We start from the raw sequence: 56,880 nt of genomic DNA, 5'->3' as shown, positions 1-56,880 counted from the left end.
GCAAGGACGGCTACCTCGCCGACATGCCGCTGGTGATGGACTACCTGCGCCGCGCCTGCAAGCGCTACCGCGACCTCGGCCCCCTGCTCAAGCTGCTCGACCGCCTCGAGCCCGAGGAAACCCAGGTCGGCTACACCTTCTGAGCCACGCCCCACTCCACCGGATACGCCATGACCCGAGCGATGATCCTCGCCGCCGGCCGCGGCGAGCGCATGCGCCCGCTCACCGACCACACGCCCAAGCCGCTGCTGCCGGTGGGCGGCAAGCCCCTGATCGTGTGGCACATCGAACGCCTGCGCGCCGCCGGCTTCACCGAACTGGTCATCAACCACGCCCACCTCGGTCATCGGCTGGAAGATGCGCTCGGTGACGGCGCGGCCTTCGGTGTGAACATCGCCTGGTCGCCCGAAGCCAGCGCGCTGGAGACCGCCGGCGGCATCCGCCACGCCCTGCCGCTGCTCGGCGACGCCGCCTTCGTCGTCGTCAACGGCGACGTCTTCTGCGACGCCGACTTCGGCGCGTTGCGCGCGGCCGCCCAAGGCCTCGATGCCGACGGCCCGCTCGCCCATCTCCTGCTGGTCGACAATCCCGCGCACCACCCGGAGGGCGATTTCCGCCTCGCCTCCGACGGCCACATCCACGCCGACGGCAAGCCGCGCCTCACCTTCTCCGGACTCGGCGCCTACCACCCAGCGCTGTTCGCCGGCCTGCCCGACAACAGCCCGGCCAAGTTGGCGCCCCTTCTGCGCGGCGCCATGGCCGCCGGCAAGGTCCGCGGCCAGCGCCATACGGGACGATGGATCGACGTCGGCACTCCGCAACGCCTCGCCGAGCTGGATCGAGAACTCACTCCATCCACCTGAGTCACAGCTGCCGGCGCAGGTCGTCTCGCCCCTGCCTCCCAAAGCGCCCCGTGACATAATTCAGCGCATGAATGCACCAGCCCAAACCGCCGTGGACATCACCCCCTTCCGCGCCCGCCGCACCCGCCTGCTGCAGCGCATGCAGGCCGCCGGCGGCGGCGTCGCCATCCTGCCCACCGCGCCCGAGCGCGTGCGCAACCGCGACGCCCACTACCCCTACCGTCACGACAGCTACTTCTACTACCTCACCGCTTTCCGCGAACCCGAGGCGGTCGTCGTGCTCGTCGCCGGCAGGGAAACGAAACAGATCCTCTTCTGTCGCGAGAAGAACGAGGAGCGCGAGATCTGGGACGGCTACCGCTGGGGCCCCGACGCGGCGCGCGAGGCCTTCGGCTTCGACGAAGCGTGGACCATCGGCGACCTCGAGAAGCGCCTGCCCGACTACCTCGCCGACCAACCCCTGCTGTGGACCAGCCTCGGCTACGACAACGACTGGGACGCCAAGGTGCTCGGTGCGCTCAACGCCGTGCGCGACAAGGCCAGGACCGGCCTCACCCCGCCGCACTCGGTGCGCGACCTGCGCGCCGAGCTCGACGACATGCGCCTCGTCAAGGACGCGTCCGAGCTCGCCACCATGCGCCGCGCCGCGCGCATCTCCGCCGACGCGCACTGCCGCGCCATGCGCGCCACCCGCCCGGGGCGCTTCGAGTACGAGATCGAAGCCGAACTGCTGCACGCCTTCCGCGCCGCCGGCAGCCAGGCGCCGGCCTACACCTCGATCGTCGCCGGCGGCGCCAACGCCTGCGTGCTGCACTACGTGGAGAACGACCAGCGCCTCGATGACGGCGACCTGCTGCTGATCGACGCCGGCTGCGAGCTCGACGGTTACGCCTCGGACATCACCCGGACCTTCCCGGTGAACGGCCGCTTCTCCGGCCCGCAGCGCGAGGTCTACGAGATGGTCCTCGCCGCCCAGGCCGCCGCGCGCGAGGCTACCCGCCCCGGCGCGCACTGGAACCAGCCGCACGATGCCGCGGTGAAGGTGCTCGCCCAGGGCATGCTCGACCTCGGCCTCATCAAGGGCAGCCTCGATGCGGTGCTCGAGAACGGCGACTACCGCCGCTTCTACATGCACCGCACCGGCCACTGGCTGGGCATGGACGTGCACGACGCCGGCGAATACAAGCTCGGCGGCGAATGGCGGCCGCTGGTCGAGAGCATGGTGCTGACCATCGAGCCGGGCTGCTACATCCGCCCCGCCGACGACGTGCCCGAGGCGTTCTGGAACATCGGCGCCCGCATCGAGGACGACGCGGTGGTCACCGCCGGCGGCTGCGAACTGATCACCGAGGACGTACCCAAGGCGGTCGCCGACATCGAGGCGCTGATGCGGGACACCCGCCATGGCTGACGAGACGCCCGGCCGCGTCCATGACCTGCTGATCGTCGGCGCCGGTCCGGTCGGCCTCGCGCTCGCGCTCGCGCTCAAGGACGCGGGGCTCGACATCGTGCTCGCCGACGCACGTGCGCGCGAAGCGGTGACGAAGGACCCGCGCGACCTCGCGCTCGCCCACGGCACCCGGCTCACGCTGCAGCGCCTCGGCGTGTGGGATGCGCTGCCGACCACCGCGATCCAGCACATCCACATCTCGCACCAGGGCGGGCTCGGCCGCACGCTGATCGACGCCAGCGAGCACGAACTGCCCGCGCTCGGCTACGTCAGCTCCGCCGGCGCACTCGCCGCCACGCTGCGCGCCGCGGTCGACGCCGCCGGCATCCCGGTGCTGGACGAGACCGAGGTCACCAACCTGGCGGCGGGCGAGGACGACGTGATCGCCAGCCTCTCCACCGCCGGAAGGGCCGCGCCCCCCCTGCGCGCGCGGCTTGCGGCCTGCGCCGAAGGCGGACTGCGGGCCGGCGACGCCAACGTCGTCGAGCACGACTACGGCCAGCACGCGCTGATCGCCGACGTCCAGGTCGCCGGCGGGCACCGCCACACCGCCTTCGAGCGCTTCACCGCGCAAGGCCCGGTGGCGCTCCTGCCCAAGGGCCAGGGCTACGCGCTGGTGCATGTCCTCCGCCCGGAGACCGCCGAGGAGCTGCTGGCGCTCGACGATGCGGCCTACCTCGCCCGCCTGCAGGCGCACATCGGCGGCCGCGCGCGGCTGACCGGCGTCGGCCCGCGCCTGCGCTATCCGCTGGTGCTGCGCTATCGACGCTCGACCATCGCCCAGCGCACGGTGTGGCTGGGCAACGCCGCGCAGACCCTGCACCCGGTAGCCGGGCAGGGTTTCAACCTCGCCCTGCGCGACGTGTGGGCGCTGGCGGACACCTTGCTGAAGCAGCGCGACGCATCCGCCCTGGCTGCGGCTGCGCTCGCACGCGACGGCGCGATGGCCCCGCCGAGGCAGACGGCGGACTCGTCCGCAGCCCGCACCGGCACGCAAGACCCTGTGACGTTCGACCCCGGGCGAGCGGAGGTGCTCACCGCCTACGCCGCCGCCCGCGGGCTTGATCGTCTGGGCACGATCCGTTTCACCGATACGCTGGTGCGGGTGTTCAGCAACGACTTCGCCCCGCTGCGGCATGCGCGCGGCGCCGCGCTGTTCGCCCTCGACCTGCTGCCGCCGCTGCGCAACTTCGTCGCGCGCCGGATGCTGTTCGGCGCACGCGCCTGGCCCTGATCGGCCGCGCCCAAGCCCGGCCGCCAAGAAAAAGGCCTGCGGCCCCGATACGGGACCTGCAGGCCTTTCGCCTCATGCGCGCCGCCCGCGAGCGGCGCCATCGTCAGCACATGATCAGAACGCCGGCACCACCGCGCCCTGGTACTTGTCGGCGAGGAACTGCTTGACTTCGGGCGAGTTCAGCGCGGCGGCGAGCTTCTTCATCGCCGGGCTGTTGGCGTTGTCCTCGCGCGCCACCAGCAGGTTGGCGTAGGGCGAGCTGGCGTCCTCGATGAAGAGCGAGTCCTTGACCGGGTTGAGCTTGGCCTCGATCGCGTAGTTGGTGTTGATCACCGCCAGGTCGACCTGGTTGAGGATGCGCGGCAGGGTCGCGGCCTCGAGCTCGCGGATCTTGAGCTTCTTCGGGTTGTCGGCGATGTCCTTCTGGGTAGCCGAGATGTTGTTCAGATCCTTCAGCGTGATCAGCCCGTTCTTGGCCATCAGCAGCAGCGCGCGGCCGGAGTTGGACGGGTCGTTCGGGATCGCCACGGTCGCACCCTCGGGGATGTCGGCCACCGCCTTGTGCTTGCCCGAGTAGGCGCCCAGCGGCTCGACGTGCACCTTGGCGACCACGGTCTGGATGTCGTTCTTCTGCTTCTTCTTGAACTCGTCGAGGTAGGGCTGGTGCAGGAAGAAGTTGCCGTCGACGCGCTTCTCGTTGGTCTGCATCGAGGGCTGGACGTAGTCGGTGAACACCTTGACCTCCAGTTCCACGCCTTCCTTGGCCAGCATCGGCTTGACGAATTCGAGGATCTCGGCGTGCGGCACCGGGGTGGCGGCGATGACCAGGCGGTCGGCCGCGACCGCGGCGGTGCCGGCGGCCAGGGTGAGCGTGCCGAGGGCGGCGGCGAGCAGTTTGCGCAGGGTAAACGACATCGTTGAAGTCTCCTTCGTGGGGATCACTTGCGGGTGAAATACAGCACCAGGCGGTCGCCCGAGTACTGGATGATCTGGACGAGCACGACCAGCAGGGCGACGGTGATCACCATCACCTCGGTCTGGAAGCGCTGATAGCCGAAACGGATCGCGAGGTCGCCGAGGCCACCGCCACCGATCACGCCCGACATCGCAGCATAGGACATCAAGGTGATCGCCGTCACCGTGACCGCGGCGACCAGCCCGGGCAAGGCCTCGGGCAGCAGCGCGCCGAAGATGATGCGGTGGGTGCGGATGCCCATCGCCTGGCAGGCCTCGATGACGCCGCGGTCGACCTCGCGCAGCACGTTCTCGACCAGGCGCGCGAAGAAGGGCGCCGTGCCCACCACCAGCGGCGGGATCGCGCCTTCCACGCCGAGCGAGGTGCCGATCAGGATCACCGTGACCGGAATCATCACGATCAGCAGGATCAGGAAGGGCACCGAGCGCAGCACGTTGACCACGAAGGACAGCACCGTATAGACGAAGCCCTGCTCCAGCAGCTGGCGCTTGGCGGTCACGAACAGCAGGATGCCCAGCGGCAGGCCGAGCAGGATGGTGAAGAACAGCGACACTCCGGTCATGACCAGGGTCTCCCAGGTCGCCAGCCAGATGTCGCTCCAGTCGATGACGGACAGGTCCATTACTGCAGCACCTCGTGGTGGATCTGGTGGCGGTCGAGCTCGGCGAACACGCCCCGGATTTCGTCCTCGCCGCCTTCGAGCTCGAGCAGCAGCTGGCCGAACGGGACGTCCTTGATGCTCGACACCTCGCCCTGCAGGATCGTGATCTGCACCTTGGCGCCGGCCATGATGCGGCTGAGGATGGGCTGATAGGTGACGTCGCCGATGTAGGTCAGGCGCACCAGCGTGCCGCGCAGCTTGTCCTTCATATAGACATGTGCCGGATCGAAGCTCGCCGCGGCCAGCGCGTCGCTCTGCGCGACCATGCTGCGCGTGACCGGATGCTGCGGATGCAGGAAGACGTCGGCCACCCTGCCGGACTCGACGATGCGCCCGCCGTCGATCACCGCGACCCGATCGCAGATCGTGCGGATGACCTGCATCTCGTGGGTGATCAGCACGATGGTGAGGCCGAGCTGGCGGTTGATGTCGAGCAGCAGGCGCAGGATGGATTGCGTGGTCTCGGGATCGAGCGCCGAGGTCGCCTCGTCGCACAGCAGGATCTGCGGCCGGTTGGCGAGCGCGCGCGCGATGCCGACGCGCTGCTTCTGCCCGCCGGAGAGCTGCGACGGATACTTGTGCCCGTGCTCGGACAGACCGACCAGCGCCAGCAGTTCCTTCACCCGCGCGGCGCGCTCGGCGGCAGTCGTGTGCCCGGTCGCCTTCAGCGGCCAGGCGATGTTGTCGGCGACGGTCTTGGCGTTGAGCAGGTTGAAGTGCTGGAAGATCATGCCGACACGGCGGCGCAGCGCGTACAGGCCCTCGCTGTCCAGCTTCGTGATGTCCTCGCCGTCGATCAGGACCCGCCCGGCGCTCGGGCGCTCGAGCAGGTTCAGGGTACGGATCAGCGTGCTCTTGCCGGCACCGGAGCGGCCGATGATGCCGAACACCTCGCCGGCGCCGATCTCGAGGCTGATGTCGGCGAGCGCCTCCACCTCGCGGCCGTCGGCGGCACGGTAGGTCTTGTGCAGGTTTTCGATGCGGATCACGACAAGGACGTCCCGAGCGGGAAAAGGCCGCGATTCTACCCGTGCGGCGGAATCGGCACCATGTCCGACCGGATGGCCGCCGCGCGGCACCGCGGGCGGGCCGCCGACCTCGACAGCGCAGTTCCCCGGCGTTAGGCTCGCCGCCATCCGGGCAAGCCGCCCGCCGCCATGCCGAAGGACACCGCATCATGCAGCACGACGACTCGCGCTCTTCCCTCACCCCCTCCTCCGCCACCCTCGCCGCCCAGGGCATGGGCGCGACCACGATGCCGCATCGCGACATCGTGCCGCCGATCCACATGGCGAGCACCTTCGAGCGCGCCGAGGACGGCAGCCTGCCCGGCGGCCGGATCTACGCCCGCGACGCCAGCCCGGCCTTCGACCCGGCGGAGGCGCTGCTGTGCGAGCTGGAAGGCGGCGCCGAGGCGGCGCTGTTCGCCTCCGGCATGGCCGCGGCCTCTGCGGTGCTGCTCGCCCTGAAGCCCGGCGCGCGCATCGTCGCTCCGCACGACATGTACTGGTCGCTGCGCAACTGGCTGATCGGCTTCTCGAGCAACTGGCAGATCGCCCTCGACTTCTACGCCGACGCCGACGAGCTCGCCGCGCTGCTGCAGCGCCCGGCCGACATCGTGTGGGTGGAGACGCCTGCCAATCCGACCTGGGAACTCACCGACATCGCCCGTGCGGCGGACCTCGCCCATGCCGCCGGCGCGCGCCTGGTGGTGGACTCCACCGTACCGACCCCGGTGTTCACCCGCCCGCTCGCGCTCGGCGCCGACATCGTCATGCACTCGGCCACCAAGTACCTCAACGGCCACTCCGACGTAGTCGCCGGCGTGCTGGTGACCCGCAGCGCCGACGACTTCTGGGCGCGCATCAGGACCGCACGCGCTGCCGGCGGCGCGGTGCTCGGCCCCTTCGAGGCCTGGCTGCTCAATCGCGGCCTGCGCACCCTGTTCCCGCGCGTGCGCACCGCGGCAGCGTCGGCGCTGCGCATCGCGCGGCATTTCGAGCATCACCCGGCGCTGCTTGCAGTGCTCTACCCCGGGCTCCCCTCGCACCCCGGCCACGACATCGCCCGCCGCCAGATGGACGGCGGCTTCGGCGCCATGCTCTCGCTGCGCGTGCGCGGTGGCGAGGACGCGGCGCGCCGGGTCGCCGGCGCGGTGAAGATCTTCCGCCGCGCCACCTCGCTCGGCTCGGTGGAGAGCCTGATCGAGCATCGCGGCCCGATCGAGGGCCCGGGCACGCGCTGCCCGCTCGACCTGCTGCGGATCTCGGTGGGCATCGAGGACACCGACGATCTGATCGCCGACCTGGAACAGGCCCTGCAGGCGGCGAACCTCGGCTGAAGCACCGAAGGGGGTCGCCCTCGAGTGGAGCGGTACGGCTCCGGTCGCGGTGCCGGGGCTGCGGTCGCCAACTTCACGAGCGCCGAGGCGGAGGGCGTCGCGGGGGAAACAAGGCGACGCATGTTCGAGGCGCGCAGCGCCGAGTTTGCGTCGCCGCCCCCGCGGCGTTCTCCGCCGAGGGCAGCCGCAGGCCGCGAGTGCAGGCGGCGAACGCAGCCCCGGCACCGCGACCTCGCGCCGAGCGTCGAGACGCACCGTCGGCTCAGACCCGACGCGCCATCCGGAGGGAACTTGCCGCCAACGCCGTGTTGCGCGCGCGCCCCATCGGGCGCACGCACAGGATCGATAGGGTAAAATGCGCCGTTTTCGCCTGCCCTTCCGACCATGCAGTTCGCCGGCTTCACCTTGCGCAACAATCTTTTCGTCGCCCCCATGGCCGGGGTGACGGACCGTCCTTTCCGCCAGTTGTGCAAGAAACTGGGGGCCGGCGTTGCCGTGTCCGAGATGGTCACCTCCAACTCCCTGCTCTACGGCAGCGAGAAGACCCGCCGCCGCGCCGATCACACCGGCGAGGTCGATCCGATCTCGGTGCAGATCGCCGGCGCCGACCCGGCGATGATGGCCGAGGCCGCGAAGTACAACGCCGATAACGGCGCGCAGATCATCGACATCAACATGGGCTGCCCGGCCAAGAAGGTGTGCAACGTGATGGCCGGCTCGGCGCTGATGCAGGACGAGCCGCTGGTCGCGCGCATCCTCGAGGCGGTGGTCGAGGCCGTGCCGGATACCCCGGTCACGCTCAAGTTCCGCACCGGCTGGAACCGCGCCAACAAGAACGCACCGACGATCGCCCGCATCGCCGAGGACTCCGGCATCCGCGCCATCGCCATCCACGGCCGCACGCGCGCCGACCAGTACATGGGCGAAGCCGAGTACGACACCATCGCCCACGTCAAGACGCTGGTGAAGATCCCGGTGATCGCCAACGGCGACATCACCAGCCCGCAGAAGGCCAAGTACGTGCTCGACTACACCGGCGTCGACGGCGTCATGATCGGGCGCGCGGCACAGGGCCGGCCGTGGATCTTCCGCGAGATCGAGCATTTCCTCGCCACCGGCGAGCTGCTGCCCGCGCCGCTGGTGAGCGAGATTCATCAGGTCTGTCGCGAGCACCTCGCCGACCTCTACGCCTTCTACGGCGACGATCGCGGCGTGAAGATCGCGCGCAAGCACATCTCCTGGTACACCAAGGGCCTGGTCGGCTCGGCCGCCTTCCGCCGTGCGATGAACCAGATCCCCGACATCCCCGCCCAGCTCGCCGCGGTCGACGACTTCTTCGGCCAGCTCGCCGAAGCCGACGCGCGCCTGAGCTACGAGGCGGATCCGCAAGCCGAATACCCGCAGGAACTCGCAGCATGAGTCGCAGCAACGAGATCGCGGACGCCGTCGTCCGCACGCTGGACCAGTATTTCCGCGACCTCGACGGCGAGAAACCCGCCGCAATCCACGACATGGTGATCCGCAACGTCGAGCGCCCGATGCTGGAGTTCGTGCTCCAGCGCGCCAACGGCAACCAGACGGTGGCGGCCGAGATGCTCGGCATCAACCGCAACACGCTGCGCCGCAAGCTGACCGATTACGAACTGCTCTGAGCGGCGCCGACCGCAAGGTGCCGCCTTCGAGCACAGAGTTCTCGATCCAACCATCCCCGATCCAATCCTAGTCTCCGGCCCAAAACGATGAACGTGACCCAAGCCCTGATCAGTGTCTCCGACAAACGCGGCGTGCTCGACTTCGCCCGCGAGCTTTCCGCCCTCGGCATCAAGCTGCTGTCGACCGGCGGCACCGCCAGCCTGCTGCGCGAAGCCGGCCTGCCGGTCACCGACGTCTCCGAGCACACCGGCTTCCCCGAGATGCTCGACGGCCGCGTCAAGACCCTGCATCCGAAGGTGCATGGCGGCATCCTTGCCCGCCGCGACCTCGCCGAGCACATGGAGACGATCGCCGCCCACGACATCGGCCGCATCGACCTCGTGGTCGTGAACCTCTATCCCTTCCAGCAGACCGTGGCCAAGCCCGACTGCTCGCTGGAGGACGCGATCGAGAACATCGACATCGGCGGCCCCACCATGGTGCGTGCCGCGGCCAAGAACCACGGCAACGAGGAAGGCGGCGTCGGCATCGTGACCGACCCCGAGGACTACGCCGGCATCGTCGCCGAACTCAAGGCCAACACCGGCAAGCTCAGCCACAAGACCCGCTTCGCGCTCGCGGTGAAGGCCTTCACCCACACCGCGCGCTACGACTCGGCCATCTCCAACTACCTCACCGCGCTGGTCACCAACGAGGCCGGCGACGTGTCCCTGCAGACCTATCCCGAGCGCCTGCAGCTGGCCTTCGACAAGGTGCAGGACCTGCGCTACGGCGAGAACCCGCACCAGTCCGCGGCCTTCTACCGCCAGCCCGGCGCGGCCGAGGGCGGCATCGCCGGCTACAGCCAGCTGCAGGGCAAGGAACTGTCGTACAACAACATCGCCGACGCCGATGCGGCCTGGGAATGCGTGAAGGCCTTCGACGGCTCCGCCGCCGCCTGCGTCATCGTCAAGCACGCCAACCCCTGTGGCGTGGCCGTCGCTGCCAGCGCACTCGAGGCCTACAAGAAAGCCTTCTCCACCGACCCCACCTCGGCCTTCGGCGGCATCATCGCCTTCAACGGCGAGGTCGACCGCGCCGCGGCCGAAGCCGTGTCGGCGCAGTTCCTCGAAGTGCTGATCGCCCCGTCCTACACCGCCGACGCGCTCGAGCTGCTCGCCAGCAAGAAGAACGTGCGCGTGCTCAGTTGCCCGCTCGGCCAGCCCGCCGGCGCCTTCGACTACAAGCGCGTGGGCGGCGGTCTGCTGGTGCAGAGTGCCGACGAGGCCCGCATCCAGATCGCCGACCTCAAGGTGGTGACCAAGCGCGCACCTACCGAAGCGGAAATGCGCGACATGCTGTTCGCCTGGCGCGTGGCCAAGTACGTCAAGTCGAACGCCATCGTGTATTGCAAGGACGGCATGACCGTCGGCGTCGGCGCCGGTCAGATGAGCCGGGTCGACTCCGCCCGCATCGCCAAGATCAAGGCCGAGAACGCCGGCCTGCAGATCGCCGGCTGCGTGGTCGCCTCGGACGCCTTCTTCCCCTTCCGCGACGGCCTCGACGTGCTCGCCCAGGCCGGCGCCACCGCGGTGATCCAGCCCGGCGGCTCGATGCGCGACGAAGAGGTGATCGCCGCCGCCGACGAGCAGAACATCGCCATGGTGTTCACCGGCTTCCGCCACTTCCGCCACTAACAAGAACGTTCCCCGCAGAAACACGGAGCAGCACATGAAAGTCCTCGTCATCGGTTCCGGCGGCCGCGAACACGCGCTAGCCTGGAAACTCGCCCAGTCGCCCAAGGTCACCCGCGTGCTGGTCGCGCCAGGCAATCCGGGCACCGCTGCCGAGATGCTGCTGCAGAACGTGCCGGTCACCGACATTGCGGAGCTGGTCGAGCTCGCCCGGCGCGAACAGGTCGCGTTCACGGTGGTCGGCCCCGAGGCACCGCTGGCCGCCGGCGTGGTCGATGCGTTCCGCGTCGCCGGCCTGCCGATCTTCGGCCCGACCAGGGCCGCAGCCCAGCTCGAGAGCTCCAAGGACTTCGCCAAGCAGTTCCTGGTCCGCCATAACATCCCGACCGCGAAGTACCGGACCTTCTCCGATGCTGCCGCGGCACACGCCTACATCGATGCCGAAGGCGCGCCGATCGTGATCAAGGCCGACGGCCTGGCCGCGGGCAAGGGCGTGGTGGTGGCGATGAACGCCGATGAGGCCCATGCCGCGATCGACATGATGCTGCTCGACAACCGCATGGGCGATGCGGGCGCGCGCGTCGTGATCGAGGAGTTCATGGAGGGCGAGGAAGCCAGCTTCATCGTCATGGCCGACGGCAGGCACGCGCTCGCGCTCGCCACCAGCCAGGACCACAAGCGCCTCAAGGACGGCGACCTGGGTCCCAACACCGGCGGCATGGGCGCCTACTCGCCCGCCCCGGTGGTCACCCCCGACGTCCATGCGCGTGTGATGCGCGAGATCATCAACCCGACGCTGGCCGGCATGGCCGCCGACGGCCTGCCCTACACCGGCTTCCTCTACGCCGGCCTGATGATCGACGGCGAAGGCAAGCCGCGGGTGGTCGAATTCAACTGCCGCATGGGCGACCCCGAGACCCAGCCGATCATGATGCGGCTCAAGACCGACCTCGCCGACCTGATCGAAGCCGCCATCGCCGGCAAGCTCGACCAGGTCGAGGCCGAATGGGACCGCCGCTTCGCGCTCGGCGTGGTGCTGGCCGCCGCCGGCTACCCCGAGAATCCGCGCAAGGGCGACCCGATCACCGGTCTGCCCGCCGTCGAGCAGGACGATGCACACGTGTTCCACGCCGGCACCGCGGACAAGGACGGCCAGATCGTCACCGCCGGTGGCCGCGTGCTGTGCGTGACCGCGCTCGGCGACAACGCCCGCACTGCGCAGAAGCGCGCCTACGAGGTCGCCGACGCGATCGTGTTCGAGGGCCGCCAGTACCGCCGCGACATCGGCCACCGCGCGATCGGGCGCAAGACCTGAATGGATCCGCGCACCGTCAAGCCCTGGTTCACCGGGCTGCAGCAGGACATCGTCGCCCGCCTCGAGGCCTTCGACGGCCAGGCCTTCCGCAGCGACGGCTGGGAGCGCCCCGGCGGCGGGGGCGGCCTGACCCGCGTCATCGAGGACGGCGCCTTCTTCGAGCGCGGTGGCGTCAACTTCTCGCACGTGATGGGCGACGGCATGCCCGCCTCGGCCACCGCGCACCGTCCCGAGCTCGCCGGACGCCGCTTCGAGGCCATGGGCGTGTCGCTGGTATTGCATCCGCGCAACCCGTACTGCCCCACGGTGCACATGAACGTGCGCTGCTTCGTGGCGCTCGCCGAGGGCAAGGCGCCAGTGTGGTGGTTCGGCGGAGGCATGGACCTGACGCCCTACTACCCCTTCGAGGAAGACGTCCGCCACTTCCACGCCACCTGCAAGGCGGCGGTCCTGCCCTTCGGCGGCGAGGCCGAATACGCCCGCCTGAAGGACTGGTGCGACCGCTACTTCTTCCTCAAGCATCGCAACGAGCCGCGCGGCGTGGGCGGGCTGTTCTTCGACGACCTGGGCGCCGACGGCAGCACGGACTTCGACACCGCCTTCGGCCTGACCAGGTCGGTCGGCGAGGCCTTCCTGGGCGCCTACCTGCCCATCGTCGAACGCCGCAGGGACACGCCCTACGGCGAGCGCGAACGCGATTTCCAGGCCTATCGTCGCGGCCGCTACGTGGAATTCAACCTGGTGTTCGACCGCGGCACCCTGTTCGGCCTGCAGTCGGGCGGACGCACCGAATCCATCCTGATGTCGATGCCGCCGGTCGTCAAATGGCGCTACGACTGGCACCCCGAGCCCGGCTCGGCCGAGGCTGTGCTGTACGACACCTACCTGAAGGCGCGCGACTGGGCCTGAGCCCGGCCGCGCCGACCGCCAGCTGCGGACGCGAGGCTCAGGCCGCGCCGCCGCCCGCCACCCGCTCGGCCGCAGCCCGGTAGTGGCGCTGCGCGTCTTCCCGGCGCTCGAGCGTGTCGAACAGGTGGGCGAGCGCGAGATGGGTCTCGACCGCGGGCTCCAGGCCCAGCGAAGCCTCCAGGTAGCTCTGCGCCTTGCCCCACAGCTCGGTGCGCCGGCACAGCTGGCCGAGCGCGAACAGCAGGCCGGCATCGCGCGGCTGGCGTTCGAGCCAGGACTCGGCGTTGTACAGGCAGGCGCGCGCAGCGTCGACCGAATCGGCGCAATAGGCATACAGGCGCGCCAGGCCGCTGTCCCACCGCTCCTCGAGCAGGCGCTCGGTCTGCGCACGGGCGAGCTTTGCACAGCCGACGCGCGCCATCAGCGGCAGCACGCCCTCGATCAGGCCGCGGTCCTGCAACTCCTCGGTCGGGATCGCCTGCCAGTAGGCCTCCACTTCAACCGGGTCGGCGCCGAGCTGCCTCATGCGCTCGATGTGGGCCCTGCGCAGGCCGGGCGCGGCCTGCTCCGCCGTCAGCGCCTTGTGCTTGCGCAGCTGGCGCAGGATATGGAGGAGTTCCTCCCAGCGCCCGAGTTCGAGTGCGACCTGTGCCTCCAGTCGCAGCATCGCGATGTGCTTGTGCCCCCCCTCGCGCAGCTGGGCGAGACGGGAGGCGGCGACATCGAACTGCCGGCTCTCGATCGCCAGCTCGGCCTCGGTCATCAGGCGCGCGACCTCGCTTTCCTTGCCCTGCTCGGCCGCGTGATCGAGCCATTCGCGGTAGCGCGTCTCGTCCTGCAGGGCATGGGCGGCGCGCGCGGCGACCAGCGCCGCCATCGACGAGCCCTCGGTCGCGGCGTAGGCGGTCGACGCCGACTTCAGCGACTGCGCGAAACGTCCCTCGAAGAGCGCGTTGATCGCGCCGTGCAGCGCCTTGTCCGCCTTCTCGCGGCGGCGGCGCTCGCGCCACTGCGCAACCCGGGACGGCAGCGCCAGCGTGCGGGTGAACACCCGCAGCGCGAGGTGGATCAGCAACACGCCGGCCACCAGCAGCACGATGAAGAGGTTCAGGGAAATCTGTGCCCGCCACGGCGACAACACCACCAGGACGTAGCCGTCATTCACCCCGGCAATCATCGCCACGCCCACGGCGAGGGCGAAGATGCCGATCAGCCAGATCAGTGCGCGCATCGTCGGCCCCTCACTCGCTCGCAGCCGCGGGCGCAGCTTCCGCCGCCGGCGCCACGGACGAAGCGGCAGGCGCCGCCTCGGTGGCGGCAGCGTCGGTGGCCGCGGGGCTGCCGGCTGCAGACACTGCACTCGGCGCTTCCACTGTGGCGGCAGGCGCCGGCTCAGACGGCTTTACCGGCTCGGACGGCAGCGGCGGGCGGCCGCTGCGCACCTGCACCGTGCGCAGCGCGGTGAAGGTCTCGCTGAGATCGGGCGGCTCGTAGCGCACCTTCACCGCTTCCAGCTCCTTGAGTTCGTTCAGCGCCGCCTGGACGCGATCGTCGCGCAGGTCGAAGAAACGCTCGGCCCAGGCACGGGCCTGGCCGAGATCGGCCTCGTAGGTGCGGCCGTCGCGCGCCAGCAGGGCGAGACGGGCGGTGAGCAGGCGGATCTTCAGGTTCTCGCGCAGGAAGGTGTTCTGCGCCGGCGCGAGCAGCACCGGATCGTCCTGGTCGAGGCGTTCTACACGCACCAGGGTGCGCACCTCATGCCAGACATCGGCCGCCAGCGCCTGGGTGAAGCGCCATGCGCCGGCCATCCAGCCCGCCAGGCCGCCGCTGTCGGCGGGCCCCATCTCGCTGCCGACCGCCGCCTCGACCGGCAGCTGGCCTTCGAAGGCGAAGGGCAGCGCGTCCGCGCGCTCGAGCAGGCGCTCGAGGCGCAGGCTGAGGCCGGACACGTCCAGCACAGGCTGCAGGCGGAGCTCGTCGATGTCCTTCGCCAGCGCACGACGCAGCGAGGCGAGTTGGCCGCGGTCATGGATGGCGAGCCGGGCCTCGGCCTCCTGCAGCGCGATCAGCGCCGCCTCGACGTTGCCGGCGATCTGCAGTTGCTGCGAGGCGAGCGCGACCGCCTGTTCCACCTCGGCAATCACGCCGTCCTCGCGGCTACGCGAGAACTCCTGGTACAGGGCTTCGAGCGCGGCCGCCTGCCCCTCGGTGGTCTCGACCTTGGATTCGAGCACGCCGAGCTTGCCCTGCAGCGAGGCGATCACTTCCTGCTGCTGGCGCACGATGCCGCGCGCCTCGGTGGCGATCGATTCGCCCTCCGACAGGCGGCGCGCAAGTTCCTCGCGCAGCTCGAAGGACTGCAGGCGGGTGTCCCGCGCCTGCCAGACGGCCCACCCGGTGCCCCCGAGCGCGATCAGGGCTAGCAGCAGAGCCCACCATGCGGCGGGACTGCGTGCGGGCTCGGCCGGATCGCCGGCGGCTGGCGGCGTCGATACCCGCGCCTCGGCGGACACGGGCTCACGGCTGTGCTCGGCGTCGCGCGCCTCCGTGCGCGCGCCTCCTTGCTCGTCTTTCGCGGACGAATGCTGCGCCGTCGGCGACTGGATCAGGGCAGGAATCTCTTCCTTCATTGTTTTAGGCTCCAGCCAAAGTGATTCACAAGCGCCTGCATCAGCCCGTCATCGCCGGCGGGCGTCTCCACGATGTCGGCAAACCCGGCTTCCCGCGCCTGCGCCCCGATGCGGGGGTGGGTGGCGAACACCGTCACCGGCAGCAGTGCGGCCAAGCCCTCCGCGCCCAGCATCTGACGGAGGTTGCGCACGCCCTCGCTGCTGGTGAGCAGAAGGCCATCGACCTCGCCGCGCGCCACCGGCTGCAGCAGCAGCGCCGGGTCGGCATCGGGGCAGAAACGACGGTAGCAGGTGACATATTCCACGCGCGCACCGCGTTCGCGCAAGGTGTCGGCGAGCAATTCGCGCCCGCCGTCGCCACGCAGGATCAGGACCTTGCGCCCGGCCACGGCCTCGGCCGCGAACTCGGGCAGCGCGATCACCGCCTCGCTGTCGAAGCCGTCCGCGGGTGCGATCACGTGCTCGAAACCGTAGCCGCGCAGCACGCGCTCGCTGCCCTTGCCGACGGTGGCGACCTTGAGCGTCGCCGGCCATGCGCGCCGCGGCAGGATGAAGCGCATCGCGTAATTGGCCGCGTTGGGGCTGACGAAGAAGGCCAGGTCGAAGTCGTCGAGGCGGCCGACGATGTCCTCGAGCGGCGCGGAATCGAGCGCCGGCCCGACCGCGATCACGGGGAACAGCAGCGCCTCGCCACCGGCGGCGCGGATGCGCTCGCACAGGCTGCCCGCCTGCTCGCGCGGGCGCATGACCACCAGCGTCCGCCCCGCCAGGGGGCCTGCGGCTGGCACGGTGCTCTCCTGGCACATCGTCATCGGCGGACCCGTTGCCGCGCCGTCAGCCGATGTCGGCCAGGATCGCTTCCGCGCCCTGCGCGCGCAGCTCGTCGGCCAAGGCACGCCCCAGAGACTCGGCATCGGCCGCCGCGCCGGCGCGCTCGGCGCGGACGATCTCGCTGCCGTCCGGGCGGGCGACGAAGCCGCGCAGCCACAGCTGCCCTTCGCGCATCACCGCATAGGCGCCGAGCGGCACCTCGCAGCTGCCCGCCAGCGCACGAGCGACCGCACGCTCGGCGAGCACGCAGGCGGCGGTGTCGGCATCGACCAGCGGCTGCAGCCAGCCGATCACGTCCTTGCGCGCGGCCAGGCATTCGATGCCGAGCGCGCCCTGGCCCGCGGCCGGCAGCGAAACCTCGGCCGGCATCACCGAACGGATGCGCTCGCCCAGACCGAGCCGGGTCAGGCCGGCAGCGGCGAGGATGATCGCGTCGTACTGCCCCTCGTCGAGCTTGCGCAGGCGGGTGTCGAGGTTGCCGCGCAGGCTGGTCACCGCCAGGAAGGGATACTGCGCGTGGATCTGCGATTCGCGGCGCAGCGAGGAGGTGCCGACCACCGCGCCCGGCGGCATGTCGGCCAGGCTCTCGTAGCGATTGGACACGAAGGCGTCGAGCGGCACCTCGCGCGTGGTGATGCAGGGCAGCGCGAAGTCCGGCCCCATCTCCATCGGCACGTCCTTCATCGAATGCACGGCGATGTCGGCGCGGCCGTCGAGCAGCGCGGTCTCCAGCTCCTTGACGAACAGGCCCTTGCCGCCGACCTTGGCGAGCGGACGATCGAGGATCTGGTCGCCGCGGGTGGTCATGCCCAGAAGCTCGACGCGGCAGCCGGGATACAATGCCTCGAGCCGGGCCTTGATGTGCTCGGCCTGCCACAGGGCGAGACGGCTTTCACGGGTGGCGATGACGATGCGCTCGGGGGTCGCTTGGCTCACGATGGGATTTCACCTGACAGGAAGTTTTCATGCGGACAACGCCTGACAATTGCCGCAACGCAGCATCAGGGTTGGCACCTATGGTGCGCGGTCTGGCCGGCATTCTAGCATGCGTGCCGATCGCACTCTCGGCTGCCCAGCCGGGCCTGCCGAAGGCCGCGGACCTGGGCGCGGACGGTGCCGCGATGCGCGCGGCGAAGATGCCGATGGTGGTGCTCTACAGCCAGGCCGACTGCAGCTACTGCGACCAGGCGCGAACCTACCTGGTGCCGATGGCGAAGGACCCGGCCAACGCGCAGCGCGCCCTGTTCAGGCAGATCGACATGGACTCGGACGCCGCGCTCGTCGATTTCGCCGGCAAGCCGTCGACGCACCGGCGCCTGGCCCGGCAGCTGGGCGCGAAATTCACGCCCACCGTAGCCGTGCTCGACGCCGACGGCCGCACGCTGGGCGAGCCGATCGTCGGCATGCGGCTGGCCGATTTCTACGGCCAGTACGTCGAGAACGCGATCGACGACGGCCGCGCGGCGCTGGCCGCGAGACCCTGATCACCCTCTCCTTCAACCCTCCCTCGCCCCCAGAACACGGAACCAGGAACGAAATGACCCAGGACAAGGACGCCCCGCTGCGTGAAGACATCCGCCTGCTCGGCCGCCTGCTCGGCGACACCGTGCGCGACCAGCAGGGCGCAGCCGCATTCGAGCTCATCGAACGCATCCGCCAGAATTCGGTGCGCTTCCGCCGCGACGACGACATCGCCGCACGGCGCGAGCTCGAGGCGATCCTCGACGCCCTGTCGCGCGAGCAGACCATCCAGGTCGTGCGCGCCTTCAGCTATTTCTCGCACCTGGCCAACATCGCCGAGGACCAGCACCACATCCGCCGCAGCCGCGCCCACCTGATCGCCGGCTCCGCGCCGCGCGAGGGCAGCCTCGCCCACGCGCTCGAACAGGCGCTGGCCAGCGGCACCACCGATGCCGAGTCCCTGCTCGGCTTCTTCGACACCGCGCTGGTCTCGCCGGTGCTCACCGCCCATCCCACCGAGGTGCAGCGAAAGAGCATCCTCAACTGCGAGACCGTGCTCGCCCGCCTGCTCGACGAGCGCGACCGCATGCAGCTCACCCCCGAGGAGGCCGAGGCCAACCTCGAGGCCTTGCGCCGCGCGGTGCTGACGCTGTGGCAGACGCGCATGCTGCGCACCGCCAAGCTGTCGGTGATCGACGAGGTCAACAACGGCCTGTCCTACTTCGAGACCACCTTCCTGCGCGAGCTGCCGCGCCTCTACGCCAGCCTCGAGGACCGCCTCGCCGCGGCCGATCCGGCCCTCGGCGCGCCCGAGCTCGCCGCCTTCCTGCAGGTCGGGAGCTGGATCGGCGGCGACCGCGACGGCAACCCCTTCGTCACCGCCGAGGTGCTCGAGCGCGCGCTCGCGATGCAATGCGCGGTGGCGCTCGGCTACTACCTCGACGAACTCCACATCCTCGGCTCGCAGCTCTCGCTCGGCATCGGCCTGGTGTCGGCCTCGGACGCGCTGCTGGCGCTCGCGGAGGCCTCGCCCGACCACTCCCCGCATCGCAGCGACGAGCCCTACCGGCGCGCCATCTCCGGCATCTACGCGCGGCTCGCCGCCACCCATCGCGCGCTGCTCGGCCATGCGCCGGCGCGCCATGCGGTCGCCGAGGCGACGCCCTACCCGGACGCGACCGCACTCGCCGCCGATCTCGAGGTCCTGCACCGCTCGCTGGTGGCCAACGGCTCGGCGGCGCTCGCGCGCGGGCGGCTGCGCCACCTGCGGCGCGCGGTGAAGGTCTTCGGCTTTCACCTCGCCCCGATCGATCTGCGCCAGAACTCGGACGTGCATGAGCGCGTGGTCGCCGAGCTGCTCGAGGTCGCCCGCCCGGGCAGCGCCTACTCGAGCCTCGACGAGGCGGCGCGCTGCGCGCTGCTGCTGGAAGAACTCGCCACCGCCCGCCCGCTCGCCTCGCCCCACGTCCGGTACGCGGACGAGACCGAGGGCGAACTGGCGATCTTCCGCGCCGCGCGCCGCGCGCACCAGCGCTACGGCGCCGGGGCGATCCGCAACTGCATCATCTCCAAGACCGACGACGTCTCCGACCTGCTCGAGCTGGCCGTGCTGCTCAAGGAGGCCGGCCTGCTGCGCCCGCTGGAGAACGCGCTCGACGTGAACATCGTGCCGCTGTTCGAGACCATCGGCGACCTCGAGAACGCCGCCGAGGTCATGGACCGCATCTTCGCGCTGCCCGCCTACCGCGCCCTGCTCGAATCGCGCGCGCAGACCCAGGAGGTGATGCTGGGCTATTCCGACAGCAACAAGGATGGCGGCTTCCTGACCTCGGGCTGGGCGCTGTACAAGGCCGAGGGCGAGCTGGTCGACACCTTCGCTCGCCATGGCGTGCGCCTGCGCCTGTTCCACGGCCGCGGCGGCTCGGTGGGCCGCGGCGGCGGACCGAGCTACCAGGCCATCCTCGCCCAGCCCGAGGGCGCGGTGCAGGGCCAGATCCGCCTCACCGAACAGGGCGAGGTGATCGGCGCCAAGTATGGAAACCCGGAGGTCGGCCGGCGCAACCTCGAGGTGCTGGTCGCCGCCACGCTCGAGACCAGCCTGCGCCCGGCCAGCGCCAGCCCGACGCCGCCGGCCTTCCTCGACGCCATGCAGGCGCTCTCGGACGCGGCCTTCGCCGCCTACCGCGGCCTCGTCTACGAGACCGAGGGCTTCGAGCGCTACTTCTGGGAATCGACCGTGATCAGCGAGATCGCGGCGCTCAACATCGGCTCGCGCCCGGCCTCGCGCAAGAAGAGCACGGCGATCGAGGACCTGCGCGCGATCCCCTGGGTGTTCAGCTGGTCGCAGTGCCGGGTGATGCTGCCGGGCTGGTACGGCTTCGGCAGCGCGGTGCGCGACTTCCTCGCCGCGCGCCCGGACGACGGCCTGGCGCTGCTGCAGCGCATGAGCCGCGAGTGGCCCTTCTTCCAGACCCTGCTGTCGAACATGGACATGGTGCTGGCCAAGACCGACCTCGCGATCGCCAGCCGCTATGCCGAGCTGGTCAAGGACGTGGCGCTGCGCGAGGCGATCTTCAGCCGCATCCGCGCCGAACACCAGGCCACCGTCGAGGCGGTGCTGCAGATCACCGGCCAGCGCGAACTGCTCGACGGCAACCCGCTGCTCAAGCGCTCGATCCGCAACCGCTTCCCCTATCTCGACCCGCTCAACCACGTCCAGGTCGAGATGCTGAGCCGCCACCGCGAGGCGACGGCCGGCAACGCCAGCACCGACGAGCGCATCCGCATCGGCATCCACATCTCGATCAACGGTATCGCCGCGGGGCTGCGCAACAGCGGCTGAGCGAAGTCCACGTCAGAGCCCGAGCATCTGCCTCACCACCGGCCACTGCCGGCGGCTGACCGGCAGGCGCTCGGGCACGCCGCGGATCAGCACCGCCCAGTGCGCGTCGCCACCGTCCGGCTCGCCGGCGCGCTCGGCGCCGTGCACCGCATCGCGCGCGACCAGGCAGTTGCGATGCAGGCGCAGGAAGCGGCGCGGGAATTCCTCCTCCAGCTGCACCAGCGACTCGTCGAGCACGTATTCGCGCTCGGCGGTGCGCGCGGTCACGTACTTCAGCTCGGCGCGCAGGTAGAGCACCTCGCCCACCGGCAGCAGCAGGATGCGCCCGCGCTCGCCGACGCTGAAATGCTGGCGTTCCGCCGGTGCCAGCCCGACGAGCGCCGCATCGTCCGCCACCGGCCGGCGCGCCTCGGCGCGGGCGAGCGCCGCCGCCAGGCGCTCGGCACGCACCGGCTTGAGCAGGTAGTCGACCGCAGCCAGCTCGAAGGCCTGCACCGCGTACTGGTCGTAGGCGGTGACGAAGACGACCGCCGGCGGAGACGCCAGCCTGCCGAGGTGGCGGGCGAGTTCGACCCCGTCCATCACCGGCATGCGGATGTCGGCCAGCACCACGTCGGCCGGCTCGGCCTCGAGCAGGCGCAGCGCCTCCATGCCGTTGGCCGCCATGCCGACGATGCGCGTCGGCCTGCTCGCCGCGATGTCGCCGAGCAGGTCGCGCAGTCGCGCACGTGCGGGCGCCTCGTCGTCGACGATCAGCACACGCAGCGCGCCAGGCCATTCCGCCGCCCCCGCCGCGGCAAGCCGGTCGGGCTTTTGCTTTATACTTTCGCGCATTCCTGTGCGCCGCGGACGCGGCGTTCTCCCCCCGTGCCTGGCCGGCTGCATTCCGCCGGCCGTATCGTTTTGTGCGCCCCATTATGACAGACACCACGACGCCGGCCGCCGACGCCAACGCTCCCGCCAAGGCCTGGTCCGGCCGTTTCACCGAACCCGTCTCCGACCTCGTCAAGCGCTACACCGCCAGCGTGTTCTTCGACCAGCGCATGGCGGCGCAGGACATCCGCGGCTCGCTCGCGCACGCGAAGATGCTGGCCCGCCAGGGCATCATCGGCGCGCAGGACCTCGCCGACATCGAGCGCGGGATGGCGCAGATCAAGGGCGAGATCGAGCGTGGCGAATTCGCCTGGAACCTCGACGACGAGGACGTGCACCTCAACATCGAGAAGCGCCTCACCGCGCTGGTGGGCGACGCCGGCAAGCGCCTGCACACCGGCCGCAGCCGCAACGACCAGGTCGCCACCGACATCCGCCTGTGGCTGCGCGACGCGATCGACCGGATCCTGGCGCTGATCGCCGACTTCCAGCGCAACCTGCTGGATGTGGCCGAGGCCAACGCCGACACCCCGATGCCCGGCTTCACCCACCTGCAGGTCGCGCAGCCGGTCACCTTCGGCCATCACCTGATGGCCTACTACGAGATGAGCCGGCGCGACGCCGAGCGCTTCGCCGACTGCCGCAAGCGCGTCAACCGTCTGCCGCTGGGCTCGGCGGCGCTCGCCGGCACCAGCTACCCGATCGACCGCGAATTCGTCGCGGCCGAACTGGGCTTCGACGAGGTCTGCTACAACTCGCTGGACGCCGTCAGCGACCGCGACTTCGCGATCGAATTCTGCGCCGCCAGCGCCCTGCTGATGACCCACCTGTCGCGCCTGTCCGAGGAGCTGATCCTGTGGATGAGTCCGCGCGTGGGCTTCATCGACCTCGCCGACCGCTTCTGCACCGGTAGCTCGATCATGCCGCAGAAGAAGAACCCCGACGTGCCCGAGCTGGTGCGCGGCAAGACCGGCCGCGTCAACGGCAGCCTGATCGCGCTGCTGACCCTGATGAAGGGCCAGCCGCTGGCCTACAACAAGGACAACCAGGAGGACAAGGAGCCGCTGTTCGACACCGCCGACACGGTCATCGACACCCTGCGCATCTACGCCGACATGATCACCGGCATCAGGGTCAAGGCCGAGGCGATGCGCGGCGCGCTCAGCCAGGGCTACGCCACCGCCACCGACCTCGCCGACTACCTGGTCAAGAAGGGCCTGCCCTTCCGCGACGCGCACGAGGCGGTGGCGCTCGCGGTGCGCGCGGCCGACGTCAAGGGCTGCGACCTGCCGCAGTTCTCGCTGGACGAGCTGCGCATCGCCATGGCCCACGTACCGGGCGCGGCCGAGCGCCTCGGCGAGGACGTGTTCGGCGTGCTCACCGTCGAGGGCTCGCTCGCCTCGCGCAAGCACATCGGCGGCACCGCGCCCGAGCAGGTGCGCGCGGCCGTGGCACGCGCCCGCACGCGCCTGGCTTGAGCGCGCGGGCACCTTCCGGGCGGCAAGCAGACGCAGGCCGCGTCCTCGCCACCTTGAAGGTGCCGGCCGCGCATGAGCCGGAAGCCGCAAGCCTGCACCGCTGAGAGCCGACCATCATGTCCGCGACGCCGCCCTCCGCAGCGAACCACCCCGCACTGCCTGCCGTCGAGCAGGCGATCCGCACCCGCACCGGCAATGCCTTCCGCATCGCCGCAGCCCACCCGGTCGGCGGCGGCAGCATCCACACCGCGCTGCGCGTCGAGGACCGATCCGGTGCAGCCTGCTTCGTCAAGCTCGCCGACGCCGGCAGCGCAGCGATGTTCGCTGCCGAGGTCGACGGCCTCGCCGCGATCGCCGCCAGCGGCAGCTTCCGCACACCGGCGGTGATCGCCTGCGGCACCGCAGGCGCGCACGCCTTCCTGGTGCTCGAACACCTCGAACTGCGCCCGCTGCAGTCCGCCGCGGACGGCGTCCGCTTCGCCGATGCGCTGGTGCGCCTGCACCGCGACCGCGGCGAGCGCTTCGGCTGGCACCGCGACAACTTCATCGGCCGCACGCCGCAGCCCAACACGCCGCACGCCAACTGGGCGCACTTCTTCGTCGAGCACCGCCTGCGCCCGCAGTTCGCGCTCGCCCGCGCACAGGGCTTCGACGCCGAACTTCACCGCCAGGGCGAACGCCTGTTCGATCGCGTCCCCGCCCTGTTCCTCGACTACCGCCCGCAGGAGAGCCTGCTCCACGGCGACCTGTGGCACGGCAACGCGGCGCTGCTGGCCGACGGCACGCCGGTGGTCTTCGACCCCGCGGTGCACCGCGGCGACCGCGAGTCCGACCTCGCGATGAGCGAACTCTTCGGCGGTTTCCCGTCCAGCTTCTACGCCGAGTACCGCCTGTCCTGGCCGCTGCACGAGGACTACGAGCAGAGGAAGCTGCTGTACAGCCTTTACCACATGCTCAACCACCTGAACCTCTTCGGCCGCGCCTACCAGCGCGAGGCGCTGCGGCTGGCGACGCGGCTCAACCAGGAACTCGCCCAGCGCAGGGATTGAACAAGCTCGAGAGTGTCGGGATTTTTTACACTCGCCTCGGACGGCCTGCCATGCGCCTGATCAATCCATTTACCAATCAATAACTTGCGCAATTTGTCGATGCGAGGCGTGAAATTTGCTACGCATTTGGTGAAGATTCGGCAGGCAGTCGCGCGGCCATGTCTATAATGAAATTGCGCTTCCAGTCTGCAAGCTGAAGAGGTCCGCCATGCCCCACTCCCCCGAAGACCAAGCTGTCGAAAAGCGCCGGAAGGTGCTGAAAGGGGCGCTTGCGGCATCCAGCGTCGCGACGATGGGGCATAGCGGTTCCGCGCTAGCATCGCTCAACTGCATTGAGAAAGGCGCGACCACCGCCCCGAGCGGAGGCGACCAGCTTGTGCAGGCCCAACCGTCCGCGTCGGCCAGCGGCCCCAGGTGGGCATGGGTTCCGGTCACGATCCGGAGCTACAAGGACGCGCAGAACAACCAGTTCAGTGGTTTTGAATACCCCAGCGGCACGGTCTATCAGGTCAACGTCCCGAATGGAAGCAACTGGGCCAGGGCCAGCAGCGACCCGATCAAGCGCAACGATCTGGTGAGCCTTGTAGGGAACGGCAACGGGCGTCCGGGATGGCTGCTGGTGCTCTTCGACCAGTTCGGAAACGGCTACGTGGCCACCGCACCGGACACCTACGTGGCGGGAATGGCGGGCGCCCCTCCAGCCACGGCCGCCCAACTCCCGCAGCCGGCGGCAGAATCCTGCGTTACCTCGCTGAACGCCGCAGTGCCATCGGGAACGATCTACGGGGGCTGATCGCCGGTGCGCATCCCCGATCCGCGTACGCCCCTCGAGTGGCTGAATGCCTACTGCCCGTCGCTGGACGGGCAGTTTCTTTTTCTGGATCCGGTGTCGTGGCAGACCCACCTGCTCACCCCGGGCGCCGAACTGGTGCTGCGTGAAGCTGCGCTGGCCATCGAGAACGGCCGCTTCGACGCCTTCCTCGCCGAGATCGAGGAAGCCGGCGGCTGGCAGCCGGGCCTGGCCTTCCTGGCACACTCGCTCCTGCACCTGCACGAGCGAAACGGGATCTCGGCAACTCGATGACCCACAACGTCTACCGCATCCTGGACGTAGGCGCCGCACGCCTGGGCGTCGCCTCGCCGATCGCAAGCCTTCATGCCGACCTGGATCGCGTCTATCCCTACCACGAACCGACGCCCGACGACCGCTTCGCCGACATCCGCGTGTCCGTGCTGCCGGGGTCCCGCCTGCGCCTGCGCGGCCAGCAGGCGGGCTTCTGGTCGGAAAGCGTGCGTGTCTTCGAGCCCTACCCCCTCCACAGCGCCCTGCCGCTGTTCGAATGGGGCAGCAACTACCTGCTGAGCCAGCGCCTCAACGCCTACCTGCTACTGCATGCCGGCGTGGTCGCGCGTGAGGATCGGGCGCTGATCCTGCCGGCGGCACCGGGCTCGGGCAAGACGACGCTGAGCTGTGCGCTGAGCCTGGCCGGCTGGCGCTTCCTGTCGGACGAGTTCGGCATCGTCGACATGGACTCGGGCGAGCTGCTGCCGATGGTCAGGCCGGCGCCGCTGAAGAACCGCTCGATCGAGATCATCGGCCAGCGCCCGGGTGCGGTGCTGGGCCCGCTTTACCCGCGGACCCGCAAGGGCGACGTGGCCCACTTCGTCCCGGACCGGGCGAGTTTCGCCGACCGCCACTGCCGGGCGCGGCCCCGGCTCGTCGTCTTCCCCGCCTTCCGCGCCGGTGCGCCCCTGCAGTGCACGCCGCTCGACAAGGCCGCGGCCGCGATGCGGCTGGGCCTGAACAGCTTCAACTATCGCGCGCTCGGCCCCGCCGGCTTCGACGCCGTGGTCGCGCTGACGCGGGCGGTCCAGGCCTACGAGTTGAGCTATGGCGATCTGGACGAGGCGATCGCCTGCATCGACAAGCTGTTCCGGGAAACGTCGTGAGCGCCGCGCCCCCACCGTCCGACGTCGAGCTCCTGCTGCGCGGCATGCGCGGCCCGCTCACGCTCGACGAGGGGCGCTGGGAGCGCGTGCTGCGGATTGCGCGCGCGACCGGCCTGCATGCCCGCCTGGCCGCGACCAACGCGAACAATCCGGACCTGAGCGCGGTCCTGCGCCGCCACTTCCTGTCCGCATCGCGCATCGCCGCGTTCCGCAGCCAGATGGTGAGGGCGGAGCTGTTCCAGCTCGCCCCGCTGTGTGCCGTCGACCATCCGGTCATCGTGCTGAAGGGCGGCGCCTACCTGCTGCAGGATCGGCCGATGACGGTCGGCCGCTTCGTCTCGGACGTGGACCTCATGGTCCCCCGAGAAAGGCTCCGCGCCATGGAACGGGCGCTACATGCAGCAGGCTGGCGGACCGAGGAGCTCTCCGCCTACGACGAGCGCTACTACCGCGACTGGAGCCACGAGACGCCGCCGATGCGCTACCCCGGCCATGCGCTCGAGGTCGACCTGCACCACGCGATCACGCCGGTGACCGGCAGCCTCGCCTTCGATCCGGCGCCGCTGTTCGAGCACAGTGTCGCCATTCCCGGCACGCCCTTCCGCGTGCTCGCCACCGAGGACCAGGTGCTGCACGCCTGCGTGCACTGCTTCCACGACGGCGACCTGGCGCTGCGGATTCGCGAACTCGTCGACATCGACGCCCTGCTGCGCGAGTCGGCTGCCGAGGACGGCTTCTGGACCAGGCTCCTCGCCCGCGCCGAGGCGCTCGGTCTGCAGCGTCCGCTGTGGTACGGGCTGCATTTCGCCACCGGCTTGATGGCTTGCCCGGTGCCGGAGGCGGTGATGGCCGGCCTGCCTCGGCCGCCCGGCATCACCATCCGGCTCATGGACCGGCTGCTGCCGCTGGCGATGCTGCCCACCGATCCGGACGGCCCGCCGCCGCTGCGCGCGAGGCTGGCCAGGGCCGCGATGCTCGCCCGCTACCACCTGCTGCGCATGCCGCTGCACATGCTGGTGCCGCATCTCGCACGCAAGACGAGCCTGCGACTGCGCGCCCGGCTCGCCGAAAAAAAAGGAGCGCCGGACGACGGCGCTCCCTGAGGATACTGCGGCGCCGCGCGGCGGCGCTCAGCGGATCACTCCTCGACCACGCCGGCATCCTTCAGCATCTGCAGCAGCTCACCGCTTTCGTACATCTCGCGCATGATGTCGCTGCCGCCGACGAACTCGCCCTTGACGTAGAGCTGCGGGATGGTCGGCCAGTTGGAGAAGTCCTTGATGCCCTGGCGGATGTCGTTGTCGGCGAGCACATTGACCGCCAGCACCTCGCGCACGCCGCAGGCCTTGAGGATCTGCACCGCGGTCGAGGAAAAACCGCACTGCGGGAACTGGGGCGAGCCCTTCATGTAGAGCACGACGGCGTTGTTGGTGACCTGCTCGCGGATGACGTCCTGGATGTCCATGGATTGGAACCTGAAAAGTTGAGTTAAACAGTCGGGAAATTCTAGGGGTCCTGGGTGGACAGCGTCAACAGCTGAAGCGGGATCGCGCCCCCTGCGGGACGACGCCAGCCGGAAACCTCAGCTCCCGCGCCCCAGCCAGCGCCCGCCGGACACGCGCTCGATGCCGGCGAGGTCCTTCCACGACGCGATCGCCGCGAAACCGGCGTCGGCCAGCAGGCCGCGGGCGGCCACCGCCTGGTCGTAGCCGTGCTCGAGGAACAGCCAGCCGCCATCGAGCAGCCGCGCCGGCGCCGCAGCGATGATCTCGGCGAGATCGTCCAGCCCGCGCGGCCCGGCGGCCAGCGCGCCACGCGGCTCGAAGCGCACGTCGCCCTGCTCCAGGTGCGGGTCGGTGGTGGCGATGTAGGGCGGATTGGAAACGATCAGCCCGAACTGCTCGTCGCCGAGCGCCGAGAACCAGTCGCTCTGCAGGAAGGACACGCTCGCCCCCAGCTTCGCGGCGTTGGCCATCGCCACCCACAGCGCCTCGCGCGAACGATCGAGCGCGATCACGTCGGGGGCGTCCATCTCCAGCGCCAGCGTCACGGCCAGCGCGCCGCTGCCTGTGCCCATGTCGAGCACGCGCACGCCGCGCTGCCCGGCGAAATGGGCGAGCGCGAGCTCGACCAGCAGTTCGGTCTCCGGGCGCGGGATCAGCACCGCCGGCGTCACCATGAACTCGCGGCCGTAGAACTCGCGCGTGCCGGTCAGATAGGCCACCGGTTCGCCGGCCACGCGGCGCTCGACCAGGCCGCGATAGTTGTCCCAGTCCTCGGCGGCGAGCTTCTGCTCCGGCCAGGCCACCAGGCGCGCGGCCGGGCACTGCAGCACGTGGCGCAGCAGCACGCGTGCGTCCATCTGGTCGATCTGCGCCCGCGCCCAGGCGAGCGCGCCGGCGATGTCGACCACGCCCGCGGGCGGCAGGATGGGCGTGTTCATCATTCGTCCGCCAGCGCCGCGAGCAGGCCGGCCTGGTGTTCCAGCGTCAGCGCATCGACCAGCTCGTCGAGCTCGCCCTGCATCACCGCATCGAGCTTGTACAGGGTGAGGTTGATGCGGTGGTCGGTCACCCGCCCCTGCGGGAAGTTGTAGGTGCGGATGCGCTCGGAGCGGTCGCCGCTGCCGACCAGGCTCTTGCGCTGCGCGGCCTCGGCGCTCTGCTGCGCGCGCACCCTGGCGTCGTACAGGCGCGCGGCGAGCACCGCCATCGCCTGCGCCTTGTTGCGATGCTGCGAGCGGTCGTCCTGGCATTCGACGACGATGCCGGTGGGCAGGTGGGTGATGCGCACCGCGGAGTCGGTCTTGTTGATGTGCTGCCCGCCCGCACCGGAGGCGCGGAAGGTGTCGATGCGCAGGTCGGCGGGGTTGATGTCCACCGCCTCGACCTCGTCGGCCTCGGGCAGCACCGCCACGGTGCAGGCCGAGGTGTGGATGCGGCCCTGGGTCTCGGTGACCGGGATGCGCTGCACGCGGTGGCCGCCGGATTCGAACTTGAGCTTCGAATAGGCGCCGTTGCCGGCCACGCGCGCGATCACTTCCTTGTAGCCGCCGAGGTCGGATTCGCTTGCCGACACGATCTCCACCTTCCAGCGCTGGCGCTCGGCGTAGCGGGTGTACATGCGCAGCAGGTCGCCGGCGAACAGCGCGGCCTCGTCGCCGCCGGTGCCGGCGCGGATCTCGAGGAAGAGGTTGCGCTCGTCGTTGGGGTCGCGCGGCAGCAGCGCGCGCTGCAGCTCGGCGTCCAGGTCGGCGATGCGCGCGTCGCCTGCGGCCAGCTCCAGCTCGCCGAGCTCGCGCATTTCCGGGTCGGCGAGCAGCTCGCGTGCGGTCGCGCAGTCGGCCTCGGCCTGGCGGTAGTCGTGGTAGAGCGCGACCACCGGCTCGATCTCGGCGCGCTCGCGCGAGAGTTCGCGGAAGGCGTTCATGTCGCGCGCCGCGTCTTCGGCCGCGAGTTCGCGGTCCAGCTCTTCGAGCCGGCGGGCGAGGTGTTCGAGTTTGTCGCGGATGCTCTGCTTCATGGTCGAGGACGGACGCGCATGCGCCGCCGCGCGGGCGGCGGCCGCAAGGGCGTGCGGCTAGTGGTGGTCGCGGGACAGGTTGAAGAGCTCGCGCACCACGCGGCCGGCTTCGGCCTTGTGCTCGCCTTCGGCCTGGTTCAGGAAGCGGGTGGGGCCGTGCATCAGCTTGTTGGTGAGACCGTGCGACAGCGCCTCGAGCACGCGCTGCGGATCCTCGCCCTTGGCGAGCAGGCGCATGGCGCGCTCGAGCTCGGCCTGGCGCAGGCCCTCGGCGTGCTCGCGCAGCGAACGGATCACCGGCACCGTATCGCGCGCCGACATCCAGTGCAGGAAGCCGTCGACGCGGGTGTCGATGATCTGCTCGGCCTCGATCACCGCCTGCTGGCGCGACTCCATGCCGGCCTCGACGACCTGGGCGAGGTCATCGACGGTGTACAGGAAGATGTCGTCGAGCTCGGAGATCTCGGGCTCGATGTCGCGCGGCACCGCGAGGTCGACCATCACCATCGGGCGGTGGCGGCGCGCCTTGACCGCGCGCTCGACCATGCCGAGACCGACGATGGGCAGCGGCGCGGCCGTACAGGACACCACGACGTCGAAGCGCGGCAGCGCCTCGCCGATCTGGTCGATGCGCATGGTGCTCGCGCCGAAGCGCGCGGCGAGCGCCTGCGCGCGCTCCTCGGTGCGGTTGGCCACGGTCATCGACTTCGGCTTCGCACCGCCGAAGTGGGCGGCACAAAGTTCGATCATCTCGCCCGCGCCGATGAACAGCACGTGCTGGTCGGAAACGCGCTCGAAGATGCGCTCGGTCAGATGCACCGCGGCTGCGGCCATCGACACCGTGTTGGCGCCGATCGCGGTCGTCGAGCGCACTTCCTTGGCCACCGCGAAGGTGTTCTGGAACAGCTTGTGCAGCAGCACGCCCATCGTGCCCGCCTCCTCGGCGAAGCGCGCTGCATCCTTGACCTGGCCCAGGATCTGCGGCTCGCCGATCACCATCGAGTCCAGCCCGCTCGCCACCCGGAACACGTGACGGATCGCGTCGCGCTGCGGGTAGGCATACAGGTAGGGCGAGACCTCGGTCAGCTGCAGGCGATGGAAGCGCGCCAGCCAGTCGGCGGCATGCTGCGGCTGCTCGGCCGCGAAGTAGAGCTCGGTGCGGTTGCAGGTCGACAGGATTGCCGCCTCGCGCACGGAATCCGCCCGCGCCAGATCGTGCAGGGCCTGATCCAGCCGCTCAGGCTGGAACGCGACGCGCTCGCGGATCGCGAGCGGTGCGGTGTGGTGATTCAGGCCGAGGGCGAAGAGTTGCATGCGGAACAGGGTTCGGTCGGAGCGGAGCGCATTATAGCACCGCGAAAACGCCCCAAAATTGAGCCGAATCAGCCACTTCTGGCCGAATCGGACGCCGCAAAGCAAATGGGCCGACACGCGGTCGGCCCATTATGGAATTTTCTGGTGGCCAGTCGCGGAATCGAACCACGGACACGCGGATTTTCAATCCGCTGCTCTACCAACTGAGCTAACTGGCCAACGAGGTCCGCATTATAGCCACAGATTCGCCGATGTCAAAGGCCTCGTGCATTTTTTTCAGGCGTTAGAACCGCAGGAGCACTCAACGCAGGGCATCGTGATCTCCCTGCACCAGCGGCGGCGGCTGCAGGTGGCTGCGCGGGAAGACGACGCGCGCCAGCGTGCCCTGCCCGCCCGGGTTGGCATCCAGGGTCACGGTGGCGCGGTGCAGGTCGGCGATCTCGCGCACGATCGGCAGGCCGAGGCCGGAGCCATCGACACCGCTGCCGAGCACGCGGTAGAAGCGCTCGAACACGCGCTCGCGGTCGGCCTCGGGGATGCCCGGGCCGGTGTCCTCGACCTCGAGGATGGGCGAGCCGGCGAAGCGGGTGCGCGCGGTGACGCTGCCGCCGCGCGGGGTGTATTTGACCGCGTTGTCGACCAGGTTCTTGACCATCTCGCGCAGCAGCACCGGGTTGCCCTCGATCAGCAGCTCGTGCTCGCCGCCTTCCACACCGAGGTCGATCTGCTTGGCCTGCGCACGCGGGAACAACTCCAGCGCCACCTCGCGCACGACCGCATCCAGGCTCACGGTCTCGACCACGTAGAGCTTCTCGAAGCTCGCCTCGGCGCGGGCGAGCGAGAGCAGCTGGTTGATCAGGTGGGCGGCGCGGTCGGTGCTCTCGGCGATGCGGGTCAGCGACTCGCGCAGCTGCTCGGGGTCGGTCTCGTGCATCGCGAGGTCGGTCTGCATCTTCAGGCCGGTGAGCGGCGTGCGCATCTGGTGCGCGGCGTCGGCGATGAAGCGCTGCTGGGCCTGCAAGTTCTCCTCCAGGCGCTCCATCATGTCGTTGTAGGCGATGATCAGCGGACGCACCTCTTCCGGCACCGTCGATGGCTCGACCGGCGACAGGTCGGTGGGGCGGCGGCGGCGGATCAGGCTCTGCAGCCGGTTCAGCGGCGCGATGCCGCGGCTCAGGCCGACCCACACCAGCACCACCGCGATCGGGATGATCGCGAACTGCGGCAGCAGCACGCCGGTCACCACCCGCGAGGCGAGATCGGTGCGCTTGTTGCGTGTCTCGGCGACCTGGACGAGGACCATCGCGTCGGGTTGCTCGGGCAGCGGGCGCAGGTAGCGATAGGCGACGCGCACCTCCTCGCCCTGGATCAGCGCATCGCGCAGCAGCACCTCCTCGCCGATCAGCGAGGCCGGCACCGGCGCGGCGGGGATGTCCGCATCGCCGGTGATGATCGTGCCCTGGTCGTCGGCCACCTGGTAATACACCACGTCGTCCTGGTCGGCGCGGAACAGCGCGCGCGGCGGCGCGGGGAAATGCACCACGACCTGGCCGTCCTCCACCGACACCAGGCGCGCCAGCGCGCGCGCGCTGTCGGCCAGCGCCAGGTCGTAGGGCTGGTTGGCGATGTTGTCGGCGACGTTGTGGGTGACGATGATCGAGATCGGCCACAGGAACAGCAGCGGCGCGAGCATCCAGTCCAGGATCTCGCCGAACAGCGAGTTCGGCGGCCCGGACTTGCGCGGAGGATTGCTCCCCCTGTCGTGCTTAGACTTTCGCCGCCGGGGCAGCATCGGGGTTTTCCAGGCAGTACCCCAGGCCGCGTACGGTCACGATGCGCACCCCGCTGTCCTCGAGCTTCTTGCGCAGACGGTGCACGTACACCTCGATCGCATTGCTCGACACCTCCTCGCCCCAGCCGCACAGGTGGTCGACGAGCTGGTCCTTGCTGACCAGGCGCCCCACGCGCAGCAGGAAGATCTCGAGCAGGCCGATCTCGCGCGCCGACAGATCGATGAGCTGGCCGCCGATCTTCACCACGCGGTCGGCCTGGTCGTAGCTCAGCTGGCCGATCTCGATGCAGCGCGGCTGGCCGGTGCCGCGGCGGGTCAGCGCACGCACGCGCGCCTCCAGCTCGGGCAGCGCGAAAGGCTTGGTGAGGTAGTCGTCGGCGCCGGCATCGAGGCCGCGAACGCGGTCGTCGACGCCATCCTGCGCGGTCAGGATCAGCACCGGCTGCGCCGACTTGCGCGCGCGCAGGCGCTTGAGCACGTCGATGCCGTTCATGCGCGGCAGGCCCAAATCGAGGATGAGCAGGTCATAGACCTGGCTCGCCAGCGCCGCATCCGCTTCCATGCCATCAGCTACATGATCGACCGCGCAGCCGCCGCGCCGTAGCGCGCGACATATGCCGTCCGCGATCACCGGATCGTCTTCCGCCAACAGGATACGCATAGATTCCGGGCTGTAAGTTGGTTGTAAGCGGAGGTTTCGAGAATGGCTCCGCTGTTCTCCTTTTGCTCGGTCTTCGGGAACGTGGCGGTCTCTGCCGCGGCGTTCCGGGGAGTGCGTGCTCGATCAGGCGTGCGCGCTCCCCACCGACTTTTCTCCCTCGAAAACCGCTGGATTATCCCACGCTTCCGCGCCCTGCGTGCGGCGGCGGGACCGCGTTCGTCCCGCTGCGGGCGCGTCAACGAAGAACGGCCCCGCACTGCGGAGCCGTTCTTCGTGTTGCTTGCGGGCGGGACCCGCGCGGGGTCCCGGGCCGGGCGAATTACATGCCCATGCCCATGCCGCCCATGCCACCCATGCCGCCCATGTCGGGCATGCCACCCATCGGCTTGTCTTCGGCCAGCTCGCCGACCATGCAGTCGGTGGTCAGCATCAGACCGGCGACGGACGCGGCGTTCTGCAGCGCGGTGCGGGTGACCTTGGTCGGGTCCAGCACGCCCATCTCGACCATATCGCCATACTCGCCGGTGGCGGCGTTGAAGCCGAAGTTGCCCGAACCCTCGACGACCTTGTTGACCACCACCGAGGCTTCGTCACCGGCGTTGGCGACGATCTCGCGCAGCGGCTGCTCCATCGCGCGCAGCACGATCTTGATGCCCGCGTCCTGGTCGTGGTTGTCGCCCTTGAGGCCGCCCAGGTTGGCGCGGGCGCGCAGCAGCGCGACGCCGCCGCCGGGGACGATGCCCTCTTCCACCGCAGCGCGGGTGGCGTGCAGGGCGTCCTCGACGCGGGCCTTCTTCTCCTTCATCTCGACTTCGGTCGCGGCGCCGACCTTGATCACGGCCACACCGCCGGCCAGCTTGGCCACGCGCTCCTGCAGCTTCTCGCGGTCGTAGTCGGAGGTGGCTTCCTCGATCTGCACGCGGATCTGCTTGACGCGGGCTTCGATGCGCTCGGCCTGGCCCGCGCCGTCGATGATGATGGTGTTTTCCTTGCCGACTTCGATGCGGGCGGCCTGGCCGAGGTCGTCCAGGGTAGCCTTCTCGAGGGTCAGGCCGACTTCCTCGGCGATGACCTGGCCGCCGGTCAGGATGGCGATGTCTTCGAGCATGGCCTTGCGACGATCGCCGAAGCCCGGAGCCTTGACGGCGCAGGTCTTGAGGATGCCGCGGATGTTGTTCACCACCAGGGTGGCCAGCGCTTCGCCTTCGACGTCTTCGGCGATGATCAGCAGCGGACGGCCCGACTTGGCGACTTGCTCGAGCACCGGCAGCAGGTCACGGATGTTGGAGATCTTCTTGTCGAACAGCAGGACGAAGGGCTGCTCGAGGATGGCGACCTGCTTGTCCGGGTTGTTGATGAAGTAGGGCGACAGGTAGCCGCGGTCGAACTGCATGCCCTCGACGACGTCGAGTTCGTTCTGCAGCGACTTGCCGTCTTCGACGGTGATCACGCCTTCCTTGCCGACCTTGTCCATCGCACGGGCGATGATCTCGCCGATGTCGCTGTCCGAGTTGGCCGAGATCGAACCGACCTGGGCGATTTCCTTGTTGGTCGAGCACGGCTTCGACAGCTTCTTCAGCTCTTCGATGGTGGCGACGACGGCCTTGTCGATGCCGCGCTTGAGGTCCATCGGGTTCATGCCGGCGGCGACGAACTTCATGCCTTCGCGCACGATCGACTGGGCCAGCACGGTCGCGGTCGTGGTGCCGTCACCGGCGATGTCCGAGGTCTTGGAAGCGACTTCCTTGACCATCTGCGCGCCCATGTTCTCGAACTTGTCCTTCAGTTCGATTTCCTTGGCGACCGAGACGCCGTCCTTGGTCACGGTGGGGGCGCCGAACGAGCGCTCGAGCACCACGTTGCGGCCCTTCGGGCCCAGGGTCACCTTGACCGCGTTGGCCAGGATGTTGATGCCGGCGACCATGCGCTCGCGGGCGGAATCACCAAACTTGACTTCTTTAGCTGCCATTCTTCAGAACTCCTGAATTGTTTCGACTAGCGTTGTTCGGGATGACGGGAGGCTCAGGCCTCGACCACACCCATGATGTCTTCCTCGCGCATCACGAGGAGCTCGTCGCCTTCGACCTTCACGGTCTGGCCGGCATACTTGCCGAACAGGACCTTGTCGCCCACCTTGACGGCCATCGGACGGACCTTGCCGTCGTCCAGGATCTTGCCGTTGCCGACGGCCAGGACCTCGCCCTGATCGGGCTTCTCGCCGGCGCTGTCCGGGATCACGATGCCGCTGGCGGTCTTGCGCTCGGCTTCCAGACGCTTGACGATCACGCGATCGTGCAGGGGACGAATCTTCATCGAGTTCTCTCCTAACTGATTGGTTTCAACTGTTTGGGTTGATCGGTTCGCGGGAACGGACCCGCAGGACGAAATTTGCAGTGAGCCTCGCGAGCAGCCGACGGCTTCCGCGGGGCTTGTTAGCACTCATCGCCAACGAGTGCTAATAATAGGGACGGGGTTCGGGGATTTCAAGCGCGACCGGCGGAAAAAAGTTTTGGGCCGATCCAGGCAAGGGCGCACGCCCCCTTCCTCCCGGGTACGGACGAAAAAAAGCCCGGCGACCGCAAGGCCGCCGGGCGCACCGTCAGGGTGTCAGTCGGTGATGAGCTTGCCCTTGGTCATGAGGTCGGAAATGATCGCCAGGTCGGAGGTCAGCGCCCCACCGTTGGTCAGATCCACGTTCTCGAGCACCACGACCTGATCGACCGGCGTTCCGCTCCCGCCCGAATGCACCGAGATCGTCGTCGAGTTCGTCGCGCTGTCGTAGGAGAAGTCGAGGTAGTTGTCGAGACTCTCGTTGGTCGCCGACAGACCTTCCAGCAGATCGCCCAGATCGAGGCGGTCGCCACCGTCGCCGTAGGCAGCGGTGTCGAAGTCCTTGATCGTATCAGTGGGCACCGCTCCCGCACCCACGTCGGCGAGCGACCACTTGAAGGTGTCGGCGCCGACGCCGCCATCGAGGATGTCGTTACCCAGACCGCCAGTCAGTTCGTCGTCGCCGTCGCCGCCGATGAGATAGTCGTTGCCGCCCTCGCCTGCCAGCACATCCCCACCTGCCCCGCCATACAGAACATTGTCAGCCTCGTCGCCCGTGAGCGAGTCGTCATGCGAGGAGCCGATGATGTTCGGCGACGTTGCAGTGGCCTCTTCGTCGACGCCGGTCGTGCTCGACGAGTAATCGGCCGTCGGCAAGCCTTCCGGCATCAAGGTGACGTTGATCTGCGTCGAAGCGAAGTCACCGTCGTTGTCGACCACTTCGATCGGCAGCCCGAAGCTGACGGGCGTCCCTTCGTTGATGGTCGTGGCACCGAAGTCGCCGACGCTGAAAGGCTGACCGCCATCGTGGTAGTACTCGAGGCTCGAGTACCCGGTCGCGGTGTAGGTGGCGATCTGCGTCCCGTCTTTGCTACCCCCCGCGACGCCATCGATCGTCACTTCGTACTTCGTTGCGTCCGTCGGATCGACGTCGATGAACTGCACGGTGAATGTCTTGCCGCCGATCGTGTAGGACGTTGCCGCCGTGCCGATGGAAGCGACGGATACGAGCAGGCTCTGCCCGTTGTAAGTGACGCCGACGGCCGTGATCGAATCCTGCACACCATCCCCGACGACGTTGTCGCCATCGTTGTCGTCATAAGCGCGAATCCGCACCTTGCTCGTCGGGTTCGATCCGGAGATGCCCAAGAAAAGGGCGGAGGCGCCGTTCGTGGTGTAGTGCCCCTCGAAGTCATGGGTCGGATCCCCGGCCACGTAAGGCTTTCCGGAGACCGGGTCACCCGTCAGATCGGTCACGAAATCGATTCGGATCGCTTCGCCCGTTCCGACGGAGCCGCCCGCTCCAACGCCGCCACTCGTGGCGTTGGTATTCACCGTGCTGCCACTCGCATAAACCTCGCCGGTCTTGATCATCGGGGTAATCAGCAGGTCATTGCTGTCATCGTTGGCAAGCGTGTTGAACCCAGCCCACGCGGCATTTCCACCCGTGAAGTTGTACAAACCCGGCTGGTTGAAGTCGATCGTCGTGACACCGCCATCCACCGTCCCGATCATGTTCACCTGATACTGCGCGTTGCCCGGATCGAGCGTTACCGTGAATACGGTACCGGCACTCGTGGACGCCGTCAGAACAAGGCCGTCGGGAGAGAGCGAATAGCTGATCGGCTGCAGCCCGGACGTCAGTGCAGGATAGCTGGAGAGGTCGGAACTGAAGCGCACCGTACCGCCATCGGCACCATAGTTGTCAGTCACGCTGTCGTCACGGTCGAGACCAAACCATTGGCTCTGGCCGACCGCGTCGGACAGTACCGCAGCGTCCGGGGAGATCACGCGCGGACCGTCGTCATAGAAGCTGATCGCGCCGCCGACGCCGATGCTGTCGGTCGCGGTGTCGCCATCGGCATCGGTCACGGTGACCGATGCGTTGATCAGGCCGTTCAGCGTGAGCGCATCGTTGTGATCCGCCGCCGTGCCGCCGTCCGTGGTGTGCTCGAGCGCGACGCTCTGCGTCACCGTCAGCTTGCCGTCGGCCCCGATCGACACGGTGAAGGCCGTCAGACCCGCGCCGTACTGGCCGGTGATCGTGGTCGCGCTGGTCTGCACCAGCGTGATCGCCTGGTCGCCTACCGCGGTCTTGAGCAGCGTCGCGCCGTCGCCCACGATCGACAGGCCGTAGGTCGTGGCGCCACTCGCCGCCGCCCCGTCCGCACCGAAGTCGGACGTGAAGGACAGCACCGGATCGGCGCTCGTCGCCGTGATCGGGAAGCTGCCCGGCGTGCCGCCGGTGAAGGCGTTCGTCTCGTCCAGGCGGACCGAACTGGCCACCGCGGTCACATCGACCGCCGGACCGTCGTCATAGAAGCTGATCGCGCCGCCGACGCCGATGCTGTCGGTCGCGGTGTCGCCATCGGCATCGGTCACGGTGACCGACGCGTTGATCAGGCCGTTCAGCGTGAGCGCATCGTTGTGATCCGCCGCCGTGCCGCCGTCCGTGGTGTGCTCGAGCGCGACGCTCTGCGTCACCGTCAGCTTGCCGTCGGCCCCGATCGACACGGTGAAGGCCGTCAGACCCGCGCCGTACTGGCCGGTGATCGTGGTCGCGCTGGTCTGCACCAGCGTGATCGCCTGGTCGCCCACCGCGGTCTTGAGCAGCGTCGCGCCGTCGCCCACGATCGACAGGCCGTAGGTCGTGGCGTTGCTCGCCGCCGCCCCGTCCGCACCGAAGTCGGACGTGAAGGACAGCACCGGATCGGCGCTCGTCGCCGTGATCGGGAAGCTGCCCGGCGTGCCGCCGGTGAAGGCGTTCGTCTCGTCCAGGCTGACCGAACTGGCCACCGCGGTCACATCGACCGCCGGACCGTCGTCATAGAAGCTGATCGCGCCGCCGACGCCGATGCTGTCGGTCGCGGTGTCGCCATCGGCATCGGTCACGGTGACCGACGCGTTGATCAGGCCGTTCAGCGTGAGCGCATCGTTGTGATCCGTCGCCGTGCCGCCGTCCGTGGTGTGCTCGAGCGCGACGCTCTGCGTCACCGTCAGCTTGCCGTCGGCCCCGATCGACACGGTGAAGGCCGTCAGACCCGCGCCGTACTGGCCGGTGATCGTGGTCGCGCTGGTCTGCACCAGCGTGATCGCCTGGTCGCCCACCGCGGTCTTGAGCAGCGTCGCGCCGTCGCCCACGATCGACAGGCCGTAGGTCGTGGCGCCACTCGCCGCCGCCCCGTCCGCACCGAAGTCGGACGTGAAGGACAGCACCGGATCGGCGCTCGTCGCCGTGATCGGGAAGCTGCCCGGCGTACCGCCGGTGAAGGCGTTCGTCTCGTCCAGGCGGACCGAACTGGCCACCGCGGTCACATCGACCGCCGGACCGTCGTCATAGAAGCTGATCGCGCCGCCGACGCCGATGCTGTCGGTCGCGGTGTCGCCATCGGCATCGGTCACGGTGACCGATGCGTTGATCAGGCCGTTCAGCGTGAGCGCATCGTTGTGATCCGCCGCCGTGCCGCCGTCCGTGGTGTGCTCGAGCGCGACGCTCTGCGTCACCGTCAGCTTGCCGTCGGCCCCGATCGACACGGTGAAGGCCGTCAGACCCGCGCCGTACTGGCCGGTGATCGTGGTCGCGCTGGTCTGCACCAGCGTGATCGCCTGGTCGCCTACCGCGGTCTTGAGCAGCGTCGCGCCGTCGCCCACGATCGACAGGCCGTAGGTCGTGGCGTTGCTCGCCGCCGCCCCGTCCGCACCGAAGTCGGACGTGAAGGACAGCACCGGATCGGCGCTCGTCGCCGTGATCGGGAAGCTGCCCGGCGTACCGCCGGTGAAGGCGTTCGTCTCGTCCAGGCGGACCGAACTGGCCACCGCGGTCACATCGACCGCCGGACCGTCGTCATAGAAGCTGATCGCGCCGCCGACGCCGATGCTGTCGGTCGCGGTGTCGCCATCGGCATCGGTCACGGTGACCGACGCGTTGATCAGGCCGTTCAGCGTGAGCGCATCGTTGTGATCCGCCGCCGTGCCGCCGTCCGTGGTGTGCTCGAGCGCGACGCTCTGCGTCACCGTCAGCTTGCCGTCGGCCCCGATCGACACGGTGAAGGCCGTCAGACCCGCGCCGTACTGGCCGGTGATCGTGGTCGCGCTGGTCTGCACCAGCGTGATCGCCTGGTCGCCCACCGCGGTCTTGAGCAGCGTCGCGCCGTCGCCCACGATCGACAGGCCGTAGGTCGTGGCGTTGCTCGCCGCCGCCCCGTCCGCACCGAAGTCGGACGTGAAGGACAGCACCGGATCGGCGCTCGTCGCCGTGATCGGGAAGCTGCCCGGCGTGCCGCCGGTGAAGGCGTTCGTCTCGTCCAGGCTGACCGAACTGGCCACCGCGGTCACATCGACCGCCGGACCGTCGTCATAGAAGCTGATCGCGCCGCCGACGCCGATGCTGTCGGTCGCGGTGTCGCCATCGGCATCGGTCACGGTGACCGACGCGTTGATCAGGCCGTTCAGCGTGAGCGCATCGTTGTGATCCGTCGCCGTGCCGCCGTCCGTGGTGTGCTCGAGCGCGACGCTCTGCGTCACCGTCAGCTTGCCGTCGGCCCCGATCGACACGGTGAAGGCCGTCAGACCCGCGCCGTACTGGCCGGTGATCGTGGTCGCGCTGGTCTGCACCAGCGTGATCGCCTGGTCGCCTACCGCGGTCTTGAGCAGCGTCGCGCCGTCGCCCACGATCGACAGGCCGTAGGTCGTGGCGCCACTCGCCGCCGCCCCGTCCGCACCGAAGTCGGACGTGAAGGACAGCACCGGATCGGCGCTCGTCGCCGTGATCGGGAAGCTGCCCGGCGTACCGCCGGTGAAGGCGTTCGTCTCGTCCAGGCGGACCGAACTGGCCACCGCGGTCACATCGACCGCCGGACCGTCGTCATAGAAGCTGATCGCGCCGCCGACGCCGATGCTGTCGGTCGCGGTGTCGCCATCGGCATCGGTCACGGTGACCGATGCGTTGATCAGGCCGTTCAGCGTGAGCGCATCGTTGTGATCCGCCGCCGTGCCGCCGTCCGTGGTGTGCTCGAGCGCGACGCTCTGCGTCACCGTCAGCTTGCCGTCGGCCCCGATCGACACGGTGAAGGCCGTCAGACCCGCGCCGTACTGGCCGGTGATCGTGGTCGCGCTGGTCTGCACCAGCGTGATCGCCTGGTCGCCTACCGCGGTCTTGAGCAGCGTCGCGCCGTCGCCCACGATCGACAGGCCGTAGGTCGTGGCGTTGCTCGCCGCCGCCCCGTCCGCACCGAAGTCGGACGTGAAGGACAGCACCGGATCGGCGCTCGTCGCCGTGATCGGGAAGCTGCCCGGCGTACCGCCGGTGAAGGCGTTCGTCTCGTCCAGGCTGACCGAACTGGCCACCGCGGTCACATCGACCGCCGGACCGTCGTCATAGAAGCTGATCGCGCCGCCGACGCCGATGCTGTCGGTCGCGGTGTCGCCATCGGCATCGGTCACGGTGACCGACGCGTTGATCAGGCCGTTCAGCGTGAGCGCATCGTTGTGATCCGCCGCCGTGCCGCCGTCCGTGGTGTGCTCGAGCGCGACGCTCTGCGTCACCGTCAGCTTGCCGTCGGCCCCGATCGACACGGTGAAGGCCGTCAGACCCGCGCCGTACTGGCCGGTGATCGTGGTCGCGCTGGTCTGCACCAGCGTGATCGCCTGGTCGCCCACCGCGGTCTTGAGCAGCGTCGCGCCGTCGCCCACGATCGACAGGCCGTAGGTCGTGGCGTTGCTCGCCGCCGCCCCGTCCGCACCGAAGTCGGACGTGAAGGACAGCACCGGATCGGCGCTCGTCGCCGTGATCGGGAAGCTGCCCGGCGTACCGCCGGTGAAGGCGTTCGTCTCGTCCAGGCTGACCGAACTCCCAAGCTCCTGGATCTCGACAACGGGGCGATCGTCGGTGATGGTCACTGTCAGCAGGGAGCTTGCGACGTTCGGATCCACCGGATCGCCATCCGTCACCACTACGCCGAACTGCTCGACCAGCTCGGTATCGTTGGTCGGCTGCGTATGCGTCTCGGCCGCATTCAGCTCGTAGCTGTAAGTGATGGTGCCGGTAGCCGGGTCGAACGCTGTGACAGCCAGGGTGTTGCCGAGCGGAGTTGTCGCCGAGGTCGGCGTGAAGACGCCGTCGACGATCACCTGCATGTCACCGATCGTCAGGTTCTGGATCGTCAGCGACCCGACGCCATCGGGCGCGGTGATGACGAAGCTGCCCTGTGCCGTGACCGGTGTGAGGGTGCCACCTGCACCGACGAGATCCGCCTCGTTCAAGGCGAGCGAATCGCCCTCGACCTCGACGACCCGGTCTATGCGGGTCACCGCATCGTCGGAGGTATCGAGCGCCTCATACGTGCCACCGGTGGCGTCGGTGATGGTCACCGTCACGCTGTCCCCCGAGATCGCCTCGAGGTCAGCTTTGGTCATCGGGACAGTGGTCGAGCCAGAAAGGCTGCCAACCGGGATCACGATCTCGGCACCGTTCGACAAACTGATGGTCAACGGAGTACCGAGCGGAGCGTCGGCCACAGAGGCGGTGTAAGTGATCGTTCCACCCAGTTCGGGCACCTCGCTCGATGCGTCGAGCATGACGATAGTCGTGTCTTCCGTGTCGTCGATGGTGACCGTGGCCGTGTCGCTGGTGTCGAGCGCCTCGTAGTTGCCGCCCGCCGTGCCGGCGATGCTGACCGTGTAGCTTTCGGGGTCGACATAGGGATCGTCGCCCTGCACCGCGAACGGCGTCGAGGCCGCCGAACTCTCGCCCACCGGAATCGTCACCGTGGCCCCGTTCGACAGCGTGATCACCAGCGCGCTGCCGGTCACCGGGTTGCTCACCGTCGCCGTGATCGTGGCCGTGCCACTGCCCTCGGCGACCGCGACGTCGCCCAGCGTCACCGTGATCGTGTTCGTCGTGTCGTCGATCGTGACCGTGGCCGTGTCGCTGGTGTCGAGCGCCTCGTAGTTGCCGCCCGCCGCGCCGGTGATGCTGACCGCGTAGCTCTCGGCATCCAGGTACGGATCGTCGCCCTGCACCGCGAACGGCGTCGAGACCGCCGAACTCTGGCCCACCGGGATCGTCACCATGGCCCCGTTCGACAGCGTGATCACCAGCGCGCTGCCGGTCACCGGGTTGCTCACCGTCGCCGTGATCGTGGCCGTGCCGCTGCCCTCGGCGACCGCGACGTCGCCCAGCGTCACCGTGGTCGTGTTCGTCGTGTCGTCGATCGTGACCGTGGCCGTGTCGCTGGTGTCGAGCGCCTCGTAGTTGCCGCCCGCCGCGCCGGTGATGCTGACCGCGTAGCTCTCGGCATCCAGGTACGGATCGTCGCCCTGCACCGCGAACGGCGTCGAGACCGCCGAACTCTGGCCCACCGGGATCGTCACCGTGGCCCCGTTCGACAGCGTGATCACCAGCGCGTTGCCGGTCACCGGGTTGCTCACCGTCGCCGTGATCGTCGCCGTGCCGCTGCCCTCGGCGACCGTGACGTCGCCCAGCGTGACCGTGGTCGTATCGATCGTATCGACCAGCGTCACACTCCCGACCACAGGCGGATCGAGCGCCTCGAAGTCCGACCCGCCCGTCAGCACGACGTTGGTCGCGACCGGCAGCATCGCATCCGCTTCTTTGTACACATCCTCGAACAGCGCTTCCGGAATCAGCACGTCGAGGAAGGCGCTCGTGCCTTCGGTGATGGTGATCGTCTGCGGGTTGCCCGCCAGGTCGATGAAGCTGACCCTGACCGGGTCGTCGCCCGGGCGCACCGGCGCGTCGAGCGTGACGACGTAGGTGAGCGTGGTGCCGTCCTCGGTGAGCGACGGGGCCGCTTCGAGCGTGACCGTGAGCGAGGTGTTGGTGCTGTCGATGGTGTCGCGCACCTCGACCGTGGCCGGGCCGGTCGGGGTCACGGTGCCGAAGTCGCTGCCGCCGGTGTCGACGACCTCGATGGTGATGGTCTCGGGATCGATGTAGGGGTCTTCGCCCTGGATCGGGAAGGGCGTCGAGGTGCCGGTGGTCGAGCCGACCGGGATGACGATGACCGCGCCGTTGCTGAGCTCGATGACGAGGTCGCTGCCAGTGACGGGGCTGCTGACGGTCGCGGTGATGGTCGCGGTGCCGGAGCCTTCGAACACGATGAGGTCGCTGAGCGTGACCGTCGCGTTGACCGGCTCCTCCTCTTCGGCGGGCAGCCCGCGCTCTTCCGGCTCGAGACGCTCGGTGCTCAACAGGCGGTAATCGAACTCGAGCGGCGTGACCCCTTCGGTGATCCGCAGCAGGCGCACGAAGTTGTTGCCTTCGCCGCCGCCACCGCCGCTGAGACCGGCCGCGGGCTCTTCGAGATCCTCGATGTCGGCGCCACGCTCGAGGGCCTGGATCACCTGATCGACGGTCCCCTGGATGATCTCGGCATCCTCACGCGCCGGGCGGGTGGTCTCGGAGACATCGGCAGTGAGCGTCACGGTCTGGTCGGCAGCCACCGTCATCGGAGCGCCGTCGGACATGGCCAGCTCGACGCTGCCGCCGGACATGGTGATGACCACTTCGCCTTCCTTCAGCGTGTCACCCGCCTTAAGCGCACGCAGGTTACCCTCCGCGTCGCGTGCGAACGCCCTGCCCGTGACCGCCACGACTACCGCAATCGCTTGTGCCATTTTTCCTGCTCCTCTGATCGTCTGACGAAGCCGCCGGGGCAGCCACGCGGGATTCCTCCTGCATTCCACGACAGCATAGGACCGTGCGCGGCCGGAAGACATTGGCCGGAGGTACAAGCCGAGCGCCTCGTTGTGAAACACGTCACGGCGACGGACGATCTCCTGCATCACCCCTGCCGCGACGCGCGGGAGGGCACAATCCTCATCGGCGTCAGCCAGCCGCCGCGCATGAACCACGGCCCAGCATCGCGCCCGCCCCTCACGTCTCGACCTCGACCCCATGCCCGCCTCCATTCGCATTCCCTTCGTCCAGTTGCTCATCTCCGCGCTCATGCTGCTCGGCGCCGTCCCGGCCACGGCGAGCGAAGCCTGGCAGGGCGCGGCCTTCGAAGGCGACCGCGCCAGCCTCGCCCGCCTGGCGGAGGCCGGCGCCAAGGTCGTGCGCGTCTATCGCGCCAGCGACGCCTGGGTGCTGGACGAGGCGCAGCGGCTGGGCATGAAGGTGGTGATGGGCCTGTGGCTGGAGCATCCGCGCCACGGCTTCGACTACACCGAAGCCGCTGCGGTGGGCGCGCAGGAGAAGGCGCTGCTCGGGGTCGTGGCGCGCTACCGCGAGCACCCCGCCCTGCTCGCCTGGGGCGTGGGCAACGAGATCGAGACCGGCGTCGCCGACCCGCTGCCGCTGTGGCGCGAGGTCGATCGCCTGGCCGGCCTCATCAAGCGGCTCGACCCCGCGCATCCGACCATGATGGTGGTGGCCGACACCGGGATGGACGCCTTCCGCGCGCTCGCCGGCTGCTGCCGGAACGTCGACCTGCTCGGCATCAACGTCTATGCCGGCGCGGTGTTCGACCTGCCGCAGCGCCTGCGCGAAGCGGGCATTACCAAGCCGGTGGTGGTCGCCGAGCTCGGTCCGCTCGGGCAGTGGCAGGCCGGACGCAAGCCCTGGGGGGCGCCCGTCGAACTCACCAGCACCGAGAAGGCACGCTTCTTCACCGAGGCGCTCGCCTTCCTGAAGACGCAGCCGCAGATCCGCGGCGCCTTCCCCTTCCTGTGGGGCGCCAAGCAGGAACAGACCGCGACCTGGCACGGCCTGCTGCTCGCCGACGGCAGCGCCACCGCGATGAGCGACGCACTCGCCGCCGCCTGGGGACGGCCGGTCGTGGCGCCGGCGCCGGTGATCCGCGGTATCGGCATCGGCGCCGACGAATTCGCCCCCGGCGCCGAGATCTCCGCCGGCGTCGATGCGGCGGCGCACGACGGCGGCCCGCTCGTCACCGACTGGGCGGTGTTCGCCGAGGCCACCGACCTGCGCAAGGGCGGCGATGCGGAAAACGCGCCGGCGCGCATCGACGTGCGCACGCTGCATGCCGACGCGGCCACGGTGCGCTTCGTCGCCCCCGCGCAGCCCGGCGCCTACCGGCTCTTCATCACCGTGCGCGACCGCATGGGCAAGGCGGCGACCGCCAACCTGCCGTTCCGCGTGCGCTGATCCACGCGCCTCGATGCGCGGACGGGGTTTATGATGGGGCCAAACAACTCGAACCGCGCGAGGCCCGCTCATGCCGATTCCCGCACCGCTTCCGCCGGAGCGCCTGCACACCGCCTGCGCGCCCGAGACGCTCGGCTTCCAGAGTTCCGCCGAACTGCCCGAGCTCGACGCCGCCGACATCCACGCCCGCGCGGTCGATGCGATCCGCCTCGGGCTCGACATCGCCGGCGAGGGCTACAACCTGTTCGTGCTCGGCGACGCCGGCAGCGGCCGCCACGAGATCGTCACCCGCCTGCTGGAGGAAGAGCGCCACGAGGGCCCGCCGCCAGCCGACTGGTGCTACGTCTGGAACTTCGACAACCCTTCCCACCCGCGCCTGCTGCGCCTGCCCTGCGGCCGCGGCCCCGCCTTTCGCGACGACATGCAGCGCTTCGTCGAGGAGCTGATGCCGGCGATCGCCGCGGTGTTCGAGAGCGACGAGTACCGCAACCGCATCGAGGCCCTGCAGGAAGAAGCCAAGCAGCGCGAGGAGACCGCCCTGCGCAAGCTCGGCGACGAGGCGCAAGGCCTCGGCGTCGCGCTGCTGCGCACCCCGCACGGCTTCGCCTTCCTGCCCATGAAGGACGCCGACAGCACGCTGTCGCAGGAGGAGTTCGAGAAGCTGCCCGAGGAACGCCAGCACGAGCTCGGCGAGCACATCAAGACGCTGCACGAGCGCATGCACCGGCTGATGAACGAGTTCCCGCGCTGGCGGCGCGAGTTGCAGAACCGCATCCGCGACGCCGGCCGCGACGCGCTCGGCGCCACCGTCACCCACATGATCGAGGACCTCCAGCCGCGTTACACCGACCTCCGCGATGTGTGCGCCCACCTCGACGACGTGCTCAAGGACATTGTCGCCAGCGGCGAGTCGCTGCACGCCGCGCCGCACAGCGACGACGACAGCGACACCCTGACCTACTCCGGCAGCATCTCGGTGCAGCGCTACCTGGTGAACCTGCTGGTCGCCAACCCCGCCGACGGCACCCGGCCGGTGGTCTACGAGGACCATCCCACGCTGCAGAACCTGGTCGGCCGCATCGACCATCTGGTGCACATGGGCACCCTGGTCAGCAACTTCACGCTGATCCGCGCCGGCGCCCTGCACCGCGCCAACGGCGGCTTCCTGGTGCTCGACGCGATCAAGCTGCTGTCGCAGCCCTTCGCCTGGGAGGGGCTCAAGCGCGCGCTCAAGTCCGGGCGGCTGCGCATCGAGTCGCTGTCCGAGCTGATCGGCGTCACCGGCTCGGTGCAGCTCGAACCGGAGCCGATGGCGCTCGAGCTCAAGCTGATCCTGATCGGCGAGCGCCTGATCTACTACCTGCTCGGCCAGTACGACCCCGAGTTCGCCGCGCTCTTCCGCATCAACGCCGACATGGAAAGCGAGGTCGCGCGCACGCCGGACAACACCGCCGCCTACGCGCGCCTGATCGTCACCCTCGCCCGCCGCGCCGCCCTGCCGCCGCTTTCCGCTGCGGCCATGGCGCGCCTGATCGAGCACGCGGCGCGGCTGGCCGGCGACGCCGAGCGTCTCAGCACCCAGACCCAGCCGATCGACGACCGCCTGCGCGAAGCGGCGCATTTCGCCACCGCCGCCGGCGCCACGCGCATCGAACGCGAACACGTCGACGCCGCGCTCGACGCCCACCGCCACCGCCACGAGCGCATCCGCCTGCACTACCAGCAGGAGATCCTGCGCGGCCAGTGGCTGGTGGACACCGCCGGCAGCCACGTCGGCCAGGTCAATGGCCTGGCGGTGGTGCCGCTCGGCGACGACAGCTTCGCCCACCCGGTGCGCATCACCGCCACCGTACGCGTCGGCGAGGGCGAGGTCATCGACATCGAGCGCGAGGTCAAGCTCGGCGGACCGATCCACTCCAAGGGCGTGCTGATCCTGTCCGCCTTCATGGCCGCGCGCTTCGGGTGGACGATGCCGCTGTCGCTGAAGGCCAGCCTGGTGTTCGAGCAGTCCTACGGCGGCGTGGAGGGCGACAGCGCCTCGCTCGCCGAGCTGACCGCGCTGCTCTCGGCGCTGTCCGGCGTGCCGATCCGCCAGGCGCTGGCGGTCACCGGCTCGGTCAACCAGTTCGGCGTGGTGCAGCCGGTGGGCGGCATCAACGACAAGATCGAGGGCTTCTTCGACATCTGCGCCGCGCGTGGGCTCAGCGGCGAACAGGGCGTGCTGATCCCGCGCCCCAACCTCTGCCACCTGATGCTGCGCCAGGACGTGGTCGATGCGGCACGCGCCGGCCGATTCGACATCTGGGCGGTGGCCGACGTGGACGAAGCGCTCGAGCTGCTGACCGGCCTGCCCGCCGGCACACCGGACGCCGACGGGACGATGCCGGAGGACTCGGTGAACGGACGCGCGATCGCCGGTCTGAAGAAGCTCGCGCAACTGCGCCACGCCTTCGGCGACGATCACGACGGCAGCAGCGAGGGCGCCGGAGACGGGATCTCTTCAGCAAAGGAAGACTGACCGCGGACGCCCCCGCTCCCACACCTGCCGGGCGGCGCGCGCCGACACCATCACAGGGCAACATTCCCTGACAAGTCGCATTCGACAGGCGTGCGGACCGGCGCTTAAGATCGCAGCCATCCAACAAGAACGGAGTACCGACTCATGAAAACCCGACTCCTCGCCTCTGCCCTCCTCGTCCTTTCCCTCGCCGGTACCGCACACGCGGGCGGCTCGACCGCGCTCGGCGGCGGCCTCGGTGGCGCGGCCGGCGCCGCAATCGGTGAAGCCGTCGGCGGCCGCGAAGGCGCGATCATCGGCGGCGCCCTCGGTGGCGGCGTCGGTGCCGCAGCCGGCTACGACAACGAACGCGACGGCCGCCGCGCCCGCGACGGCGTGCGTTACGAAGAGCGCGGCTACTACTACGAGGACGGCCGCCGCTACCGCGGCAGCGACTTCTGCCCGCCGGGCCAGGCCAAGAAAGGCCGCTGCTGAGCATGACCGGTGCGCGGCACCGCGCCGCGCACCTTGCGCCTCCCGGGCCTCACGACAAGCGCCGCACCGTCGCCGCGCTGCCCCCTGGCCCCGCCTCCCACAGCCGCCTTCACCCCTTGATGCAGACCAGCGGGCGCAAGCGCGCCACCTTGCGCGCGAGTCCGGCGCGGTCTGCCGCCTCCACCACCTCGCCCACGTCCTTGTAGGCCAGCGGTGCTTCCTCGGCCACACCGCGAAAGCTCGGGCTGCGGATCAGGATGCCCCTGGCGGCGAGTTCATCGACCACGTTGCGCCCGTGCCAGCGCCGCAGCGCCTCGTTACGGCTCATCGCCCGCCCGGCGCCGTGACAGGCGGAGCCGAAGGCGCGTTCCTCCGTACCCGCGGAACCGGCCAGCACCCATGACGAAGTGCCCATGCTGCCGCCGATCAGTACCGGCTGGCCGATCGGGCGATATTCCGCCGGCAGCTCCCGATGACCGGGCCCGAAGGCGCGCGTCGCGCCCTTGCGATGCACGAACAGGCGGCGCTGGCGACCGTCGGCGGCGATATGCGTCTCTTCCTTGCAGGTGTTGTGCGACACGTCGTACAGCAGCGGCAGGCGCACGCCCGGCAGCAGGCTCGCGAACGCCTCGCGCGCGAGGTGGGTGAGGATCTGCCTGTTGGCGAGCGCGCAGTTGATGCCGGCACGCATCGCGCCCAGATAGCGTTGGCCGAGCGCCGACTTCAGCGGCGCGCAGGCGAGCTCGCGGTCGGGCAGCACGATGCCCGCCTGCCCGGCGGCGATCACCATCTCGCGCAGGAAATCGGTGCCGATCTGGTGCCCGAGCCCGCGCGAGCCGCAGTGGATGCTGACCACGACATCGCCCTGGGCGAGCCCGTAGGCCTGCGCCGCGGCGGCATCGAACACCGCCTCCACCACCTGCACCTCGAGGTAGTGGTTGCCACCGCCGAGCGTACCCATCTCGTCGCGCTGGCGCTGCCTGGCCATGTCCGACACCGCAGCCGGGTCGGCCCCGGCGACGCAGCCGTGCTCCTCGATGTGGGCCAGGTCACCCTCGCTGCCGTAGCCCTCCTTGACCGCCCAGCGCGCGCCGCCGCGCAGCATCGCGTCCATCTGTGCCGCCGAAAGGCGCAAGGCGCCGGTGCTGCCCACCCCGGCCGGAATGCGCGCGAACAGCAGGTCGGCGAGCCGCTTCTTCACCGCCGCCAGGTCGGCCTCGCGCAGCCCGGTGTGCAGCGTGCGCACCCCGCAGGAGATGTCGAAGCCCACGCCGCCGGCCGACACCACCCCGCCCTCGTCGGCGTCGAAGGCCGCGACGCCGCCGATCGGGAAACCGTAGCCCCAGTGCGCATCCGGCATCGCGTACGACGCATCGACGATGCCCGGCAGGCTGGCGACGTTGGCGACCTGCTCGGCCACCTTGTCGTCCATCGCCTGCACCAGCTCCTTCGACGCGAAGATCACCCCCGGCACCCGCATGCGCCCGCTGGCGGGCAGTTCCCACTCGCAGGGGCCGCGCCGCTTCAGTCTGCTCGTATCCATCCCAGCCTCCCTCTGCGCCGAGCGCAGCCTCAGACATCGACCACGCACTGCGCCAGCCATCGGCCATCGGCCTGCTGCGCCACCTTCAGCTCGCAGAAGGACGCACCCTTGACCTCCGCTGCCGGCTGGTGGCGCGCCACCTCCACCGGCTCGCCCCACGCCGTCGCCCGCAGGCGCGGCCCGCCGTCCGCGGGCGCGATCGCGAGCTCGAAGCGCGCGAACAGCATGCGCCGCGTCGCCATCTCGAACACCAGCGCATTGAGCCAGTCGAGCAGCAGCAGCTCCAGGTCGGGCGCGGTGCATTCGATCGCCACCGGCTCGCGCGCGGCCACCGTCGCCGGGTCGCAGATCGCCGCGATCATCGCCAGGGCCGCGCCGGCGAAGGCCTCGTCGACCGTCGCCCCGGTGCCGCGCACGCCGACGTCGGCCTCGTGCTCGAAGGTCTGCCAGCCGATCATGTCCCACCGGCCGCCGGGCGCCCGGCGAAGCGGCGCAGGCAGTCGACCACCTCCTCGTCCTCGACCTGGTCGAAGTGCTGGTAGAACTGGCCGACGGCGCGAAAGCCCCAGGGCTTGTCCAGGCACACGATCTCGTCGGCGTACGGCTCGACGCGGGCGAGGCTGTCGGGCGCGGCGACCGGCAGCGCGCAGATCAGGCGCTGCGGCGACTGCGCCCGCACCGCATGCAGCGCGGCGACCATGGTCGCGCCGGTGGCCAGGCCGTCATCGACGACGATCACCACCCGCCCGCGCGCATCGACCGCCGGCCGTTCGGGCGAATACAGCGCGCGGCGCGCGCGCAGCTGCTGCACGCGGCGCGCCTTCTCCGCCTCCAGCCAGGCCTCGTCGACCGCGCCGATCGCGTACTCCGGATTCCAGCGCGAGCTCAGCTTGTGCACCAGCACCACGTCGAGCTCGCCGCCCAGCGCCTCGGCCAGCGCCGCGCCCATCGGCACCGCGCCGCGCGGAATCGCCAGCACCAGCGGGTTCCTGCCGCGCCAGGCGTCGAGCGCCTTTGCCAGTTGCGCGGCGGCATCCAGTCGATCACGGAACATCGTCTGCCTCCATTTGCGGGAACCACCGTCCTCAACCCGCCCGCAGCGGCCGCAGCAGCTCGATGCGGAAGTCCGGCTCGTAAGGCGGCACGTTGCACTCGATGACGTCGCCGGCGGCGACCTCCAGGCGGCGGCCGACCACGTCGGCATGGACCGGCAGCACGCACACGCCGCGGTCGACCAGCACCGCCACCCGGATCTCCGCCGGCCGGCGGCGCGCCAGGTATTCGAGCACGCGCAGCAGCGAATGCCCAGTGTACAGGACGTCGTCGACCACCAGCAGGCTGCGGCCCTCGAGGTCGAGCGCGGCGTGGGCGGCGTCCTCGGTGAGCCGGGTCTCGGGATGCAGCAGGGTGAGGTCGTCGGCGTAGCGCTTGACCTGGAGGTCGAGGCGAAGCGGCGGCACCAGCCCGTGCCGGCGCACCAGGCGTTCGCACAAGCGGTCGGCGAGCGGCGCCCCGCGGCGCAGGATGCCGATCACCGCGACGCGCTCGCGGCCGGCGAGCAGCGCCGCCGCCCGGCGGGCCATGTCGTCCATCACGCCGTCGAGGGCGTCGCCCTCGTACAGGCAGGTTCGCATGCCGGGCGGTCGATCCATGTTCGCCTCGCCTGCCCCGCAGCGCGGGGCCGTCGTCACCGGGAAGCGCCGATCGGACTACACTGCAAACAGCATGGCGATCGGCGCAGTGAAAACTTACTCCTGTCGCCCGGCGCCGGCCAGCCCTCGATGAACAGCCCTCGATGAACGGGCTCGCCGGCGAGACGGCCTGCGCCGTTTGCGCACGCAAGTTCATCGATGCGGCGGGCGCCGGCATCCGCCGCATCGGCACGACCTCCCGGGAGAACATGCGATGTCAGCCCCCGCCCGCTCGGCAACGACGCCAAGCCCCAGCACTCGACCCCCCGTCCGCCTGCAGCCGGGGGACGTCCTGATGGTCGTCGACGTGCAGCGCGACTTCCTGCCCGGCGGTGCGCTCGGCGTGCGGGACGGCGATGCGGTGGTCCCGGTGCTGAACCGCTATCTCGCGCGCTTTGCCGCGCAGGGCCTGCCGGTCGTGTTCACCCGCGACTGGCATCCAGCCGACCACTGCTCCTTCCACGCCCGGGGCGGCCCCTGGCCGCAGCACTGCGTCGCCGGCACTCCCGGCGCCGAGTTCGCGCCCGGGCTCGCGCTGCCCGCCGCCCCCGAGATCGTGTCGAAGGCCACCAGCGCGGAGGCCGAGGCCTATTCCAGCTTCGACCACACCGGCCTCGCCGACCGCCTGCACGCCCGCGGCGCGCGCCGGGTGTTCATCGGCGGCCTCACCACCGACTACTGCGTGCTGACGACGACGCGCGACGGGCTGGCGGCGGGCTTCGGCATGTTCGTGCTCGGCGATGCGATCCGCGCGGTCGATGTGCAGCCCGGCGACGGCGAGCGCGCGATCGCCGCCATGCTGGCGGGCGGCGCCCGAGTGATCGCGTTCGACGACCTGGAGGACGCGCCCGCATGAACCCGGACGACAGCGCGCTGCTGACCGACCTCTACGAGCTGACCATGCTGCAGGCCTACCACGACGAGGGCCTGCACGACACCGCGGTGTTCGAGCTCTTCGTGCGCCGGCTACCCGAACAGCGCCGCTTCCTGCTCTGCGCCGGCCTCGAGCAGGCGCTCGACTACCTGGAGAACCTGCACTTCACGGCGGCCGAACTCGACTGGCTGAGCGCGAGCGGGCGTTTCAAGCCCGGCTTCATCGACTGGCTGGCCGGTTTCCGCTTCACCGGCACCGTGCATGCGATGCCAGAAGGCACGGTCTTCTTCGCCAACGAGCCGGTGCTGCGCGTGGAGGCGCCGATCGGCGAGGCGCAGTTCGTCGAGAGCCGGCTGCTGAACCTGATCAACCTGTCGTCGATGATCGCCTCCAAGGCCGCGCGCTGCGTGCTCGCCGCTCCGGAGCGCATGCTGGTCGATTTCGGCCTGCGCCGGGCGCACGGCGCCGAAGCCGGGCTGCTCGCCGCGCGCGCCAGCCACCTGGCCGGATTCGCCGGCACCGCCACCGTGCTCGCCGGCCAGCGCTTCGGCATCCCGGTGTTCGGCACCATGGCGCATTCCTACATCGAGGCCCACGCGCGCGAAGCCGACGCCTTCCTGCGCTTCGCCGCCTCGCAACCCGACAAGGTGACCCTGCTGATCGACACCTACGACACCGAGGCCGCCGCGCGGAGGGTGGTCGCGCTCGCGCCCGAGCTGCAGCAGCGCGGCGTGAAGCTGGCCTCGGTGCGCATCGACAGCGGCGATCTCGCCGCCCATGCGCGCGCGGTCCGCGCCATCCTCGACGCCGGCGGACTGGAAGGCGTGCGCATCTTCGCCAGCGGCGACCTCGACGAATACCGCATCGCCGCGCTGCTCGGGGAAGACGCGCCGATCGACGGTTTCGGCATCGGCACCCATCTGACCACGTCGGCCGACGCACCGACCCTGGACGCGGTGTACAAGCTGCAGCGCTACGCCGGCATCCCGCGCCGCAAGCGCTCCGAGGGCAAGGCCACCTGGCCGGACGCCAAGCAGGTGTGGCGCGAGCACGACGACGACGGCTGCCTGCTGCGCGACCACGTCACGCTCGCCGGCGAGGCCCCGCCCGCACCCGGCGCGCAAGCCCTGCTGCAGATGGTGATGCGCGCGGGTCGCCGGCTGGAGCCGTCGCCGCCGCTCGCGACCCTGCGCGCCGGCGCCGCGGACAGCCTCGCCCGCCTGCCGCCCGCGCTGCGCGGGCTCGATCCGGCCGGCGCCGGCGAGGCCCATCCGGTGATGATCTCCGCCGGCCTGCGCGCGCTCGCCGAGCGCCTGGACCGCGAGCCGCATTGACGCGGCGGGGGGCCAAGGGCCCGGGGCTCAGAACGCGATCGCGACCCCGAAGTGCAGGCGCAGGCTGCGCTCCTGGTGCCCCCAGGCGAGATCGATCGCGAGCGGCCCGGCCGGGCTGCGCCAGCGCGCGCCCACGCCGTAGCCCACGCGCAGGTCGAAGTCCTCGCGACTGTCGGCGGCATCGCCGGCATCGATGAAGACCGCCGTGCCCCACTGCGGCTTGTACCAGTGCACGTATTCCGCGCTGGCGGTGGCGAGGTAGCGTCCGCCGACGGTGGCGTTGCCGTCCTTGACGCCCAGGCTCAGGTAGTCGTAGCCGCGCACCGACTGCGCGCCGCCGGTGCGGAACAGGAAGTCCTGCGGGATCCCGTCGCGGCTGTCGGCCAGGGTGACGCCGGCCTCGCCGCGCAGGATGAACACGTCGCTGCCCCGCACCGGCTGGTAGCGCACGAAACGCGAATACAGGCGCAGGAAGTCCTGTTCGGCAAGTGCGATCTCGGGGCCGCCGCCGATCTGGTACTCGAGCAGATAGCCGTCGGTGGGATCGAGCAGGTCGTTCACCGCGCGCTTGATCCAGGTCCAGTTCGCGGTCAAGGTGTTACTGGTACGCGCCTCGCCGCCCGCCGGCTCGATCTTCTCGTGCTGCAGGCGCAGCGCGAGCTGGGTCTCGATGTCGCCGCGCAGCGTGGTGCGGGTGGCGCCCACCGCCTGGGTATCGACCTGCAGGCCCTCGAGGTCGCTGCTCTCGACGAGCGCGCCGAAGCTGTCGCGATGCCTGCCGCGCGGCGGCAGGAAGACGTCCGCGTACAAGGCCTGGCGGCGCTGCTCCAGGCGCAGCCCGGTGGAGAATTCCCAGCCGCGCTTGCGCAGGTTCGAGTCGCGGTAGCTGAACTCGACGCGCGCCCCGGTGTTGGTCGAATAGCCCGCGCCCACACCGGCGTAGCGCGGCAGCGCCTCGGTCACCTGAACCCGCACCGGCACCGCGGCCGCGAGCGCCGGATCACGCTCGATGTCGACGATCACCGAGCCGAAGTGCGGCGTGTTCTGCAGGTCGGTCTGGAAGGCGAGCAGCTGCTCGCGGTCATAGGGCGAGCCCGGGCGCAGCTGGCTATAGCGCAGCACGAGGTCGGCGGGCAGGTGCTCGAGGCCCTCGACCTCGAGCTCGCCCAGGTAGAAGGCCGGACCGCTGTCGATGCGCACCTTGAGCCGCGCCTGCGCGGTCTCGGGATCGATCTCGGCGCGGCTCTCGGCGATGCGGGCGGCGGCGTAGCGGTGCGCGCTCACCGTGTCGAGCAGCGCGGTCTTGGCGGCGTCCCAGGCGGCCTGGCGGAAAGGCTGGCCCACCGGCAAGCCCCAGCTCGCGCGCAGCAGGTCGAGGTATTCCTTTCCGCCTTCGCCGGACACGGCCAGATCACCGGTGAAGTCGATCTCCACCGCGGCGATCTCGGTGCGCTGCCCGGGCTCCACCGCCAGCACCCAGTTCGCCGGATCCTCGCGGTCGAAGCGGATGCGCGGCGAGAAATAGCCCTCGGTGGCGAGCAGCTCGGCGATCTCGCGCCGCGCGCGCCGCGTCATCGCCACCCGGTCGGCCTGCGCCTCCGGCAGCATCAGGGCGTCGCGCTTGAGCAGGCGGATGTGTTCCTCCAGCACCGGACGCACGGTGTCCGGCGCCTCGAGGCGGACCGTCAGCGCCTGCTGGGCGGCGGCCGGCGCGGCGGCGAGCGTCAGCCCGACCGCCAGCGCGGCACCGAGACAGCGCGTGCGCAACGAGCGCTGGGCCAGCCCCCGCACCGGCCTCAGGCGCCCTTGTGGTAGCCGACCACGCGCTCCACTTCGTTGCGGGAGCCGAGGATCACCGGCACGCGCTGGTGCAGTTGCGTCGGCTGCACGTCGAGGATGCGTTCGCGGCCGGTGGAGGCCGCGCCGCCGGCCTGCTCGACCAGCATCGCCATCGGGTTGGCCTCGTACATCAGGCGCAGCTTGCCGCCCTTGGCGCGGCACTTCTCGTCCATCGGGTACATGAAGACGCCGCCGCGGGTCATGATGCGATGCACGTCGGCGACCATGGAGGCCACCCAGCGCATGTTGTAGTCCTTGCCCAGCGGACCGCTCCTGCCCAGCGTCATCTCGTCGACGTAGCGCTTGACCGGCGGCTCCCAGAAACGCGCGTTGGAAGCGTTGATCGCGAACTCGTGGGTATCGACCGGGATGGTCATGAAGGGCTGGGTGTAGATGAAGCTGCCCATCTCGCGGTCCAGCGTGAAGCCGTGCACGCCGTTGCCGACGGTG

Annotated in this window: 46 protein-coding genes and 1 tRNA gene (2 of these 47 cut by a window edge); 23 read left to right on the top strand and 24 right to left on the bottom strand. The window is 69.8% G+C overall.

What is annotated here, in order from left to right; all coding sequences use genetic code 11:
- From CKCBHOJB_RS05350 to CKCBHOJB_RS05335, 4 genes are all read left to right on the top strand, one after another.
- On the top strand, nt 1-143 hold the 3' portion of the coding sequence (locus CKCBHOJB_RS05350) for a phosphotransferase (RefSeq protein ID WP_281050982.1). Its footprint begins 886 nt before the window's first position; the window shows 143 of its 1,029 coding nt (coding positions 887-1,029); its start codon lies beyond the left edge, outside the window; its stop codon occupies nt 141-143.
- A gap of 39 nt (nt 144-182) precedes the next feature.
- Nucleotides 183-863, top strand: coding sequence for an N-acetylmuramate alpha-1-phosphate uridylyltransferase MurU (gene murU / locus CKCBHOJB_RS05345; protein ID WP_281051623.1), 681 nt, complete (start codon nt 183-185; stop codon nt 861-863).
- A 67-nt stretch (nt 864-930) separates the two neighbouring features.
- Entirely contained in the window at nt 931-2,274 is a 1,344-nt protein-coding gene (locus CKCBHOJB_RS05340; protein ID WP_281050981.1) for an aminopeptidase P N-terminal domain-containing protein, read from the top strand.
- Complete coding sequence (locus CKCBHOJB_RS05335) at nt 2,267-3,547, top strand: FAD-dependent monooxygenase (protein WP_281050980.1); 1,281 nt, start codon at nt 2,267-2,269, stop codon at nt 3,545-3,547. The genes CKCBHOJB_RS05340 and CKCBHOJB_RS05335 overlap by 8 nt, the downstream gene beginning before the upstream one ends.
- Before the next feature lie 114 nt (nt 3,548-3,661).
- Here the strand turns inward: CKCBHOJB_RS05335 and CKCBHOJB_RS05330 are convergent, their stop codons facing one another.
- The 3 genes from CKCBHOJB_RS05330 to CKCBHOJB_RS05320 are packed head-to-tail and all read right to left on the bottom strand — an operon-like array spanning nt 3,662 to nt 6,173.
- Nucleotides 3,662-4,462 carry a MetQ/NlpA family ABC transporter substrate-binding protein gene (locus CKCBHOJB_RS05330; protein WP_281050979.1) on the bottom strand — a complete coding sequence of 267 codons (801 nt, stop codon included), beginning with the start codon at nt 4,460-4,462 and terminating at the stop codon, nt 3,662-3,664.
- Nucleotides 4,463-4,485: 23 nt separating this feature from the next.
- Nucleotides 4,486-5,145 carry a methionine ABC transporter permease gene (locus CKCBHOJB_RS05325; RefSeq protein WP_281050978.1) on the bottom strand — a complete coding sequence of 220 codons (660 nt, stop codon included), beginning with the start codon at nt 5,143-5,145 and terminating at the stop codon, nt 4,486-4,488.
- Nucleotides 5,145-6,173: a methionine ABC transporter ATP-binding protein gene (locus CKCBHOJB_RS05320; protein ID WP_281050977.1), complete on the bottom strand. Its 1,029-nt coding sequence runs from the start codon at nt 6,171-6,173 to the stop codon at nt 5,145-5,147. Before CKCBHOJB_RS05320 ends, CKCBHOJB_RS05325 begins: the two co-directional genes overlap by 1 nt.
- A gap of 188 nt (nt 6,174-6,361) precedes the next feature.
- On the opposite strand from CKCBHOJB_RS05320, the gene CKCBHOJB_RS05315 reads away from it, so the two are divergent.
- From CKCBHOJB_RS05315 to hemF, 6 genes are all read left to right on the top strand, one after another.
- A complete protein-coding gene (locus CKCBHOJB_RS05315; RefSeq protein ID WP_281050975.1) occupies nt 6,362-7,525 on the top strand; it encodes a PLP-dependent aspartate aminotransferase family protein in 1,164 nt (387 codons plus the stop codon).
- Between the two features lie 384 nt (nt 7,526-7,909).
- Nucleotides 7,910-8,944 (top strand): tRNA dihydrouridine synthase DusB, encoded by a 1,035-nt coding sequence (gene dusB / locus CKCBHOJB_RS05310; protein ID WP_281050974.1) that lies wholly within the window; start codon nt 7,910-7,912, stop codon nt 8,942-8,944.
- A complete protein-coding gene (locus CKCBHOJB_RS05305) occupies nt 8,941-9,177 on the top strand; it encodes a helix-turn-helix domain-containing protein (RefSeq protein ID WP_281050973.1) in 237 nt (78 codons plus the stop codon). Before dusB ends, CKCBHOJB_RS05305 begins: the two co-directional genes overlap by 4 nt.
- An 87-nt stretch (nt 9,178-9,264) precedes the next feature.
- Nucleotides 9,265-10,854, top strand: coding sequence for a bifunctional phosphoribosylaminoimidazolecarboxamide formyltransferase/IMP cyclohydrolase (gene purH, locus CKCBHOJB_RS05300; protein ID WP_281050972.1), 1,590 nt, complete (start codon nt 9,265-9,267; stop codon nt 10,852-10,854).
- Between the two features lie 34 nt (nt 10,855-10,888).
- Entirely contained in the window at nt 10,889-12,166 is a 1,278-nt protein-coding gene (gene purD / locus CKCBHOJB_RS05295) for a phosphoribosylamine--glycine ligase (protein ID WP_281050971.1), read from the top strand.
- The gene (hemF, locus tag CKCBHOJB_RS05290) at nt 12,167-13,075 is read left to right on the top strand and encodes an oxygen-dependent coproporphyrinogen oxidase (RefSeq protein WP_281050970.1); all 909 of its coding nucleotides are present in this window, start codon (nt 12,167-12,169) and stop codon (nt 13,073-13,075) included. It begins immediately after the preceding gene.
- A gap of 37 nt (nt 13,076-13,112) precedes the next feature.
- Here hemF and CKCBHOJB_RS05285 read toward each other — a convergent pair whose 3' ends face one another.
- The 4 genes from CKCBHOJB_RS05285 to hemC all read right to left on the bottom strand — a co-directional run bounded on the left by CKCBHOJB_RS05285 (nt 13,113) and on the right by hemC (nt 17,472).
- Nucleotides 13,113-14,306 (bottom strand): heme biosynthesis HemY N-terminal domain-containing protein, encoded by a 1,194-nt coding sequence (locus CKCBHOJB_RS05285; RefSeq protein WP_281050969.1) that lies wholly within the window; start codon nt 14,304-14,306, stop codon nt 13,113-13,115.
- Nucleotides 14,307-14,316: 10 nt separating this feature from the next.
- A complete protein-coding gene (locus tag CKCBHOJB_RS05280) occupies nt 14,317-15,705 on the bottom strand; it encodes a uroporphyrinogen-III C-methyltransferase (protein WP_281050968.1) in 1,389 nt (462 codons plus the stop codon).
- On the bottom strand, nt 15,702-16,451 hold the full coding sequence (locus tag CKCBHOJB_RS05275; protein WP_281051622.1) for a uroporphyrinogen-III synthase: 750 nt from the start codon (nt 16,449-16,451) through the stop codon (nt 15,702-15,704). Before CKCBHOJB_RS05275 ends, CKCBHOJB_RS05280 begins: the two co-directional genes overlap by 4 nt.
- Before the next feature lie 88 nt (nt 16,452-16,539).
- Nucleotides 16,540-17,472 (bottom strand): hydroxymethylbilane synthase, encoded by a 933-nt coding sequence (gene hemC, locus CKCBHOJB_RS05270; RefSeq protein WP_281050967.1) that lies wholly within the window; start codon nt 17,470-17,472, stop codon nt 16,540-16,542.
- 113 nt (nt 17,473-17,585) lie between these two features.
- On the opposite strand from hemC, the gene CKCBHOJB_RS05265 reads away from it, so the two are divergent.
- Together CKCBHOJB_RS05265 and ppc are read left to right on the top strand one after the other, a co-directional pair.
- On the top strand, nt 17,586-18,020 hold the full coding sequence (locus CKCBHOJB_RS05265; protein WP_281050966.1) for a thioredoxin fold domain-containing protein: 435 nt from the start codon (nt 17,586-17,588) through the stop codon (nt 18,018-18,020).
- Between the two features lie 53 nt (nt 18,021-18,073).
- Nucleotides 18,074-20,839 (top strand): phosphoenolpyruvate carboxylase, encoded by a 2,766-nt coding sequence (gene ppc / locus CKCBHOJB_RS05260; RefSeq protein ID WP_281050965.1) that lies wholly within the window; start codon nt 18,074-18,076, stop codon nt 20,837-20,839.
- 12 nt (nt 20,840-20,851) lie between these two features.
- On the opposite strand, the gene CKCBHOJB_RS05255 is transcribed toward ppc, so the two are convergent.
- Entirely contained in the window at nt 20,852-21,673 is an 822-nt protein-coding gene (locus CKCBHOJB_RS05255) for a LytTR family DNA-binding domain-containing protein (protein WP_281050964.1), read from the bottom strand.
- A gap of 83 nt (nt 21,674-21,756) precedes the next feature.
- On the opposite strand from CKCBHOJB_RS05255, the gene argH reads away from it, so the two are divergent.
- The 6 genes from argH (at nt 21,757) to CKCBHOJB_RS05225 (ending at nt 27,292) form a co-directional block, all read left to right on the top strand.
- A complete protein-coding gene (gene argH, locus CKCBHOJB_RS05250) occupies nt 21,757-23,190 on the top strand; it encodes an argininosuccinate lyase (RefSeq protein WP_281050963.1) in 1,434 nt (477 codons plus the stop codon).
- Between the two features lie 116 nt (nt 23,191-23,306).
- Nucleotides 23,307-24,239 (top strand): fructosamine kinase family protein, encoded by a 933-nt coding sequence (locus CKCBHOJB_RS05245; RefSeq protein WP_281050962.1) that lies wholly within the window; start codon nt 23,307-23,309, stop codon nt 24,237-24,239.
- 208 nt (nt 24,240-24,447) lie between these two features.
- Nucleotides 24,448-25,032, top strand: coding sequence for a hypothetical protein (locus CKCBHOJB_RS05240; RefSeq protein ID WP_281050961.1), 585 nt, complete (start codon nt 24,448-24,450; stop codon nt 25,030-25,032).
- Between the two features lie 6 nt (nt 25,033-25,038).
- Complete coding sequence (locus tag CKCBHOJB_RS05235) at nt 25,039-25,323, top strand: hypothetical protein (protein WP_281050960.1); 285 nt, start codon at nt 25,039-25,041, stop codon at nt 25,321-25,323.
- A complete protein-coding gene (locus tag CKCBHOJB_RS05230; protein WP_281050959.1) occupies nt 25,320-26,189 on the top strand; it encodes an HprK-related kinase A in 870 nt (289 codons plus the stop codon). The genes CKCBHOJB_RS05235 and CKCBHOJB_RS05230 overlap by 4 nt, the downstream gene beginning before the upstream one ends.
- Entirely contained in the window at nt 26,186-27,292 is a 1,107-nt protein-coding gene (locus CKCBHOJB_RS05225; RefSeq protein WP_281050958.1) for a nucleotidyltransferase family protein, read from the top strand. The genes CKCBHOJB_RS05230 and CKCBHOJB_RS05225 overlap by 4 nt, the downstream gene beginning before the upstream one ends.
- Nucleotides 27,293-27,327: 35 nt before the next feature.
- On the opposite strand, the gene grxD is transcribed toward CKCBHOJB_RS05225, so the two are convergent.
- The 10 genes from grxD to CKCBHOJB_RS05175 form a co-directional block, all read right to left on the bottom strand.
- Nucleotides 27,328-27,654 (bottom strand): Grx4 family monothiol glutaredoxin, encoded by a 327-nt coding sequence (gene grxD, locus CKCBHOJB_RS05220; RefSeq protein WP_281050957.1) that lies wholly within the window; start codon nt 27,652-27,654, stop codon nt 27,328-27,330.
- 117 nt (nt 27,655-27,771) lie between these two features.
- On the bottom strand, nt 27,772-28,635 hold the full coding sequence (gene prmC, locus CKCBHOJB_RS05215) for a peptide chain release factor N(5)-glutamine methyltransferase (RefSeq protein WP_281050956.1): 864 nt from the start codon (nt 28,633-28,635) through the stop codon (nt 27,772-27,774).
- On the bottom strand, nt 28,632-29,711 hold the full coding sequence (gene prfA, locus CKCBHOJB_RS05210) for a peptide chain release factor 1 (RefSeq protein WP_281050955.1): 1,080 nt from the start codon (nt 29,709-29,711) through the stop codon (nt 28,632-28,634). Before prfA ends, prmC begins: the two co-directional genes overlap by 4 nt.
- Nucleotides 29,712-29,768: 57 nt before the next feature.
- A complete protein-coding gene (hemA, locus tag CKCBHOJB_RS05205) occupies nt 29,769-31,025 on the bottom strand; it encodes a glutamyl-tRNA reductase (protein WP_281050954.1) in 1,257 nt (418 codons plus the stop codon).
- Between the two features lie 142 nt (nt 31,026-31,167).
- Nucleotides 31,168-31,243: transfer RNA gene (locus tag CKCBHOJB_RS05200), tRNA-Phe, on the bottom strand.
- A gap of 83 nt (nt 31,244-31,326) precedes the next feature.
- Entirely contained in the window at nt 31,327-32,817 is a 1,491-nt protein-coding gene (locus CKCBHOJB_RS05195) for a sensor histidine kinase (protein WP_281050953.1), read from the bottom strand.
- Complete coding sequence (locus CKCBHOJB_RS05190) at nt 32,792-33,478, bottom strand: response regulator transcription factor (RefSeq protein WP_281050952.1); 687 nt, start codon at nt 33,476-33,478, stop codon at nt 32,792-32,794. Before CKCBHOJB_RS05190 ends, CKCBHOJB_RS05195 begins: the two co-directional genes overlap by 26 nt.
- Nucleotides 33,479-33,797: 319 nt before the next feature.
- On the bottom strand, nt 33,798-35,447 hold the full coding sequence (gene groL, locus CKCBHOJB_RS05185) for a chaperonin GroEL (protein WP_281050951.1): 1,650 nt from the start codon (nt 35,445-35,447) through the stop codon (nt 33,798-33,800).
- 53 nt (nt 35,448-35,500) lie between these two features.
- A complete protein-coding gene (gene groES / locus CKCBHOJB_RS05180) occupies nt 35,501-35,791 on the bottom strand; it encodes a co-chaperone GroES (protein WP_004311482.1) in 291 nt (96 codons plus the stop codon).
- Nucleotides 35,792-36,085: 294 nt separating this feature from the next.
- On the bottom strand, nt 36,086-44,665 hold the full coding sequence (locus CKCBHOJB_RS05175; RefSeq protein ID WP_281050949.1) for a retention module-containing protein: 8,580 nt from the start codon (nt 44,663-44,665) through the stop codon (nt 36,086-36,088).
- Between the two features lie 331 nt (nt 44,666-44,996).
- Here CKCBHOJB_RS05175 and CKCBHOJB_RS05170 point away from each other — a divergent pair, with 331 nt between their 5' ends.
- From CKCBHOJB_RS05170 to CKCBHOJB_RS05160, 3 genes are all read left to right on the top strand, one after another.
- Complete coding sequence (locus CKCBHOJB_RS05170) at nt 44,997-46,157, top strand: hypothetical protein (RefSeq protein WP_281051621.1); 1,161 nt, start codon at nt 44,997-44,999, stop codon at nt 46,155-46,157.
- Nucleotides 46,158-46,227: 70 nt separating this feature from the next.
- Entirely contained in the window at nt 46,228-48,675 is a 2,448-nt protein-coding gene (locus CKCBHOJB_RS05165) for an ATP-binding protein (RefSeq protein WP_281050948.1), read from the top strand.
- Between the two features lie 144 nt (nt 48,676-48,819).
- Nucleotides 48,820-49,149 (top strand): glycine zipper domain-containing protein, encoded by a 330-nt coding sequence (locus CKCBHOJB_RS05160; RefSeq protein ID WP_281050947.1) that lies wholly within the window; start codon nt 48,820-48,822, stop codon nt 49,147-49,149.
- Nucleotides 49,150-49,258: 109 nt separating this feature from the next.
- Here the strand turns inward: CKCBHOJB_RS05160 and CKCBHOJB_RS05155 are convergent, their stop codons facing one another.
- Genes CKCBHOJB_RS05155 through CKCBHOJB_RS05140 form a run of 4 tightly spaced genes read right to left on the bottom strand, consistent with a single transcriptional unit; the run spans nt 49,259 to nt 52,344 of the window.
- On the bottom strand, nt 49,259-50,692 hold the full coding sequence (locus CKCBHOJB_RS05155; protein ID WP_281050946.1) for an RtcB family protein: 1,434 nt from the start codon (nt 50,690-50,692) through the stop codon (nt 49,259-49,261).
- Between the two features lie 29 nt (nt 50,693-50,721).
- Entirely contained in the window at nt 50,722-51,150 is a 429-nt protein-coding gene (locus CKCBHOJB_RS05150) for an archease (protein ID WP_281050945.1), read from the bottom strand.
- Nucleotides 51,147-51,746, bottom strand: a complete 600-nt coding sequence (locus CKCBHOJB_RS05145; protein WP_281050944.1) for a phosphoribosyltransferase family protein — start codon at nt 51,744-51,746, stop codon at nt 51,147-51,149. The genes CKCBHOJB_RS05150 and CKCBHOJB_RS05145 overlap by 4 nt, the downstream gene beginning before the upstream one ends.
- Nucleotides 51,747-51,777: 31 nt before the next feature.
- Nucleotides 51,778-52,344 carry a phosphoribosyltransferase family protein gene (locus tag CKCBHOJB_RS05140; RefSeq protein WP_281050943.1) on the bottom strand — a complete coding sequence of 189 codons (567 nt, stop codon included), beginning with the start codon at nt 52,342-52,344 and terminating at the stop codon, nt 51,778-51,780.
- Nucleotides 52,345-52,678: 334 nt separating this feature from the next.
- Here CKCBHOJB_RS05140 and CKCBHOJB_RS05135 point away from each other — a divergent pair, with 334 nt between their 5' ends.
- Both CKCBHOJB_RS05135 and CKCBHOJB_RS05130 read left to right on the top strand, forming a co-directional pair.
- Nucleotides 52,679-53,239, top strand: a complete 561-nt coding sequence (locus CKCBHOJB_RS05135) for an isochorismatase family protein (protein WP_281050942.1) — start codon at nt 52,679-52,681, stop codon at nt 53,237-53,239.
- Complete coding sequence (locus tag CKCBHOJB_RS05130; protein WP_281050941.1) at nt 53,236-54,591, top strand: nicotinate phosphoribosyltransferase; 1,356 nt, start codon at nt 53,236-53,238, stop codon at nt 54,589-54,591. Before CKCBHOJB_RS05135 ends, CKCBHOJB_RS05130 begins: the two co-directional genes overlap by 4 nt.
- Before the next feature lie 27 nt (nt 54,592-54,618).
- Here CKCBHOJB_RS05130 and CKCBHOJB_RS05125 read toward each other — a convergent pair whose 3' ends face one another.
- Complete coding sequence (locus CKCBHOJB_RS05125) at nt 54,619-56,358, bottom strand: autotransporter assembly complex family protein (RefSeq protein ID WP_281050940.1); 1,740 nt, start codon at nt 56,356-56,358, stop codon at nt 54,619-54,621.
- Nucleotides 56,359-56,387: 29 nt separating this feature from the next.
- Nucleotides 56,388-56,880, bottom strand: partial view of a class 1 fructose-bisphosphatase gene (locus CKCBHOJB_RS05120; RefSeq protein WP_281050939.1) — the 3' end only. The gene runs 509 nt beyond the window's last position; 493 of the gene's 1,002 nt are visible here — the last part of the coding sequence; its start codon lies off the right edge, out of view; its stop codon occupies nt 56,388-56,390.

Origin of the sequence: Thauera sp. GDN1, assembly GCF_029223545.1 — a bacterium.
In the GTDB taxonomy this organism is placed as follows: Bacteria; Pseudomonadota; Gammaproteobacteria; order Burkholderiales; family Rhodocyclaceae; genus Thauera.
Note: the sequence above shows the minus strand (reverse complement) of the source record. Positions and strands in the feature narration are given on the sequence as shown.

What these genes read in the sequence shown, in the direction of transcription:
- CKCBHOJB_RS05330 (WP_281050979.1), bottom strand. Translation starts at nt 4,462, where the DNA reads ATGTCGTTTACCCTGCGCAAACTGCTCGCCGCCGCCCTCGGCACGCTC.
- hemF (WP_281050970.1), top strand. Translation starts at nt 12,167, where the DNA reads ATGGATCCGCGCACCGTCAAGCCCTGGTTCACCGGGCTGCAGCAGGAC.
- CKCBHOJB_RS05285 (WP_281050969.1), bottom strand. Translation starts at nt 14,306, where the DNA reads ATGCGCGCACTGATCTGGCTGATCGGCATCTTCGCCCTCGCCGTGGGC.
- CKCBHOJB_RS05175 (WP_281050949.1), bottom strand. Translation starts at nt 44,665, where the DNA reads ATGGCACAAGCGATTGCGGTAGTCGTGGCGGTCACGGGCAGGGCGTTC.
- CKCBHOJB_RS05335 (WP_281050980.1), top strand. Translation starts at nt 2,267, where the DNA reads ATGGCTGACGAGACGCCCGGCCGCGTCCATGACCTGCTGATCGTCGGC.
- prmC (WP_281050956.1), bottom strand. Translation starts at nt 28,635, where the DNA reads ATGATGAACACGCCCATCCTGCCGCCCGCGGGCGTGGTCGACATCGCC.
- purH (WP_281050972.1), top strand. Translation starts at nt 9,265, where the DNA reads ATGAACGTGACCCAAGCCCTGATCAGTGTCTCCGACAAACGCGGCGTG.
- dusB (WP_281050974.1), top strand. Translation starts at nt 7,910, where the DNA reads ATGCAGTTCGCCGGCTTCACCTTGCGCAACAATCTTTTCGTCGCCCCC.
- murU (WP_281051623.1), top strand. Translation starts at nt 183, where the DNA reads ATGATCCTCGCCGCCGGCCGCGGCGAGCGCATGCGCCCGCTCACCGAC.
- CKCBHOJB_RS05195 (WP_281050953.1), bottom strand. Translation starts at nt 32,817, where the DNA reads ATGCTGCCCCGGCGGCGAAAGTCTAAGCACGACAGGGGGAGCAATCCT.
- CKCBHOJB_RS05325 (WP_281050978.1), bottom strand. Translation starts at nt 5,145, where the DNA reads ATGGACCTGTCCGTCATCGACTGGAGCGACATCTGGCTGGCGACCTGG.
- CKCBHOJB_RS05275 (WP_281051622.1), bottom strand. Translation starts at nt 16,451, where the DNA reads ATGCGCCCGCGCGAGCAGGCGGGCAGCCTGTGCGAGCGCATCCGCGCC.
- CKCBHOJB_RS05240 (WP_281050961.1), top strand. Translation starts at nt 24,448, where the DNA reads ATGCCCCACTCCCCCGAAGACCAAGCTGTCGAAAAGCGCCGGAAGGTG.
- CKCBHOJB_RS05135 (WP_281050942.1), top strand. Translation starts at nt 52,679, where the DNA reads ATGGTCGTCGACGTGCAGCGCGACTTCCTGCCCGGCGGTGCGCTCGGC.
- CKCBHOJB_RS05165 (WP_281050948.1), top strand. Translation starts at nt 46,228, where the DNA reads ATGCCGATTCCCGCACCGCTTCCGCCGGAGCGCCTGCACACCGCCTGC.
- CKCBHOJB_RS05150 (WP_281050945.1), bottom strand. Translation starts at nt 51,150, where the DNA reads ATGATCGGCTGGCAGACCTTCGAGCACGAGGCCGACGTCGGCGTGCGC.
- CKCBHOJB_RS05140 (WP_281050943.1), bottom strand. Translation starts at nt 52,344, where the DNA reads ATGGATCGACCGCCCGGCATGCGAACCTGCCTGTACGAGGGCGACGCC.
- CKCBHOJB_RS05160 (WP_281050947.1), top strand. Translation starts at nt 48,820, where the DNA reads ATGAAAACCCGACTCCTCGCCTCTGCCCTCCTCGTCCTTTCCCTCGCC.
- CKCBHOJB_RS05155 (WP_281050946.1), bottom strand. Translation starts at nt 50,692, where the DNA reads ATGGATACGAGCAGACTGAAGCGGCGCGGCCCCTGCGAGTGGGAACTG.
- prfA (WP_281050955.1), bottom strand. Translation starts at nt 29,711, where the DNA reads ATGAAGCAGAGCATCCGCGACAAACTCGAACACCTCGCCCGCCGGCTC.
- argH (WP_281050963.1), top strand. Translation starts at nt 21,757, where the DNA reads ATGACAGACACCACGACGCCGGCCGCCGACGCCAACGCTCCCGCCAAG.
- CKCBHOJB_RS05305 (WP_281050973.1), top strand. Translation starts at nt 8,941, where the DNA reads ATGAGTCGCAGCAACGAGATCGCGGACGCCGTCGTCCGCACGCTGGAC.
- CKCBHOJB_RS05230 (WP_281050959.1), top strand. Translation starts at nt 25,320, where the DNA reads ATGACCCACAACGTCTACCGCATCCTGGACGTAGGCGCCGCACGCCTG.
- CKCBHOJB_RS05315 (WP_281050975.1), top strand. Translation starts at nt 6,362, where the DNA reads ATGCAGCACGACGACTCGCGCTCTTCCCTCACCCCCTCCTCCGCCACC.
- CKCBHOJB_RS05145 (WP_281050944.1), bottom strand. Translation starts at nt 51,746, where the DNA reads ATGTTCCGTGATCGACTGGATGCCGCCGCGCAACTGGCAAAGGCGCTC.
- CKCBHOJB_RS05170 (WP_281051621.1), top strand. Translation starts at nt 44,997, where the DNA reads ATGCTGCTCGGCGCCGTCCCGGCCACGGCGAGCGAAGCCTGGCAGGGC.
- grxD (WP_281050957.1), bottom strand. Translation starts at nt 27,654, where the DNA reads ATGGACATCCAGGACGTCATCCGCGAGCAGGTCACCAACAACGCCGTC.
- CKCBHOJB_RS05190 (WP_281050952.1), bottom strand. Translation starts at nt 33,478, where the DNA reads ATGCGTATCCTGTTGGCGGAAGACGATCCGGTGATCGCGGACGGCATA.
- groES (WP_004311482.1), bottom strand. Translation starts at nt 35,791, where the DNA reads ATGAAGATTCGTCCCCTGCACGATCGCGTGATCGTCAAGCGTCTGGAA.
- CKCBHOJB_RS05255 (WP_281050964.1), bottom strand. Translation starts at nt 21,673, where the DNA reads ATGCGCGAAAGTATAAAGCAAAAGCCCGACCGGCTTGCCGCGGCGGGG.
- CKCBHOJB_RS05245 (WP_281050962.1), top strand. Translation starts at nt 23,307, where the DNA reads ATGTCCGCGACGCCGCCCTCCGCAGCGAACCACCCCGCACTGCCTGCC.
- groL (WP_281050951.1), bottom strand. Translation starts at nt 35,447, where the DNA reads ATGGCAGCTAAAGAAGTCAAGTTTGGTGATTCCGCCCGCGAGCGCATG.
- CKCBHOJB_RS05280 (WP_281050968.1), bottom strand. Translation starts at nt 15,705, where the DNA reads ATGAAGGAAGAGATTCCTGCCCTGATCCAGTCGCCGACGGCGCAGCAT.
- ppc (WP_281050965.1), top strand. Translation starts at nt 18,074, where the DNA reads ATGACCCAGGACAAGGACGCCCCGCTGCGTGAAGACATCCGCCTGCTC.
- hemA (WP_281050954.1), bottom strand. Translation starts at nt 31,025, where the DNA reads ATGCAACTCTTCGCCCTCGGCCTGAATCACCACACCGCACCGCTCGCG.
- CKCBHOJB_RS05130 (WP_281050941.1), top strand. Translation starts at nt 53,236, where the DNA reads ATGAACCCGGACGACAGCGCGCTGCTGACCGACCTCTACGAGCTGACC.
- CKCBHOJB_RS05340 (WP_281050981.1), top strand. Translation starts at nt 931, where the DNA reads ATGAATGCACCAGCCCAAACCGCCGTGGACATCACCCCCTTCCGCGCC.
- purD (WP_281050971.1), top strand. Translation starts at nt 10,889, where the DNA reads ATGAAAGTCCTCGTCATCGGTTCCGGCGGCCGCGAACACGCGCTAGCC.